Origin of the sequence: Lysinibacillus sp. YS11 (assembly GCF_002896375.1) — a bacterium.
In the GTDB taxonomy this organism is placed as follows: domain Bacteria; phylum Bacillota; class Bacilli; order Bacillales_A; family Planococcaceae; genus Lysinibacillus; species Lysinibacillus capsici.
Genome location: NZ_CP026007.1, coordinates 2152075 through 2209745, shown reverse-complemented (window position 1 = coordinate 2209745; position 57671 = coordinate 2152075). Strand labels below are relative to the sequence as shown.

The 57671-nt window shown below is 38.2% G+C and carries 59 protein-coding genes, 1 pseudogene and 1 riboswitch (2 of these 61 only partly in view); of the genes and pseudogenes, 18 read left to right on the top strand and 42 right to left on the bottom strand.

Translation table 11 applies throughout. The features are described 5' to 3' along the window. Together LBYS11_RS10930 and LBYS11_RS10925 are read left to right on the top strand one after the other, a co-directional pair. Positions 1-1383, top strand: partial view of an ABC-F family ATP-binding cassette domain-containing protein gene (locus LBYS11_RS10930; RefSeq protein ID WP_004230062.1) — the 3' portion only. The gene continues 222 nt to the left of window position 1, outside the view; 1383 of the gene's 1605 nt are visible here — the last part of the coding sequence; its start codon lies beyond the left edge, outside the window; it ends in the stop codon at positions 1381-1383. 129 nt (positions 1384-1512) lie between these two features. After that, positions 1513-2232 carry a metallophosphoesterase family protein gene (locus LBYS11_RS10925; RefSeq protein ID WP_048392870.1) on the top strand — a complete coding sequence of 240 codons (720 nt, stop codon included), beginning with the start codon at positions 1513-1515 and terminating at the stop codon, positions 2230-2232. A 56-nt stretch (positions 2233-2288) separates the two neighbouring features. On the opposite strand, the gene LBYS11_RS10920 is transcribed toward LBYS11_RS10925, so the two are convergent. From LBYS11_RS10920 to LBYS11_RS10905, 4 genes are all read right to left on the bottom strand, one after another. Further along, positions 2289-3035, bottom strand: coding sequence for an amidohydrolase family protein (locus LBYS11_RS10920; protein ID WP_103118112.1), 747 nt, complete (start codon positions 3033-3035; stop codon positions 2289-2291). A gap of 199 nt (positions 3036-3234) precedes the next feature. Further along, a complete protein-coding gene (gene fabF / locus LBYS11_RS10915) occupies positions 3235-4470 on the bottom strand; it encodes a beta-ketoacyl-ACP synthase II (RefSeq protein ID WP_103118111.1) in 1236 nt (411 codons plus the stop codon). Positions 4471-4497: 27 nt separating this feature from the next. Further along, positions 4498-5055, bottom strand: coding sequence for a TetR/AcrR family transcriptional regulator (locus LBYS11_RS10910; RefSeq protein WP_048392873.1), 558 nt, complete (start codon positions 5053-5055; stop codon positions 4498-4500). Between the two features lie 80 nt (positions 5056-5135). Next, the gene (locus LBYS11_RS10905; protein WP_103118110.1) at positions 5136-5606 is read right to left on the bottom strand and encodes a DinB family protein; all 471 of its coding nucleotides are present in this window, start codon (positions 5604-5606) and stop codon (positions 5136-5138) included. A gap of 169 nt (positions 5607-5775) precedes the next feature. Here LBYS11_RS10905 and LBYS11_RS10900 point away from each other — a divergent pair, with 169 nt between their 5' ends. Next, positions 5776-6414 (top strand): hypothetical protein, encoded by a 639-nt coding sequence (locus tag LBYS11_RS10900; RefSeq protein WP_103118109.1) that lies wholly within the window; start codon positions 5776-5778, stop codon positions 6412-6414. A gap of 58 nt (positions 6415-6472) precedes the next feature. Continuing rightward, entirely contained in the window at positions 6473-7288 is an 816-nt protein-coding gene (locus LBYS11_RS10895) for a S1C family serine protease (RefSeq protein ID WP_103118108.1), read from the top strand. Between the two features lie 62 nt (positions 7289-7350). On the opposite strand, the gene LBYS11_RS10890 is transcribed toward LBYS11_RS10895, so the two are convergent. The 3 genes from LBYS11_RS10890 to LBYS11_RS10880 all read right to left on the bottom strand — a co-directional run bounded on the left by LBYS11_RS10890 (position 7351) and on the right by LBYS11_RS10880 (position 8859). Beyond that, on the bottom strand, positions 7351-7842 hold the full coding sequence (locus LBYS11_RS10890) for a YkvA family protein (RefSeq protein ID WP_103118107.1): 492 nt from the start codon (positions 7840-7842) through the stop codon (positions 7351-7353). Between the two features lie 274 nt (positions 7843-8116). Continuing rightward, the gene (locus LBYS11_RS10885; protein WP_004230088.1) at positions 8117-8317 is read right to left on the bottom strand and encodes a cold-shock protein; all 201 of its coding nucleotides are present in this window, start codon (positions 8315-8317) and stop codon (positions 8117-8119) included. A 221-nt stretch (positions 8318-8538) separates the two neighbouring features. Continuing rightward, positions 8539-8859 carry a DUF1033 family protein gene (locus tag LBYS11_RS10880; protein WP_233732723.1) on the bottom strand — a complete coding sequence of 107 codons (321 nt, stop codon included), beginning with the start codon at positions 8857-8859 and terminating at the stop codon, positions 8539-8541. Positions 8860-8946: 87 nt separating this feature from the next. Here LBYS11_RS10880 and LBYS11_RS10875 point away from each other — a divergent pair, with 87 nt between their 5' ends. The 3 genes from LBYS11_RS10875 (at position 8947) to LBYS11_RS10865 (ending at position 11387) form a co-directional block, all read left to right on the top strand. Then, positions 8947-10674 (top strand): globin-coupled sensor protein, encoded by a 1728-nt coding sequence (locus LBYS11_RS10875; protein WP_066036792.1) that lies wholly within the window; start codon positions 8947-8949, stop codon positions 10672-10674. Between the two features lie 45 nt (positions 10675-10719). Next, entirely contained in the window at positions 10720-11001 is a 282-nt protein-coding gene (locus LBYS11_RS10870) for an acylphosphatase (protein ID WP_016994023.1), read from the top strand. A gap of 119 nt (positions 11002-11120) precedes the next feature. Beyond that, a complete protein-coding gene (locus LBYS11_RS10865; protein WP_016994024.1) occupies positions 11121-11387 on the top strand; it encodes a CPCC family cysteine-rich protein in 267 nt (88 codons plus the stop codon). A gap of 94 nt (positions 11388-11481) precedes the next feature. On the opposite strand, the gene LBYS11_RS10860 is transcribed toward LBYS11_RS10865, so the two are convergent. Then, positions 11482-11694, bottom strand: a complete 213-nt coding sequence (locus tag LBYS11_RS10860; RefSeq protein ID WP_048392884.1) for a hypothetical protein — start codon at positions 11692-11694, stop codon at positions 11482-11484. A 416-nt stretch (positions 11695-12110) separates the two neighbouring features. On the opposite strand from LBYS11_RS10860, the gene LBYS11_RS10855 reads away from it, so the two are divergent. Beyond that, the gene (locus LBYS11_RS10855; RefSeq protein ID WP_004230101.1) at positions 12111-12761 is read left to right on the top strand and encodes a 5-bromo-4-chloroindolyl phosphate hydrolysis family protein; all 651 of its coding nucleotides are present in this window, start codon (positions 12111-12113) and stop codon (positions 12759-12761) included. Then, complete coding sequence (locus LBYS11_RS10850) at positions 12758-13825, top strand: toxic anion resistance protein (RefSeq protein WP_009371332.1); 1068 nt, start codon at positions 12758-12760, stop codon at positions 13823-13825. The genes LBYS11_RS10855 and LBYS11_RS10850 overlap by 4 nt, the downstream gene beginning before the upstream one ends. Before the next feature lie 48 nt (positions 13826-13873). Here LBYS11_RS10850 and LBYS11_RS10845 read toward each other — a convergent pair whose 3' ends face one another. From LBYS11_RS10845 to LBYS11_RS10805, 9 genes are all read right to left on the bottom strand, one after another. After that, positions 13874-14071: a DUF6501 family protein gene (locus tag LBYS11_RS10845; protein WP_048392887.1), complete on the bottom strand. Its 198-nt coding sequence runs from the start codon at positions 14069-14071 to the stop codon at positions 13874-13876. Positions 14072-14334: 263 nt separating this feature from the next. Continuing rightward, positions 14335-15066: an amino acid ABC transporter ATP-binding protein gene (locus tag LBYS11_RS10840; protein ID WP_004230107.1), complete on the bottom strand. Its 732-nt coding sequence runs from the start codon at positions 15064-15066 to the stop codon at positions 14335-14337. Between the two features lie 12 nt (positions 15067-15078). Continuing rightward, the gene (locus LBYS11_RS10835) at positions 15079-15804 is read right to left on the bottom strand and encodes an amino acid ABC transporter permease (RefSeq protein WP_004230111.1); all 726 of its coding nucleotides are present in this window, start codon (positions 15802-15804) and stop codon (positions 15079-15081) included. 170 nt (positions 15805-15974) lie between these two features. After that, positions 15975-16832 carry a transporter substrate-binding domain-containing protein gene (locus LBYS11_RS10830; RefSeq protein WP_004230114.1) on the bottom strand — a complete coding sequence of 286 codons (858 nt, stop codon included), beginning with the start codon at positions 16830-16832 and terminating at the stop codon, positions 15975-15977. A 119-nt stretch (positions 16833-16951) separates the two neighbouring features. Then, positions 16952-17138: riboswitch (Lysine riboswitch) on the bottom strand. Positions 17139-17478: 340 nt separating this feature from the next. After that, entirely contained in the window at positions 17479-18741 is a 1263-nt protein-coding gene (gene odhB / locus LBYS11_RS10825) for a 2-oxoglutarate dehydrogenase complex dihydrolipoyllysine-residue succinyltransferase (RefSeq protein ID WP_048392889.1), read from the bottom strand. Between the two features lie 90 nt (positions 18742-18831). Beyond that, entirely contained in the window at positions 18832-21657 is a 2826-nt protein-coding gene (locus LBYS11_RS10820) for a 2-oxoglutarate dehydrogenase E1 component (RefSeq protein ID WP_048392890.1), read from the bottom strand. Positions 21658-21889: 232 nt separating this feature from the next. After that, the gene (locus LBYS11_RS10815; protein WP_103118106.1) at positions 21890-23275 is read right to left on the bottom strand and encodes a HAMP domain-containing sensor histidine kinase; all 1386 of its coding nucleotides are present in this window, start codon (positions 23273-23275) and stop codon (positions 21890-21892) included. Beyond that, the gene (locus LBYS11_RS10810; RefSeq protein WP_048392894.1) at positions 23272-23946 is read right to left on the bottom strand and encodes a response regulator transcription factor; all 675 of its coding nucleotides are present in this window, start codon (positions 23944-23946) and stop codon (positions 23272-23274) included. Before LBYS11_RS10810 ends, LBYS11_RS10815 begins: the two co-directional genes overlap by 4 nt. A 112-nt stretch (positions 23947-24058) precedes the next feature. Beyond that, the gene (locus tag LBYS11_RS10805; protein WP_103118105.1) at positions 24059-26086 is read right to left on the bottom strand and encodes a diguanylate cyclase domain-containing protein; all 2028 of its coding nucleotides are present in this window, start codon (positions 26084-26086) and stop codon (positions 24059-24061) included. A 542-nt stretch (positions 26087-26628) separates the two neighbouring features. Between LBYS11_RS10805 and LBYS11_RS10800 the strand changes: the two genes are divergently transcribed. Beyond that, positions 26629-27177, top strand: coding sequence for a GNAT family N-acetyltransferase (locus LBYS11_RS10800; protein ID WP_004230128.1), 549 nt, complete (start codon positions 26629-26631; stop codon positions 27175-27177). Positions 27178-27257: 80 nt separating this feature from the next. On the opposite strand, the gene LBYS11_RS10795 is transcribed toward LBYS11_RS10800, so the two are convergent. Continuing rightward, complete coding sequence (locus tag LBYS11_RS10795) at positions 27258-28334, bottom strand: undecaprenyldiphospho-muramoylpentapeptide beta-N-acetylglucosaminyltransferase (RefSeq protein ID WP_048392899.1); 1077 nt, start codon at positions 28332-28334, stop codon at positions 27258-27260. Between the two features lie 171 nt (positions 28335-28505). Between LBYS11_RS10795 and LBYS11_RS10790 the strand changes: the two genes are divergently transcribed. Beyond that, positions 28506-29852 (top strand): MATE family efflux transporter, encoded by a 1347-nt coding sequence (locus tag LBYS11_RS10790; protein ID WP_103118104.1) that lies wholly within the window; start codon positions 28506-28508, stop codon positions 29850-29852. Between the two features lie 43 nt (positions 29853-29895). Here the strand turns inward: LBYS11_RS10790 and LBYS11_RS10785 are convergent, their stop codons facing one another. The 10 genes from LBYS11_RS10785 to LBYS11_RS10745 all read right to left on the bottom strand — a co-directional run bounded on the left by LBYS11_RS10785 (position 29896) and on the right by LBYS11_RS10745 (position 41775). Beyond that, positions 29896-30972, bottom strand: coding sequence for a Ger(x)C family spore germination protein (locus LBYS11_RS10785; protein ID WP_103118103.1), 1077 nt, complete (start codon positions 30970-30972; stop codon positions 29896-29898). A 132-nt stretch (positions 30973-31104) separates the two neighbouring features. Continuing rightward, the gene (locus tag LBYS11_RS23620; protein WP_233732721.1) at positions 31105-31563 is read right to left on the bottom strand and encodes a GerAB/ArcD/ProY family transporter; all 459 of its coding nucleotides are present in this window, start codon (positions 31561-31563) and stop codon (positions 31105-31107) included. Beyond that, positions 31563-31988 (bottom strand): SLC5/6 family protein, encoded by a 426-nt coding sequence (locus tag LBYS11_RS23615; RefSeq protein WP_233732719.1) that lies wholly within the window; start codon positions 31986-31988, stop codon positions 31563-31565. The genes LBYS11_RS23620 and LBYS11_RS23615 overlap by 1 nt, the downstream gene beginning before the upstream one ends. Next, the gene (locus LBYS11_RS10775) at positions 31985-33418 is read right to left on the bottom strand and encodes a spore germination protein (RefSeq protein ID WP_048392906.1); all 1434 of its coding nucleotides are present in this window, start codon (positions 33416-33418) and stop codon (positions 31985-31987) included. Before LBYS11_RS10775 ends, LBYS11_RS23615 begins: the two co-directional genes overlap by 4 nt. 121 nt (positions 33419-33539) lie before the next feature. Next, entirely contained in the window at positions 33540-36494 is a 2955-nt protein-coding gene (locus tag LBYS11_RS10770) for an EAL domain-containing protein (protein ID WP_103118102.1), read from the bottom strand. Positions 36495-36672: 178 nt separating this feature from the next. Then, positions 36673-36984 carry a helix-turn-helix domain-containing protein gene (locus LBYS11_RS10765; protein WP_103118101.1) on the bottom strand — a complete coding sequence of 104 codons (312 nt, stop codon included), beginning with the start codon at positions 36982-36984 and terminating at the stop codon, positions 36673-36675. Positions 36985-37086: 102 nt separating this feature from the next. Further along, the gene (locus tag LBYS11_RS10760; RefSeq protein WP_103118100.1) at positions 37087-37773 is read right to left on the bottom strand and encodes a CAP domain-containing protein; all 687 of its coding nucleotides are present in this window, start codon (positions 37771-37773) and stop codon (positions 37087-37089) included. 442 nt (positions 37774-38215) lie between these two features. Then, positions 38216-39118, bottom strand: a complete 903-nt coding sequence (locus LBYS11_RS10755; protein ID WP_103118099.1) for a CobW family GTP-binding protein — start codon at positions 39116-39118, stop codon at positions 38216-38218. Positions 39119-39186: 68 nt separating this feature from the next. Continuing rightward, positions 39187-40701, bottom strand: coding sequence for a lmo1851 family serine protease (locus tag LBYS11_RS10750; RefSeq protein WP_103118098.1), 1515 nt, complete (start codon positions 40699-40701; stop codon positions 39187-39189). A gap of 300 nt (positions 40702-41001) precedes the next feature. Next, positions 41002-41775: a GNAT family N-acetyltransferase gene (locus LBYS11_RS10745; protein WP_103118097.1), complete on the bottom strand. Its 774-nt coding sequence runs from the start codon at positions 41773-41775 to the stop codon at positions 41002-41004. Between the two features lie 131 nt (positions 41776-41906). Between LBYS11_RS10745 and LBYS11_RS10740 the strand changes: the two genes are divergently transcribed. Next, a complete protein-coding gene (locus LBYS11_RS10740; RefSeq protein ID WP_048392921.1) occupies positions 41907-42185 on the top strand; it encodes a hypothetical protein in 279 nt (92 codons plus the stop codon). Between the two features lie 43 nt (positions 42186-42228). On the opposite strand, the gene LBYS11_RS10735 is transcribed toward LBYS11_RS10740, so the two are convergent. The 5 genes from LBYS11_RS10735 to fabZ form a co-directional block, all read right to left on the bottom strand. Further along, entirely contained in the window at positions 42229-42975 is a 747-nt protein-coding gene (locus tag LBYS11_RS10735) for a polysaccharide deacetylase family protein (protein ID WP_103118096.1), read from the bottom strand. A 63-nt stretch (positions 42976-43038) separates the two neighbouring features. Then, positions 43039-43497: a DinB family protein gene (locus LBYS11_RS10730; protein ID WP_103118095.1), complete on the bottom strand. Its 459-nt coding sequence runs from the start codon at positions 43495-43497 to the stop codon at positions 43039-43041. Continuing rightward, positions 43481-43975 (bottom strand): hydroxymyristoyl-ACP dehydratase, encoded by a 495-nt coding sequence (locus LBYS11_RS10725; protein ID WP_103118094.1) that lies wholly within the window; start codon positions 43973-43975, stop codon positions 43481-43483. Before LBYS11_RS10725 ends, LBYS11_RS10730 begins: the two co-directional genes overlap by 17 nt. An 88-nt stretch (positions 43976-44063) precedes the next feature. Beyond that, positions 44064-44246 (bottom strand): hypothetical protein, encoded by a 183-nt coding sequence (locus LBYS11_RS10720; RefSeq protein WP_066036806.1) that lies wholly within the window; start codon positions 44244-44246, stop codon positions 44064-44066. Between the two features lie 17 nt (positions 44247-44263). After that, a complete protein-coding gene (gene fabZ / locus LBYS11_RS10715; RefSeq protein WP_004230156.1) occupies positions 44264-44689 on the bottom strand; it encodes a 3-hydroxyacyl-ACP dehydratase FabZ in 426 nt (141 codons plus the stop codon). Positions 44690-44902: 213 nt separating this feature from the next. Between fabZ and LBYS11_RS10710 the strand changes: the two genes are divergently transcribed. Together LBYS11_RS10710 and LBYS11_RS10705 are read left to right on the top strand one after the other, a co-directional pair. After that, positions 44903-45520 carry a LysE family translocator gene (locus tag LBYS11_RS10710; protein ID WP_004230157.1) on the top strand — a complete coding sequence of 206 codons (618 nt, stop codon included), beginning with the start codon at positions 44903-44905 and terminating at the stop codon, positions 45518-45520. 87 nt (positions 45521-45607) lie between these two features. Continuing rightward, a complete protein-coding gene (locus LBYS11_RS10705; RefSeq protein ID WP_054548622.1) occupies positions 45608-46087 on the top strand; it encodes a DinB family protein in 480 nt (159 codons plus the stop codon). A 518-nt stretch (positions 46088-46605) separates the two neighbouring features. On the opposite strand, the gene LBYS11_RS23245 is transcribed toward LBYS11_RS10705, so the two are convergent. After that, complete coding sequence (locus LBYS11_RS23245) at positions 46606-46770, bottom strand: hypothetical protein (protein WP_004230164.1); 165 nt, start codon at positions 46768-46770, stop codon at positions 46606-46608. Between the two features lie 302 nt (positions 46771-47072). On the opposite strand from LBYS11_RS23245, the gene LBYS11_RS10695 reads away from it, so the two are divergent. Both LBYS11_RS10695 and LBYS11_RS23240 read left to right on the top strand, forming a co-directional pair. After that, entirely contained in the window at positions 47073-47918 is an 846-nt protein-coding gene (locus LBYS11_RS10695; protein WP_103118093.1) for a copper amine oxidase N-terminal domain-containing protein, read from the top strand. Positions 47919-48009: 91 nt separating this feature from the next. Then, positions 48010-48183, top strand: a complete 174-nt coding sequence (locus LBYS11_RS23240; protein ID WP_197078723.1) for a hypothetical protein — start codon at positions 48010-48012, stop codon at positions 48181-48183. A gap of 47 nt (positions 48184-48230) precedes the next feature. On the opposite strand, the gene LBYS11_RS10690 is transcribed toward LBYS11_RS23240, so the two are convergent. From LBYS11_RS10690 to LBYS11_RS10680, 3 genes are all read right to left on the bottom strand, one after another. Beyond that, positions 48231-48614, bottom strand: a complete 384-nt coding sequence (locus LBYS11_RS10690; RefSeq protein WP_054548625.1) for a VOC family protein — start codon at positions 48612-48614, stop codon at positions 48231-48233. Between the two features lie 51 nt (positions 48615-48665). Beyond that, on the bottom strand, positions 48666-48944 hold the full coding sequence (locus LBYS11_RS10685; protein WP_054548639.1) for an ArsR/SmtB family transcription factor: 279 nt from the start codon (positions 48942-48944) through the stop codon (positions 48666-48668). A gap of 223 nt (positions 48945-49167) precedes the next feature. Next, positions 49168-49656: an Lrp/AsnC family transcriptional regulator gene (locus LBYS11_RS10680; protein WP_103118092.1), complete on the bottom strand. Its 489-nt coding sequence runs from the start codon at positions 49654-49656 to the stop codon at positions 49168-49170. Between the two features lie 206 nt (positions 49657-49862). Here LBYS11_RS10680 and LBYS11_RS10675 point away from each other — a divergent pair, with 206 nt between their 5' ends. Together LBYS11_RS10675 and LBYS11_RS10670 are read left to right on the top strand one after the other, a co-directional pair. Continuing rightward, positions 49863-50738: a DMT family transporter gene (locus tag LBYS11_RS10675; RefSeq protein WP_233732782.1), complete on the top strand. Its 876-nt coding sequence runs from the start codon at positions 49863-49865 to the stop codon at positions 50736-50738. An 874-nt stretch (positions 50739-51612) separates the two neighbouring features. After that, positions 51613-52124, top strand: a pseudogene (locus LBYS11_RS10670) (GNAT family N-acetyltransferase). Positions 52125-52644: 520 nt separating this feature from the next. Here LBYS11_RS10670 and LBYS11_RS10660 read toward each other — a convergent pair. From LBYS11_RS10660 to LBYS11_RS10645, 5 genes are all read right to left on the bottom strand, one after another. Continuing rightward, positions 52645-52983: a hypothetical protein gene (locus LBYS11_RS10660; RefSeq protein ID WP_048392945.1), complete on the bottom strand. Its 339-nt coding sequence runs from the start codon at positions 52981-52983 to the stop codon at positions 52645-52647. Positions 52984-53082: 99 nt separating this feature from the next. After that, positions 53083-53619: a TlpA family protein disulfide reductase gene (locus tag LBYS11_RS10655; protein ID WP_048392947.1), complete on the bottom strand. Its 537-nt coding sequence runs from the start codon at positions 53617-53619 to the stop codon at positions 53083-53085. 117 nt (positions 53620-53736) lie between these two features. Further along, positions 53737-54399, bottom strand: coding sequence for an MFS transporter (locus LBYS11_RS23610; protein WP_233732716.1), 663 nt, complete (start codon positions 54397-54399; stop codon positions 53737-53739). After that, positions 54381-54929: an MFS transporter gene (locus tag LBYS11_RS23605; RefSeq protein WP_233732714.1), complete on the bottom strand. Its 549-nt coding sequence runs from the start codon at positions 54927-54929 to the stop codon at positions 54381-54383. Before LBYS11_RS23605 ends, LBYS11_RS23610 begins: the two co-directional genes overlap by 19 nt. 550 nt (positions 54930-55479) lie before the next feature. Further along, on the bottom strand, positions 55480-57671 hold the 3' portion of the coding sequence (locus LBYS11_RS10645) for an ATP-binding protein (RefSeq protein ID WP_103118090.1). The gene runs 601 nt beyond the window's last position; 2192 of the gene's 2793 nt are visible here — the last part of the coding sequence; its start codon lies off the right edge, out of view; its stop codon occupies positions 55480-55482.

Here is a 57671-nt window from a genome sequence, read left to right as displayed (position 1 = left end):
GAATACGATGAGCATACAGTGCTCGACACAGTTATTATGGGGAATAAACGCCTATATGACGTGAAAACAGAAAAAGACGCTATCTATGCAAAGGAAGATTTCTCAGATGAGGATGGCATGCGTGCTGCAGAGTTAGAAGGTGAATTTGCAGAGCTAAACGGTTGGGAAGCTGATTCAGAAGCGGCTACACTATTAAACGGTTTAGGTATCTCCGATGATCTTCATTACATGCTAATGGGCGATCTTGAAGGTTCTGACAAAGTTAAAGTATTACTGGCACAGGCACTGTTTGGTCAGCCTGATGTACTATTACTCGATGAGCCTACCAACCACCTTGACTTAAAGGCAATTCAGTGGCTGGAAGAGTTCCTGATTAACTTTGAGAATACAGTTATTGTTGTATCCCATGACCGTCACTTCTTAAATAAAGTATGTACACATATTGCGGATTTGGACTTCTCTAAAATCCAATTATATGTAGGGAACTATGATTTCTGGTATGAATCTTCTCAATTAGCACAAAAAATGGCACAAGACCAAAATGCGAAAAAAGAAGAGAAAATTAAAGAATTACAAGCGTTTATCGCACGTTTCTCTGCCAATGCTTCTAAATCGAAGCAAGCAACATCTCGTAAAAAAATGCTGGATAAAATTGAGCTGGATGATATTAAGCCATCAAGCCGTAAATATCCATTCATCAACTTCCAAATCGGCCGTGAAATTGGTAACGATGTCCTAACAGTAGACGGTCTAACAGCAAGTCATGAAGGCGAAACGCTTTTCAAGGACATGCGCTTCTCGATGAACAAAGAAGATAAAATTGTTTTACTTGGTAGCCCAATGGCGAAAACAGCACTTCTTGATATTTTAATGGAAGAAAAAGAAGCGGATGCTGGCACATTTAAATGGGGTGTAACGACATCTCAAAGCTACTTCGAAAACGATCATGACAAGTACTTCGAAGGTTCTGAAAAAACATTAGTAGAATGGTTACGTCAATATTCTCCAGACGATGAAACAGAAAGCTTCCTACGTGGTTTCCTAGGACGTATGCTGTTCTCTGGTGAAGAAGTGAAGAAATCCCCTGCTGTTCTTTCTGGGGGCGAAAAGGTACGTTGTATGCTATCGAAAATGATGCTTGCGACAGCAAATGTTATTTTATTAGATGAACCTACGAACCACCTTGATCTTGAATCTATTCAAGCATTGAACGAAGGCTTAATTCGTTTCAAAGGCGCAATGATTTTCACATCACATGACCATCAGTTCATCCAAACAATTGCTAACCGTGTCATCGAAATCCGTGAAGACGGCTCTATTTTAGATAAGCAGTTAACATATGATGAATTCCTAGAGTGGAAAGATAGCCAAGGTTTAAGCTAAGCTTTACAAAAATCCTCTACCCATAGTGGGTAGAGGATTTTTTTGTCTTTTGTGTTTATATGGTTTTTAAAGGATTAAAAGGATTTTTATTGAATGATATAGTATAGCATTAATGAGGGGGTAATCTTCGTGAAGAAAATTGCAATTATATCAGATATTCATGGGAATAAAACGGCATTAGAGGCCGTATTAAAAGACATTCGCTTAAGAAAGATTGACAGAATTTTTTGTTTAGGTGATTTAATCGGCAAGGGCCCTCAAGGTTCTGCCTGTATAGAACTTATCCAACAGAATTGTGAACAAGTCGTACGAGGCAATTGGGACGTATTTATTCAATCCCCTACTGACAATGATTTTCTCCAATGGTTTAAAGATCGATTAACAGCAAAAGACTATCAATATCTCGGGTCATTACCCTTCCATATTGATCTAGAATTAAATGAACAGCTCATAAGATTTTTCCATGCGTCTCCAAGAAGTGAATTTGAACGTATCCTACCAAATCATCCACTTGAAAAGCGTTTATCTATGTTTGAGAATACTGCAGTAACCAATTCAAGCCATTACAAGAAACATCCTGATATTGTGTTCTATGGCGATATCCATACAACTTTTTTACATACATATAAACAAGGAATTCTTTGTAATGTAGGGAGTGTTGGTAATTCACTTGACCTAACTTCTGCTTCCTATGCCATTCTAGATGGAACACAGTCAAACAATGCCATCCAATTTATTAGAGTAGCATATGACCGAGAGGCTGAGCTAATGATCGCAAAAGAACTAGGTATGCCTCAATTAGATCAGTATTATAATGAAATTATGTTTGCCAACTATCGAAATGCTTAGTACCGTCATAATTAAAAAAGAATCCATTTTCATGCCAACATGGATTCTTTTTATATTCAACGCTGAAAATACCATTGCAGCGCATTCTTGTAGAGGATTTTATCAGCAGCCTGTTGATCAAATAGCTGTTGAATCAATTCCACATCCCCATAATTAAAAGGTCGTTTAGCTCTAGTAGACGGGCAATCCGTTCCAAACATGAGGGCATCTGGATTAGCATTATAAATCGCTTGTAAAGCATGCTTCACATCCAGCTCCACACGACCAAAGCCAGTCGCCTTGACACGTACTCCCTTATCAACAAGCTTTAATAAATGTGGCAGCCCTTCTTCCGACAACCCTAAATGATCGATGGAGATGGCTGGTAATGCTTCAATTGTCGAAGCTATCTCCGGTATTTCCTTCGCATCGATATATAATTCACTATGCCAGCCCACCAAATCATAAACCCGTCGTGCAAAGGTTTCTAGCTGTGATAAATCCTCTGAACCACCTCGTCTACTATTAAAGCGTAATGCCCGTACCCCATTGTTATGTAAATGTACAATTTCATCATCCGTGACCGTATTAGGTAATTGCGTTACCCCACAAAACGTGGGACCCAATTGTTTCAATGCTTTTAAAAGATAGGCTTGGTCAAATCCTTGAAAAGATCCTGATACAATGGCGCCTCCCGCTATCTGGAGACTCACTGTGTCCTTTTGATAATCCTCTACTACATAGCTTGGTGGCGTATAACCTTGATTTTCGATAATCGGAAAATTAAAGTCAATGATATGAAAGTGTGCATCAAAGATTCGCATCATTTATCCCCCTTTTCCTTTGAATTTACCATACTCTAACTATAAGTTATAATACGAATTTCCAGCTATTTATCATAAGGAAAACTTATTGACTTGCAATAGCTTAAGTTCCCTCTTCTCTTTTCAAGTTGATAAAACAAACGTAAAAAATGGTATGAACAATTAATTTCATACCACTCTTTTTAGCTAAGCTAATGCCTTATTCCTCAAATTTTTTAAATGCTAGCACAGCATTATGACCACCAAAGCCAAACCCATTCGATAGCGCAAAGTTAACGTCTTGATGAAGTGCCTCATTAGGAACATAGTTTAAATCACATTCGGGATCTGGTGTTTCATAATTGATGGTTGGTGGAATAATGCCCCCCATTATACTTTTCAATGTAATAATGGCTTCAATTCCACCGGCCGCGCCAAATAGATGTCCTGTCATCGATTTTGTGGAGCTAACCTTTAGTTGATAGGCATGGTCACCAAAAACGTGTTTAATAGCCTTTGTTTCAGATTTATCTCCCTCTGGAGTACTTGTGCCGTGTGCGTTGATATAATCGATAGCTGCCCCATCGATAGCACCCATTTTTAATGCCAGCTTCATGGCATTGGCAGCACCCATAAAATCAGGAGCTGTAATATGATAAGCATCTGTTGTCACACCATAGCCAACAATCTCACCCAGAATCGTAGCACCCCTTTGTTTGGCGTGTTCATACTCCTCTAGGAATACGATGCCAGCTCCTTCAGACATGACAAAGCCATCCCGCTCGCTATCGAATGGTCGACTGGCCTTTGTTGGCTCTTCATTCCTAGTGGACATGGCTTTCATGCGGGAGAATCCTGCAAAGCTAAGTGGATTAATCGGTGCCTCCGCTCCGCCTGCTAAAATGCCATCCGCATAGCCATGTCGAATCGCTAAGAAAGCTTCTCCAATCGCCTGGTTTCCTGTCGCACAGGCAGAAACAGGTGAAAAGCTTGGTCCTTTAAAGCCCGTTTTGATTGCTAGTATTCCTGCAGCCATATTGCTAATCATCATCGGCACCATAAATGGTGACACCTTCCTAGGCCCTTGATTGAGCATCGCTTGATGATTTTCTAAAATCGTTTCAATGCCCCCAATGCCAGAGCCAATGTAAACGCCTAAACGCTCCTTATCTACCTGATCCATATTTAAATTGGCTTGTGTCAGAGCTTGCTGGGCAGCGGCAACAGCATATTGCACAAATAGATCATATTTACTGATTTCTTTTTTATCCATATACAGCGTTGCATCGAAATCCGTACTCGTCCCAGCAATTTGCGTATTAATGCCGCTAAATGCCTCCCCTTGAATTTTTTGAATCCCTGATTTTCCTGCTTTAATATTCTCCCATAAGGCTGATACCGAATTACCTAACGGGGAAACAACACCATATCCAGTAACAACGACTCTTCGTACCATGCACATCGCTCCTTCTCGTATCATGTCTTACTTTAACAGTTCCTTTAATTGCTCCAGCATCTTTTGAAAGAACGCTTCTCCTACAACACGTTTATATTGTAATGCCCCTTTCGTACTTGAAATAAGTAATACAGCTAGAGCCTCCAAATCATTAGTAGCTTGGAGTGCGCCCTGTTGTTTAGCTTCTTTCAATAGCTCAACAAAGACATCGATTTCCATTTGACTAAGCTGCTGAAGCTTTTCTTGCATTGGTTGCGGTAATTCTTGATAATCCGCCTGTAAAGCTGATATAGGGCAAATGCCGTCTTGCTCTAGAAATTTTATTCGCTGCATAATAAAGGCAAATGGCTTTTCCTCAGCTGGCAAAGTGGACTCCTTCATCAATGTAAAAGTTCTCTCTAATCCTTGTTGAATTCTTTCGCAAACAGCAATCCCTAAGTCTCCCTTCTTCTCGAAATGATAGTGAATACTGGCTTTCGTGACGCCAAGCTCCTTTGCTAAATGCTCATAACTAAATGATGTGAATCCTTTTTCCTGAATATTCTTCAATGTTAATTCTATAATTTGCATTTTTCTATTTGTCATGGCTTTATACTAACTTACTAGTAGGTAAGTGTCAATCTAAAAAATGCAGCAGATAAACGATTTATCTGCTGCTTGCGTGATTATTGCATTTCCTTTGTTGGTCCCATCACGCCAGGTACTGGTAAACCTGCTTGACGTAGTAGGACCGTCATTTGTCCACGATGATGTGTTTGATGGTCAATTAATACACGTAATAAAGCCCCTTTTGGCATCGGCGCTTTAAAGCCTGTTACTACCTCTAGTAACTCGTCATTCGAAAGCTTAGCCACTTCCTCTTTAATACCATTTGCTACGCTTTCATAGGCTGTCACGATCTCAGCCGCAGTCGATGGCACAGGATCTTCTTGGCGAATCATTGGTACTTTTAAGCCTGCTAGATAGCTAAAATAACCTGCTGCTCCAACTAAATGCCAGCCTAACCAACCAAGTGTACTATGACCCTCTACAATACTTTGCTGAAGCTTGTCATCTGTTAAAGCCTGTAATACCTGTAGTGTCCCGTTTGATGCATTTGACCATTCTTGTAAGAAATCATCTACATGTCTATACATGTCTTTGCCCCCCATTTTTTCACTTCATTTCTATCATAGATAATTTTCCATGCTGTTACAAGTTTTCATTAAATAGTTTACATAATAATATTATTTATACAATCTCATATTATTCGTATAACACTCCTCGTTCACGTATAATGAAAGAAAATAGCGAAGGAGTGTGCCCATGAGATACCCTGTTCTAGTACTTTCTGTAGTATTTTTGCTGGCTGGCTGTCGTGAAGAAGTTCAGGAAGAGCCTGTGCCAGCTCCAACACCATCTGTGGAAGACAAGCAAGCAGTGGAACAAGATCAAACGTCACTTCTCTCCTATTTTCCACCTGATGGATCTGTTGCTTCTTTTCAAGGGGAAGGAAATGAATTTGCTAGCTTCACACTAAAAACTACCTACCTCGATACACAGCATATCGTACAAATAGAGGATAATGGTGGTGTGACACTATCAAAAATCTACCGCATAACGGATACAAGTATTGATCTTGTCTATCGAGAACCTGTTGACAGTAATCCAAGCATGCCAAGTGCAGCTGAGGCAGCATCTTATCCTGTACTGGAAACCGTACTTCAAAAGCCTTTACAAGTCGGGACAAGCTTTCAAGGTTGGACCATTGAATCAACGACCGCTACTGTTGATACTGGTACAACGGTCTATCAAGATGTCATCCAGCTAAGTCGCTCTGAAGATCAAATGACCACAACCAAATATTTTGCAAAGGACATTGGTCTAATTCGCAAAGAGGATACGATGGAAACAGAGCAAGATGAGCCATTTGTTGTGACATCAACCTTGCAAAAAATAGAATAATTGAAAGAAAACAGGCGTCCTGCTTGGGCGTCTGTTTTTTAGCAAAGGAGGCCAATCAATGAGTGATATACATAATGCAACACCAAAGCAAGATGAATTAACGGAAGAAGAATTTATTGAACTTGTACTCGAGGAACAGCAAAAAGCATTAGCACAGGCGCGAGAAGAACGCATTTATGGAAAAAAGCCAAAAAAACAAAAGCCTCTTGTACGCTGGATCGTGTGGGGTATGGCACTAGTGCTGTTTTTCAATACATTTGCCCTCATTTTTCAAATCTACTCCATACCTGCGCTTGAATTTATCAAGGTTTCAACGCGGCTCTCTGCACAAGAAGATATACAAACCTATAAAAAGGCAGTCGTTGAAATTTCAACAGGCTCCAGTAAAGGCACTGGTTTTGCCATCTCACCAGATGGTCTGATTGTCACCAACGCCCATGTTGTCGAACATGCCACAACATTATCAGTTGTCTTTCCTGATGAGGGACTGATGGAAGCAACATTAATCGAGAGCTATCCAGCCGTAGATTTAGCCTTTGTACAGGTGCAAGCTGAGCAACTTCCCTATCTACCTCTTGCAGAAGATCCACCTTACACTGTTAATGAACATGTCTATTTTATTGGAAATCCACTTGCTTTCACCGGCATCGCTAATGAAGGAACATTGCTAGAAGCCATTCAATTAGAAGATTGGCAGGAGCCAGTTAGGATGCTAAAAGCTCCTGTTTATCGTGGCAATAGTGGTAGCCCTGTAATCGATCAACATGGTGAGGTCATTGGGGTTATCTTTGCCACGATGAAATATGAGCCCATTGGAAATGTTGGCCTATTTGTTCCTGTACAACAACTCCGAAATTTATTAGAAGAGCAATAAAAAATGAACCTGTAATAAGCAGGTTCATTTTTTATAAGGCGTCTTAGGTTTACATAATATTATTATTTATCTTTACTTTCTTGCTTGACGAACTGAGCAATTGGCGATTTTACAGGAATTTTACTGACAACCTCATCACTCACTTCTGCAACCTTTTGTAGCACATGTAAAAGCTTGTCATCCCCTGTCCAATGCTTTTCCACTACATCTGGACCCAACTTATTAATAATGGTATTTACCACAAAAGTTGCTAGTACAACATCATCTAAATAGCCACCAAAGCCTAGCAGTCCTTCTGGCATTAAATCCATCGGTAATACAAAATACGCAATGGATGCCCCAATTAATGCACGACTCTTTTTATCTACACCCGCATCGGTTACTGTTTTAATTAACAAATGAAATAAATCAGGCACAAACATTAAATACGGAGTAAACTTGTTACTTTTTCCCTTTTTCGACCCAAGGAAAGCTACTAATTTTGTACGTAGTTTCTGATAAAAATCCTTTTGCTCCTGTTCTTCAGGCAATTTTTCTTCATTATTCACATTCATCTGCCTCCTTCTTTACAGCTATGCGCTATTTTGGCGGGGCTACCCTCCATTTTATGGGGTTATCCGCTACTTTTGTGCAGCTATCCTCCAGTTTCACATGGCTATCCGCTGCTTTTATAGCGCTATCCTTTACTTTTGCATGGCTATCCGCCACTACTATATATTTAACCTAAAATAGGGTTTGTAATCCTTAAACTTGCAAATGATACAAAAAAGACATCCTATTTGCATAGGATGTCTTGGGTTTAACGAAAGTAATTTTAATTACTGAGAATTAAAGTTTAGTTACGTTAGCAGCTTGTGGTCCGCGGTTGCCATCTACAACTTCGAATTCCACTTTTTGACCTTCGTCAAGAGTTTTGAAACCTTCGCCTTGGATAGCTGAGAAGTGTACGAATACGTCGTTTTCACCTTCAACTTCGATGAATCCAAAACCTTTTTCTGAGTTAAACCATTTTACTGTACCTTGTTTCATTTAAGAAAACCTCCAAAAAATAAAAGTGAACAATATGTAATTTCTTCAGCGATTGAAAAAATTCACATATTACAAAGAGTACCGAACTAACGCGATCACTTTTTGTAATATGTGAATTCATGTTTCCGGTGAAGCAATTAAATTGTTAAGTTAAGTATAACTGCCATCCATAATTTTGTCAAATAAAGAAAAAATCTTTTTTACTTTTTTTCAAAATTTTTTTACTTCTCTTCTATTTTACACGCAATTATCCCATGATATACTTGTGCATCATCATCGCAAGCCTCACAGTAAAAGCTCTCATCCTCAGACCAAAAAGCCCAATACTGCTCCTCTTTCGTTGCCTCATTATCGTAAGAGGAACGAAAATGCGCTAATTTTTGCTGTAATGCACGTTCAAAGAGCTCCTTCGTGTCAAATGTATCTTCAGTTTGAATATAAGCTTCCCAGCCTTCAAATTTCCACCAAGGCTCATAGTCCGCTTTCATGTAAATAATTGTATACATATTTGCCCATTCCTTGCTGTCATAAGATAGTTTCATTTTAGCAAACACAACTGAAATGTCTATTAAAACCACCTGAATTATGCTATTATTACCTTATTATACATACTTTTTGGAGGTATTTTTATGTTTTCAAGTATTCGACCTAAAGCAGAGCTAGAAGAACTACTCAAACGTGGTACAGATTTACATGCAACAGGCCGATTTTACCAAACACTGGCATTCAATCATTTTACTTCACAAGATGAGGAGCACTTAAAGGCACTCTATCAAAAGCTCAAAGACATTACCCCTTCCATGAATGCCATTTTTCATCATTATTTAAGCGAGATATCCCCTACCTCTCAATTAATCATTAGTGAAGAAAATATTAATCAATACTTAACACAGTTTTTCTTAGCAACTCGTGATGATCATTATGTAGATGAAACTGTCAAATTTTTCAATCTATTCCGCAAGCATCAATACGAGCCTGGTAAATTAATTGTTGTCTTCAACCAATTTGCCTTCTATATTACTACATATATTTTATACAATTTTGGTATCAAACCAAATAAAGCATTTCAATATATGAAATCCTTCCAATCCGCTGTCAATGTCGATCAAGAATTATTAGTGGAAGTGTTAACAGAACGCATTATTGAAAATGTGGTAGGAGAAGTATCTTCTTTAATGGATGTCAATGCCAAAATTATGTACATGAAAGATTTAGTTTTTAGCCTAGATAAGCAAAATGAAGAGATTCAATCCTCTACTGCTGCCACAGAACAGATTGCAGCTTCTATCAATGAGGTTGCACGCATGTCTTCTCATATATCAGAGAAAACAACTGAATCTGTTGACCATGCTACAAAAGGTAAAAATGCTATTGAGCATGCCCTATCGGAGATTTTTAAAACAGAGGAGACCTTTACATCCATTGTTGACTCATTTTCGGAATTACAAAAAAGGGTAAATGATATTGAGCAGGTTGTCACATTAATCAATCAAATCGCCGATCAAACGAATCTACTCGCACTTAATGCCTCCATTGAAGCAGCGCGTGCAGGTGAACATGGGAAAGGCTTTGCGGTCGTTGCACAGGAAGTACGAAAGCTTGCTGAAAACACGGTAGCTGCGCTAAGTGAAGTATCCGCAAATGTTCATCATTTAAAGAGTTATTCGAATGATGTTTCTAACTCAATTACCGATACGACAGCTATTATTAAAGAAGCAACCGTTGAAGCAAAAGATTCGTTACCATTATTAAACGCCATTGTTCAAGCGATTGAGGGTATTAATTTAGATGTGACAAATACGGCTGCCATTTCCCAGGAACAAGCAGCCGCGATTGATGAAGTTTCAGCAAGAATGATTGAAATTTCAAGCTTGCAGGAAGATATTCGTGATTATAGTCATAATACATCCAGCGATATTCATTTATTAGGGAAAGAAATTAACCGTTTCCGTAATGATCTTATTGCTAACAATAATGTACAACTTTCATCTATTGCCCTACTACAATTATCGAAGGCGGATCATATTTTATGGAAATGGCGCATTTATAACATGTTCCTTGGCCTAGAAAACGTTGATCCAAGCGATGTTTCTTCTCATAGAGACTGTCGACTTGGCAAATGGTACACTGCGCCTCGTACAGTCGAACGTTTCGGTCATTTACAGGACTATCATGAATTAGATGGCTATCATTTACGCGTCCATGAATCAGCGAAGCTTGCGGCTGAAGCTCATAAAGCGGGTCATATCGAACAAGCTGATATTCATCTAAAAGAAGTCGATGAGGCATCTAAGCATGTACTTTATCACATTAATAACTTAATTGCCTATTTAGAAAAAGAACGTGTCATGCAATAAAAGGAGAGGTTCGCCCCTCTCCTCTATTAAGTAGGAGGTATTCCCTTGAACAAACGAGCAAGTATAAAATTTTTTGGTGATGTCTATGGCACAGGCTACCGATTCTTCATCAAGCAAAAAGCTATTGAATTAGGGTTAAAAGGATACTGTCGATTGAATGACGCAGAGCAAATTGAAGTGGAAGTGGAGGGCTCAGAAAAGGCACTCAATGAATTTCTCCTTTTTGTCCAAAAAGGCGTTAGTCCCCAAGCCGATTCCAATTCATTTTCTTTAGAATTATACGATGATTTAAAAGGCTATATACGTATGGAGTCAGACATTGTTTAATGTCTGGCTTTTTTGTAGTGTTGTTTTAGAGAGGGGTTCAACAATTTTTAATCTTAACACTGATTTTGTCATAAAGGAAGTATGATAAAATTATCGAAAAATATTTGGGAGTGATTATAATGAAATTTACTTGTCCTTGTTGCGGATATAAGACAATGAAAGGAAAACCACCAGGTACATACGAGATATGTGAAATTTGTTTTTGGGAAGATGACGGCGTTCAATTTTATGATTATGACTTTGGAGGTGGAGCTAATACGCTATCCTTAAGGCAAGCACAGAAAAATTTTAATATATTTGGTGCATGCGAAGAACGATGTATTGCGTTTGTAAGAAAACCAAACGAAAAAGACGAAAAAGATTCAAATTGGAAGCCGTTTTTCTAGAGAGCTGACACTGGGCTATGGGTTCTTTGAATGATGCCTCCTCTCCTAGTTATTGAAATCAAAAAAGTCATGCTCTTAAGAACATGACCTATCATCATTTTTTGATTTTTATTTTTTGAATGGCAGCAACTAATATCGATTCATCAGTGATTTTCACATATTGATTTTTAGATTCCTTCATATAGCCTTCTTTGTTTAAATAGGCTTTTAATTTTGATTTTTTCTCAAAGACTTTTTCTTTCACTTTCTGTTCACTTACTGGTTCATCCATATTTTTTGTAATAGACACCAGAAAAATTTTCGTCATCCTATATCCCCCTTTGTATCAGTTACGAATTCATTTGGAAAAAGTTTCATACAAGACTCATTCATTTTGGATGAAGATGCTCTTCTTAGAAAATAAACCGCTCCTTTTCGAGTTGGAGCCGCTCATGGATCTCACTTAACCGCTCGCTTTGAGGCAGAAGCCGCTCTTGAATCAAATTACGCTCCTCTATTCAGTGACCGAGATGCAAAAAATCGCTCATTCCGATGCCAGAATGGCTCCTTAGGATAACAAAACCGACTTATTCATCGAAACAACTCACTTATTCTATGTATTATCATTGAGAAAGTTCACAAATAGCAGTAAAATTTATGTAAGGGATTAATTTTCAATGAAACTTTATGTCGATTATTTCGTATAAGAAGATAGACATATTGAAAAGCAAGGAGGATGAAACAATGCTTAGTGTCGGACAGTTTTTCTCTAGACATAGTGCCAGCTTTCTTATTTCGCTCACAACTGTTTCTATCGCAGCAATTGCGGCAAATCCTGGATTCTTCCTTGGTGGTTTACTGTTTGCGGGTTCCTATGCGACGAGTACAGCGTTGCTGAAACATAGACAAAAAAAGAAAGTCATGCAAATAGCAGGCATCACAAAAGAAGAATTCAAACACATTGAAACACAAGTATTAACAGCTAATAAGCATATTCAAACATTGAGTCAAAACTATTTACGTGTACGTTCTGTTTCAGCGTTTAAACAACTACTTGAAATGACGCGTATCTCCAAAAATATCGTCAAAATCGTCAAGACAGACCCACGTAAATTTTATAATGTGGAACCATTTTTCTATGCACACTTACCTTCTGCTGTAGAATTAACGGATAAATATACAATGCTTTCCAAGCAGCCAGTGAAGGATAAGGAAATTCAATTAACTTTATCCAAAACACGTGAAACCCTAACTGATTTGAATGACACAATTCAAATTGATTTAAAGGATGCACTTGCAAATGATATCGATCATCTGCAAATGGAGATTGAATTCGCAAATCGTTCCAATCTTAGACGTAGAGAACAATTGGACTGGCGAGGCGATGATAAATGACAGCAAACGAACACGCATTTCAACTAAATACCATACCAGGGCTTTCTCCACTAGTCCAATCCTATTTAGAAACAACTCCGCAAAACGAGGCGATGGCGACTTATGAAACGCTATCGCCTCTTGCACAAAGTCGCGCATTACTGTATGCCAGTCAAATCGATTTGACTGATTTTGAATCATTGCTGTCCCTTGGGCAAGATTCACAGCGAGCTCTGTCTCAATTTGCCGACCGCATGCTTGCTCAAGTAAAGCAAAAGGATGTCACTAAAATAGGTCAAATGCTGGATTCTTTAATGCAGACGTTAGATCGAGTAGATCCGACTGCTTTGGAACCAAAAAAGCAAACCTTTTTCAAAAAAATCTTTGGCAAAACCGAGCCTAATGTGAAGCAAACACTCACAGAATTTGAACGTATTAGTATACAGGTGGAGCGCATTGGCGTTCAGCTAGAACGTGCACAGCTTCAGCTGATAAAAGATGTTGAAAACTTAGAGGCGCTTTATGCCCATAATCGAGGATTTTTTGAGGAATTGGCAACGGCGATTGCCGCAGGACAAATGAAAAAGCAGCAAGCCATTGAGGTAGAGCTACCTGCACAAATAACGAGTGTCCAAGCTACCAAACAGCCACTTGCGATCCAGCAATTAAATGACTTTGCTGCTCAAATCGAAAGACTCGATCAACGTATTTATGATTTACAAGTATCACAGCAAGTCGCTCTGCAAACAGCTCCTCAAATCCGTATGATTCAGCAGGCCAATCAAACATTAGCTGAAAAAATTGAGTTTTCTATCGTTACCTTGATTCCGCTCTGGAAAAACCAACTGGCGATGATGCTATCGATGCATATGGATCATCATTATGCACGTTTAGAGGAGCGATTATCAAGGGCTCATGATCGCTTCTCAAGTCCCACGTTTGAACAGCAAGTTTCGAAGTTTAAAGAAACACAGCAAGAGCTGCAAACAGCAATTAAAGATGTCTTTGCCCTGCATACCGCAACTGAACAAGAGAAACAACAGCTACAGGATGTGGCGGGTGCTAGCAGCTATCAGCGAGATTAACAAAAAAATGGGTGGCTCAGCAAATGTTCTGAACCACCCTGTTTGTTTTTATTCAAAATAATCTTTATAGTAGCCACCGACATTACCTGTGTTGTCGATGATAAAAACGAACTCTTCTGTTTCATTTTTCACTTCATACTCTTTTCCTACTGTTAATACGTTTGATACTAAGTATTTCGATGCATTTGTATGTTTGCAAGTAACCGTTCGTAATGTTGGCGCATCTTTCCATTTTAAATGTAACATATTCTCTCTACCTCTCTTTACTAGCAAAAGCTAATGTCTATTGCTTATTTTATAATATTTTTGGTCTTTTGTGGAGAAAAAAGAAATACTATACCTATTCTATCCAAAAAAAATGAAAATTTGAGGTGTTATGATGAGTTTTGGTGGTGTACCGCAATGGTTTTTTATCATTGCTGTAGCATTCGCAATCTGCTTTGTACTTTATGCAGAATGGAATTCTAGAAAATAAGTGAGTCCAACAGGTTGGACTCACTTTTTTGTGCTTATTTTAATGTACGCTTTAAAAATTCCTTCGTACGTTCATGTTGTGGATTGACTAATACTTGTGCTGGAGGGCCTTCTTCCACAATTACACCTTTATCCATAAAGACAACACGATCTGCTACTTCTTTGGCAAATTCCATCTCATGTGTCACGATGAGCATCGTATTGCCCTCGTTTGCTAGCTGACGCATTACCTTTAATACCTCACCCACCATTTCTGGGTCTAATGCGGATGTTGGCTCATCGAATAGCATTACATCAGGATTCATTGATAAGGCACGAGCGATGGCCACACGCTGCTTTTGTCCACCCGAGAGTTGACGGGGCTTGGCATTCACATATTGATCCATGCCAACGATTTTCAAATATTTAAGCGCCGTTTCTTCTGCTTCTTTTTTCGAACGTTTTAACACTTTGATTTGGCCCACCGTGCAATTACTTATGACATTGTGGTTGTTAAATAAATTGAACTGCTGGAACACCATGCCTAAATGTGTGCGATATTCTTGAATATTGTGCTTTTCATCTAGGATGTCTTCCCCTTTATAAATAATTTGACCGCCACTTGGCGTTTCTAATAAATTTATGCAACGAAGCAATGTGGATTTACCAGAGCCAGAGGAGCCAATTAAACAAACTACCTCTCCTTTTTCCACTTGGAAATTCACATCTTTTAACACTTGGTTACGTCCAAATGATTTACTTAAATGCTCGATTTTAATGACTGCCATTTGTGCGTCCCCCTATACGGCTTCTTTTTGTTCTTTTTGATAGGCATCAGGACCATCTAGACGTTTTTCAACATACAGAAGGATGCGAGATGCGGTAAATGTCATGATGAAATAAAGAACACATGCAACGAAGAATGATTCGAAATAACGGAAGTTGTTACCCGAAATTGATTTTGTTTGGAAGAATAATTCCGTTACTCCAATGACATTTAATACGGCTGTATCTTTAATATTCATGATTAATTGGTTACCTGTCGCTGGTAAAACATTACGCGCTACTTGCGGTAAGACAACATGAAGCATAATTTGGAAGTGATTCATGCCAATTGCTGATGCTGCCTCGTATTGACCATTATCAATGGATACAATACCGCCACGAACAATTTCTGCCATATATGCCCCTGTATTGAGGGAAACGACTAAAATACCTGCTGTAATAAAGTGCATATCGATACCGAATGCGATATCTAATCCGTAGTAGACAACCATAGCTTGTACAATCATTGGTGTACCACGGAAAAATTCAACATAGCATGTTAGTATAAAATTAATGAGCTTTAAGCTATAAAATTTCACACCTTTTTTACGAACTGGAATCGTATGCATAATTCCGATGAAAAATCCGATAAATGCACCAATAATTGTACTAATACTCGAAATCAGTAACGTATAATACGCACCTCGTAAAAACATTTGCCAGTTGTTTTCAATAATTGAAAGTATCCATTCAAGACTCATGATGTTCCTCCTAACAATGTCATCTTGCTCGCTTATTTCTTTTGTGTCCTAGCTCTTTCTACCATTCTATGATTTGTCACGCTAGGACATTATCATTATGTAGAGAGGTTCTCATTTTGATAATGATGAAATGATCATGCACGGACTAATTGCTAGTCCGTGCCATGTCATTATTGTGCTGCGGGTTGTTGAGAAATAGCTTCTTCCATAATCGCTTGACGATCATCTTCTGAAATGCCTTTTAGGATTTCATTGATTTTTTCACGATTTGCGTCATCTTTACGTAAGCCTACAGCAATTGAAGTATTTGATAGGTCTGTATCAAAGCCTTCTTCAAATGCTACATATGTGAATTTATCGTTGGCAGCAGAAGCGGAAATGCCCTCTGGACGTTCAGCTACATAGCCATCAATTTTACCTGCTTCTAACGCCACACGCATTGCTGGGAAGCTCTCCATTGCTGTTTGCTTTTCTACGCCTTTAATTTGATCGATAACTGTGTAGTTTGATGTATTTAATTGTGATGTAATTTTAGCACCTGAGAAGTCTTGAATCGATTTTGCGCCTTCATATTTGCTACCTTTTTTAATAACCATAACAAAATCAGAAGTATAATAGTTTTCTGTAAAATCAATTGTTTTCTTACGTTCTTCTGTTGGTGACATACCTGCAATAATTGCATCAATTTTGTTTGATTGTAGCGCTGGAACTAAACCGTCCCACTCCATTTTAACAATGACTAACTCTTTGCCTAGACCTTCAGCGATTTTCTTTGCCATTTGTACATCATAGCCACCTGCATACTCTGCATTATCCGCAATTTTCACTGCACCATTTGCATCGTCTTGCTGTGTCCAGTTGAACGGTGGGTAGCCAGCCTCCATTCCAATTCGGAATTCACCGCCACCTTCTTCTTTGTCAGTTCCAGCATCACTTGAACCGCCCTCTTTTTTGTCACTTGTGCCACATGCAGCTAGCACAATTGCCGTCATGATAGAGATCATTACTAACAACCATTTTCTTTTCATGAAAAACTCCCCTTTTCTGTAAAAAAATAAGACAACTGTACTAAAAAAGACCTAAGTTTATTGAACTTAGGTCTTACCTTTTATGACAGTTGCCCAAATCCTCACTATAATTTCCATGTTTCCGAGATAGCACAACCTAGTAAATCTGGAAATCCATTTACTAGGACAGTCCTGCACTTATTCACTGCAGACCCAGTATAAAAGTACGAGCTCCTTTTATACTTCGGCGATATTTCCTTCTTCATTGCGTCTTCGCTTGCTTTTACTCAACAATGAACTAATAAATACCGCGCCTCTACCTCACTGGTAACAATTCGTGAGGTTTGTTTATTTAATTGATATTTAGATACTACTATAAAACTAATATGTTCGTCAAGACGATTTTAACATTTTTCTGACTAATGACAATATTAGGATATTGTGCGTTCTGCTTCCACTTTAAATCGTTGAACTTTTGTTGATATTTCTGAAAATTACAACAAATATTTATTATAGAGTATGTTCTACATATGAGAAAAGTTGCGTTTTTTTCTTTCTTTGCTCCTATAAACGATGTACCATTCGTACTCTTTCAAGCATAGAATCGCTCAATACCTTTCGTCATACAAAAAACCCTGCTGAACATTGTTCGCAGGGTTTAATGGAATTATGAATTTAATAATAAATCTTCAGGATTTTCGATTAATTCTTTAACTGTTTTTAAGAATCCTACAGAATCTTTACCATCGATGATACGGTGATCGTATGAAAGTGCTACATACATCATTGGACGGATTTGAACTTCACCATTTACTGCAACTGGACGGTTTACAATTGAGTGCATACCTAAAATACCAGCTTGTGTACCGTTCATAATTGGTGTTGACATTAATGAACCGAATACACCACCATTTGTGATTGTGAATGATCCACCAGCCATGTCATTTAAGCCTAATTTTTTATCACGAGCTTTTGTCGCTAAGTTAGCAATATCTTTTTCGATTTCTGCAAAGTTTTTGCTATTAGCATCGCGTACAACTGGTACGACTAAACCTTCTTCAGTCGATACAGCAATACCGATATCAAAGAAGTTATTTAAATGAATCTCATCGCCAGAGATTTGAGCGTTTACGTATGGGTATTTTTTCAGTGCTGCAACAACAGCTTTAGTGAAGAATGACATGAAACCAAGTTTGATGTCGTTTGCTTTTACAAACTCTTCTTGTTTACGTTTACGAAGTGCCATGATGTTTGTCATGTCAATTTCGTTGAATGTTGTTAACATTGCTGTTGATTGTTTAACTTCTAATAAACGTTTTGCAATTGTTTGGCGACGACGGCTCATTTTTTCAATTGTTACACGGTCAGAATTAGCTGCTGGTGTGAATACTACTGGGCCACCTGAAGTTGCTACGGATGTAGGTGCTGCTGCTGGTGCTACAGCTGGTGCTGTACCATGAGCTGCTACATCTTGTACACGTACACGTCCTTGTGGATCTACTGGAGATACCGCTGCAAGGTCAATACCTTTTTCACGTGCAAGACGACGTGCTGCTGGAGATGCAACTACACGCTCACCAGAAGTTTCTTCTACTACTGGAGCTGCTGCAACTGGTGCAGGTGCTGCTTGTGGCGCTGCTGGTGCAGGTGCTGCCTCAGTTGGTGCTGCCGCTGCTGGAGCTGCTGCTGCGCCTTCGCCTGCTTCTACTACTGCGATAACTTGACCAACTAGTACAGTATCGCCTTCTTCAGCTAAAATTTGTGTTAATACACCTGCTTCTTCAGAAATGATCTCAGCGTTTACTTTATCTGTTTCAAGTTCAACGATGAATTCACCTTTTTCAACGCGATCGCCCACTTTTTTTACCCACTGTGCGATACTACCTTCTGTAATCGATTCTGCTAATTCAGGGACTTTAATTTCAGCCACTTTCATTTCCTCCTTTGATTAACGTGCATGACGCACATAGAAGGGCTACTGCTTAAGGGCAAGTAGCCCGGTTTCAAAAATTGATATATGTTATTTAACCTTTACTGGCTCAGCAACCGCTTCTTCAATAAGAGCTGCTTGTGCTGCTTTATGAGAATCTGCATCCCCTTCAGAAGTTGAGCTCATTGCAGGACGGCCTACATAGCGAAGTTTTTTACCTTCTGAAAGTTCATATAATGTTTCTAATGCATAATTCCATGAGCCTTGGTTTTTAGGTTCTTCTTGTACCCAAACAATCTCTTTTGCATTAGGATACTTAGCAATGATACCAGCTACTTGCTCTTTTGGGAATGGGTAAAGTTGTTCTACACGAATAATGTGTAGGTGATCGAAGCCTTCGCCGTCTTTCACGCGCTCTGCTAAGTCGATCATCACTTTACCTGTACCTAAAACGATACGCTCTACAGCTTCTGGTTTAGCCCCTAAGCCTGGTTGTTCAATCACTTCTTGGAATGAACCATTTGCTAATTGCTCAGCATTCGCCGCAGCTAATGGGTGACGTAATAATGATTTTGGTGATACGACTACAAGTGGACGTACCCCTTCTGTACCTAATAATGCTGCTTGACGGCGTAATAAGTGGTAGTAGTTTCCTGCATTTGAACAGTTCGCTACAAACCAGTTATTTTCAGCTGACATTTGTAAATAGCGTTCCATACGGCTTGAAGAGTGCTCTGGACCTTGACCTTCATAACCATGAGGTAAAAGGATAACTAGACCAGATTTTTGACCCCATTTTGAGCGTGCCCCTGAAATAAAGTTATCAAACATCACTTGTGCCATATTCGCAAAGTCACCGAATTGTGCTTCCCATACTGTTAGTACATGGCTATTTTCTAGGTTGTAACCATACTCAAAGCCTACCACCCCAGCTTCAGTCAGTGGAGAGTTGTGTACTGTAAAGGATGCGTTCGCACCAGAAATATGGTGTAGTGGTGTGAAGACATTGCCATTGTTTTTATCATGCAGTACTAAGTGACGTTGAGAGAATGTACCACGTTGTGCATCTTGACCTGTAAAGCGTACTGGTGTTCCATCTTGAATAATCGTTGCATACGCTAAAGTTTCAGCATGACCCCAGTCAACTTTTGCAGACGCATAAGCATCACGGCGTTTTTCTAAGATTTTACCAAGCTTTTTCTGTGGTTCGAAGTTTTCTTCAAACACTAAAAGCTCTTCATTGATTTTTTCTAAACGTTCCGCACCTACTGCTGTATCAATTTGTGGGAACTCTACTTTTAATTCTTCTGGCATTTCTAAATGATGATGATCATCTTTTTCTGCCATTTCTTTGACGTGGTCATAGGCTGCTTGCATTTCTGCATAGATAGCTGTATCTAGTGCTGCTACATCATCAGCAGTTACAAGACCTTCTGCCACTAATTGTGCACCATATAATGCACGCACTGTTTCATGTTTAGACACTAATTTGTATGTTTCTGGGTTTGTCACTGTTGGGTCATCTGTTTCATTATGACCATGGCGACGGTAACCTACTAAGTCCACAATAATGTCTTTGCCAAATGTTTGACGGTAGTTTGCCGCAAAACGTCCAACTTGCACTACTGCCTCTGGGCTATCTGCATTGACATGGATTACTGGTACTTCATAGCCTTTTGCAGGGTCAGAAGAATACACAGAAGAACGAGAATCATAATGTTCCGTTGTGAATCCAATCATATTGTTTGCGATAATATGGATTGTTCCACCTGTTGTAAAGCCTTCTGTTTTAGCGAAGTTTAACACTTCTGTTACAATCCCTTGACCTGGGAATGCAGCATCACCGTGTACAAGAATGCCTAAGCCCTTTGTACGGTCAAAAATAGGTTGCCCTGGTTTAGATGTATCATCTTGTGTTGCACGAGTAGCACCAAGTACTACTGGATTGCCCACTTCTAAGTGAGATGGGTTGTAAGCCAATTTCACATTCATACCGGATTCACGGTTGTAAGAAGCACCCATGTGGTATTTCACATCACCTGTCCAACCTTTTGTAATTTCTAGGCGGCCATGCTCTGGCATAAATAAATCATTGGAAACATGTGCAAAATCAGAGAACATCATGTCATAAGGTTTATTTAAAATGTGTGTTAAAACGTTTAAGCGACCACGGTGTGCCATACCAATACGTACGTTTTCCACATTTTTTGCTTCTGCCGTTTTAATAATTTCATCAAATAGAACGATTTGCGTATCTAAGCCCTCACCAGAGAAACGCTTTTGTCCTACAAAAGTTTTATGAATAAATTTCTCGAAATTTTCAACGCGAGTTAAACGATCTAATAAGGCTTTCTTCTCATCCGCAGATAATGCTTGTTTGAATGAGCCTGATTCGATTTGCGCTTGAATCCAATCACGTTCTTCAGTAGCTACTACGTGACCATATTCAAATGCTACTTTATCTGTATAAATAGCTTTTAAATAGTCGATTGCATCCTTACCATTTTTCACGTTTGCTGGCACATCTTTGAAGAAGATTGCTGCAGGAATTTCAGCTAAATCTGCAGCGCTTAAGTTGAACGCGCTTTCTTCAATTTGAGCTGTTTGTAGTTCACGGTTTTTCAGAGGATAGATATCTGCTGCTAAATGACCGCGTGAACGAATTGCATCTGCTAGTTTTACAGCGGCTAACACTTTTTTGTAATCGCCAGCAGGAGCCGCTGCTGTATGACTAGCTACAGCTACTTCACCTTCTACTACTACTGGTGCACCAAATTGTTGGAATAAAGAAACTAACTCCGGTTCTACTTCTTCAGGAGACTGTAAGAATAAGTCGTATTGCTCCATCACATATCCTAGGTTAGGACCAGAGAAAGCTGACCATGGAGAACTTACAGTTGTAACGTTGTTCGACATGAAAAATGACCTCCAAATTTTGCCTTTCGGCAGTTCCATTAATTAAATTGCAATTAATTATATAATATTTAGCCGTTCTTTAAAAGAATGTTTCTCACTACTTTTCCATATTTTAAAGAACGTTTTTTCCATCTCAATCTTACTACTCTTCACAAAAAATACAACTCTTTTTAGCAAATTAAGCAATTTTTTTCGCAAAGGATAGAATAATGAAATAAAGCGTGTATTTTTCTTAATATTTTAGCGGGATTTTCAGCGAGAAAACGGTTCCAATATTAACCTCACTCTTGACTTCTACTGTGGCATTGTATTTTTCAAGTAACATCTTCGAAATACTAAGCCCTAAGCCTGTTCCACCAATTTGGCGATTTCTTGCTTCATCCACTCGATAAAAACGATCAAAGATAAACGGAATATTGTCTTGTGCTATTCCTATACCATTATCAGTAATTTCTAAACATGCATAATTTCCAGCAACAGAAATAGAAATTTGTATCTCAGGAATTTTTTCACAATAACGAATGGCATTCTCTATTATATTACGAACGATTTGACTTAGTGCATTTTCGGTGATAAATAACGGACCAATTTCACCATGTTTCGACAGCAATATTCGCGCTTGTGGATGAACAAGCTTTACCTCATCCATCACTGCTTCGATGACCACTAATGCATTGGCCTCACTTGTTTCATCTTTTTCCTCACGCCGTGCAAGTTCTAATAATTCCTCAATCATTTTGCGCATACGAGCAATTTCTGTTAAGGAGGTATCAATGGATTCCTCTAATATGGCAGGATCATGCTTGCCCCATCTTTTTAAAAGAGAAAGATGCCCTTCAATTGCTTGAATCGGTGTACGCAGCTCATGAGAAGCATCGGCGACAAATTGCTGCTGCTGGGTAAATGAGATTTGCAGCTCGTTCATCATGGCATTATACATCTTCAGTAAATCACCAATTTCGTCATGTGATGTATAGGTTAGCTGTATAGGCTCCTTAAATCCTTGATCCATCACAGTTTTCATGGATGCACGCAATTCGTGTAGTGGCTTCATTAAATAGTTCGCTAGATAATAGCCAATAGAGCCAGATAACACTAAGGCTCCTAACCCTGCAATCAGCATGGCTGTCAAAAGATAATGCATGAGAGATTGAAAACTAGTTAACGGATGAATCACCTGAATATAGCCTTGGAAAAAGCCCATCCGAATCGGTTCATTGATGACCAGCACATCCTGCTTATCAATGGTCATCTCAAAAATTTCTTGCAACGAATTAAGTGGTGCTGCAGCAGAGGTATCATTGATTCGTAAAATATCCACCCCATCAGCATTAAATATTCGGACCGTCTCATCACGATCCGCAATCGATTTGAGCAAGCCTGTATTTTGCTGAATTTGCTGAATGGTAATTGTAGGACCTTGGGACTCTAAAAATGAGATGATATCCTTACTTGTCCGATTGACCTTACTCTCCTCATCATTTAATAACCATGTATGCAGAGAAACATAGACGACTACACAAATAATCGTAAAGCTAATAAAGATGACACTGCTTGAGGTCAGCATCCATTTTTTTTGCAGGGACTGCTGACGTAAATAATTTCTTAACTTATTCATTCTCGCATCACATACCCAACACCACGAACGGTTTCAATATAATCATTCATCGCCCCAGGGAGCTTTGTACGTAAATGTCTGATATAAACATCTACCACGTTGGTCTCGATATCCGTATCATAGCCCCAAACGGATGTTAAAATATGCTCTCGTGTACATACTCTATTTTTGTGCTCGATTAATAGTTTCAATAAGTCATATTCTGTCTTTGTTAGATCAAGTTTATTCCCCTGAACGAAAACTTCATAGGCAGCTACATCTATTTCAATATCCCGTAGGCATAAAGATTCACTGCTTGTCTGCTCTGGCGTGACACGACGTAAAATCGTCCGTATCCTAGCCAGCAGCTCTTCTATCGCAAAAGGTTTGACGATATAGTCATCAGCCCCTGCATCGAGTCCTGCTACACGATCCATCACAGCATCTCGTGCCGTTAATAAAATGATCGGTACTTGTGATTGTGTTCGGATACGACGGCAAATCTCAATCCCATTAATACTTGGTAACATCACATCCAGTAAAAGTACATCAAAATTTTCCGATGTTGCCAAAGCCAATCCTTCTCGACCATCAAAGGCAGTTTTTACTTCATAGCCTTCGTGTTGTAATTCAAGTTCGACAAAGCGAGCGATATGCTTTTCATCTTCTACCAACAATATCTTCTTAGGCATCATATCACCTTCTATTCCAAAATAACGATGTAGGATTTTTATCCCTATACTGTTATAGCATAACATCAAATAAAAAGTCTGTCTCACAAGGAAAACCTTGTGGACAGACTTTTTAGTGTATATCTGAAATGGAGAGGTTGTTTTTCCCCGACTCTTTTGATTTATATAATGCTTGGTCAGCTAAATCCATTAGCTCATCCAATGTTCGAGCATGGTCTGGGTAATAGGCAATGCCAATTGAAGCAGTTGGTGTAAAAAGATGGTCCTCTATCATCCAGCCTTCTGCTAATTCATCGCGAATCCGTCGAATAATATGCATAATTTGATGATGTCTTTTTTTCTGATCTCTTGTTAAGCCAGTTAAGATGACAATAAATTCATCGCCACCTATTCGAATAACCATATCATGGCTTCGAACTGTTTTGTTCAAGGAACTGCCGAATCGCTGAATAAACGCATCGCCCGTCTCATGGCCAAAGCGATCATTTACTTCTTTAAAATCATCACCATCTATATAGAGCATCGCCACACAGGTTTGATTTTCATTTGCTTCTGCTAGGATTTTAGGAAACTCCTTTTCTAAAAAACGCCGATTAGGTAGCTGTGTTAAAGCGTCGTGATAGGCTAAATACAGCAAATCATTTTCCCTTTCTTTGCGATGTGTAATTTCACGAGACACCATCATAATTTGAGAAACTTTTTCACGTTCAGGGTCGTGCACAACCGTGACATTTCCTTCTGTCCAAATCGGCGTTCCATCTTTCGCCTTCAGTAAAAGCTCAAACTGTGAATCTGTTTGCCCTGTATAATTATTCAAGAATGTTTGCCATTCGCCTTTACTTTCTCGATCAATAATGTCACTGTAAAACTGTCCTTGTAGCTCTACATTTTCATAACCTAAATAAATACCATAGGACGGGGAAGCATAGATAATGATGCCATCCTCATTTGTAATCACAATTAAATCATTTGTATTTTCTGTGATGAGTCTGAAAGTACGTTCAATATTTTTTAATTCTGTGAACATTCTTTTCTTATCCGTAATATCATAGTTAATGGTTAAAATTTGTTCGATTTGACCAAACTCATCTTTTAATGGAACGATGGTAGTTTCTACCCAGTAATCTGCATGATATTTCGTTCGATAGCAAAGTTCTCCACGCCACATTCCCATCGTGTCCAGCTTATCTTCAATTATTTGAAAAAGGTCTTGCCCACGGAATCGTGGTTCGATCAATGCGTAGGGCTGACCGATTAACTCCTCCGCCGTGTAGCCAGAAGCCTGTAAAAACATCTCACTCACTTCGGTAATGTTACCCTTATGATCTAATACAGCAATGGCTGTAGCTGAATTTAATGCAGATTTAAATACTTCTAGCCCGTGAGACTTCGAGCGTAATTCTGCTTTTTGTAAAGTAAATTGTGTAAAATCTTGCATGATAAGAAATATGGCAAAGGAATTATCATCCTGCATCACTGGTGATAGTGACAGTAAATACATGCGTTCCTGCTGGTCCAATGTATGCAATTTAATAAACTTCTCGCCAACGTTTTCCCCTCTTGCAGCTTTCTGCAAACAAATTTTTATTTGTTCAACTTCTTCCTTTGGAATAATCGGTAAATCCACAAACATTTTCTGTTTGACGGTTTCATTATCTAATTGAAAATCTTCCATAAAGCTTGAATTCACTTCGTATATCATTCCTTCAGCCGATAAAATGACTGTTGAGAAAAAGGCATGGTCAAACATGGACCGCATAAATAAAAATTTATCTTCAATACTGCGGTCATAAAGTATTTCCTTCGTGATGGCTAAAATATAGTCTTCGTTCTTATATTTCAACGGTCTGACGGATGTTTCATATTTACGAACCTCCGACTGAACATATGCATAATCTACATAGTCTACCTGTTTATGTTCTCTAATGGCCTCATGGTAATTTTTCTGAATGATCAAAAAATTACGCTTTGAGGTAACGGTCGAAATCATTTTACCAATCGCCTCATTCGATAACAGATCTTGAGCTGCTTGATTTAAGCGAATATATTGATAATCGTCCCCTACTTTTTTCACGAGAAAAACAAAATCCTTGCCAATAAATAATGAGTTAAAGAAATCTTCGCTTAAAATATACTCCATGCTGTCACCTCCAGAAAAGCCATTGCCATCATGATAGAAATGTTCGTATGTATGTGTTGTTAGATTAAAAATAATACTACTATTATAACATAAAAATAAAAAATTACCTTTCTAGAATCGTAAAAATTATATCCTTTTAAGGATAATATTTGATATATTACCTATTATAACAAGCCAACAATCCTACTAAAGATGTAGATAAATGATTAATATTAGTTAAAATTGATAGGTTAGTCTTAATGCTAAAAAACAACAATATTATGGATAATCACATTTCATTTATCAGAATTCACTGACTATTAAACTCAAATTTTGTTTTTTTACGAGCAAAATGATTGCATCAAGCAGTTTATATGTTATATTATATTTAAAAAACTAGCCTTTTTTCGGTATGGTCGAAATCAGTAAGACAGCGGGAGATTATGGAATATCATAGTTATAACGTCTAGTTCTTTGGGTTTTAATTCCAGTACGAATTTTAGTTTTCTTCTTTATGCTTCAACGGAATTGTTTTAACTACCCTAGTAAAGGAGGCGTTTCGTATGCTTAAACATCGAGACCTGCATGAATGTACAGAGCTTTATGAGCTATTATCACACCCTTCTGTATTCCCTTTTGTCCGTCAAAAAGCCACATCCGCTGATGAATATTGGTTTATGACAAAACAACTGATTGAAGAGGAAGCGAGAGGACTCGCTATCTCGAGGACCATAACTGATGATTGGGGTCAACCAATCGGCACCATTAGTATTCACGATGTGGAGGACGGTGCAGGCTTTCTAGGAACGTGGATTGGACTCCCTTACCAAGGTAAAGGTTATAATCAAAAAGCAAAAATGTTATTTTTGAACGAGTTATTTTTTGACTATAATTTTCATACGGTCTTTCTCCGTATACGTGTTGAAAATTTAAAATCACAGCGTGCCGCTTTAAAGCTTCCCTATGTGGTGAGTGCCAATGAAAGTCATCCAACATTATTAGCGCAGGTTAATAGCGGTGAGGCACAATTTAATTTATTTAAAATTCCAAAAGATTTATTCTACCTAACAACGGCACACCAAATGCAAGAAGGCGAAGAGCAAGCAATGTAGTGTGTATATATAAAAGAGAAGCTATAAGGTTTTGTCATTTCGACCTACCTCATAGCTTCTTTTCTTTTTTCAAATAGCACTTATTTCTTGTACCGTAAAATTAATGACGCCATTTCATCTGGTGTTTTTGGTTTTTGCGTTTTTGCCATTGTCTCCACCATTTCCACTTTACGCTCTGTTAGTGTATGAACAGACTTCATAAAAGATTCCTTTGTCAACTCGTCTTCCTGTAACACTTCTGCGTAACCTTGTTTTTTAAACAAGTTGGCATTTAAAATTTGATCTCCACGGCTTTTTTGCGCTGAGAGAGGTACTAATAGCATCGGCTTGTGAAGCGCTAAAAATTCAAAAATGGAGTTAGAGCCTGCTCGTGACACAATAAAGTCTGCAGCATGCAATAAATCAGGTAACTCTGTTGTCACATACTCAAATTGCTTGTAGCCTGGCATTGCCTCCAGTGCTTCATCATAATTCCCCTTCCCACATAAATGAATGATGTGAAATTGCTTGAGGAGCTCTGGTAAGTTTTTACGTAGTGCCTCATTTAAGACAACAGAGCCTAAACTCCCTCCCATAACAAGTAAAACAGGCTTTAAAGTAGAAAAGCCGCAGAAAGCTAGCCCCCTTGCTCTTTCTCCCTCAAATAACTCAGGACGAATAATGGAGCCTGTGCAAGTAGCCTTCTCTTGAGGTAAATGCTTCAGAGTTTCTTCAAAAATTGTGAATACATGTGAAGCAAAAGGTAAGGCTATTTTATTAGCAAGACCAGGTGTTACATCAGATTCATGGATGACGACTGGCACACCTGCTAATTTCGCTGCCATCACAACGGGTACAGAGACAAACCCTCCCTTTGAAAAGACAACCTGTGGCTTCACTTTTTTAATAATACGAAAAGCCTGCATCATTCCAGCAAGCACTTTAAATGGATCTGTAAAATTTTTCATGGAGAAATAACGACGCAATTTACCACTCGCAATGCCATAAAACGGAACATCGGGGAACGCCTCGCCAATTAATTCTTTTTCAATACCTTGCTCTGAGCCAATATAGTGGACATCATAACCAAGTTCTAGTAAAGACGGGAGTATCGCCTGATTTAACGATACATGGCCAGCTGTCCCACCACCGGTTAAAATGATTGTTTGTTGTTTCACACAAATTCTCCTATTCCTTAAAAACCATTGTAGTTAGCACTACTTTTTGTTTACAGTGTTCTATTTTACTATATGCTGACGAAAAGATATAGATGAAGCATGAAAATTTCAGCTTTTCTCTCTTTACATATGCTATACTTGTTCATTATGTTCATGAAGGAAGTAGAAAATATGTATCAAACATCCACAATTAAGGAAAAATACGTGCTACTCTTAAAAATGATTGTCCCTATTTTAGTGACACAGGTAGCTATTTATCTTATTTCATTTTTTGATATTTTAATGTCCAGTCGTTACGGGACGGTTGATTTAGCAGGTGTTTCGATTGGTTCCTCTATATGGATGCCAATTTATACTGGACTTTCAGGTATACTCCTAGCTATTACGCCCATTGTCTCACAGCTTGTGGGAGCGAAAAAAGAGATGGATGCAAAAAAGGCAGTCCAGCAAGGCATTTATGTCGCCATATTGCTGGCGATCCTTATTTTTACAGGACTCTTCTTTGGCATTGATTGGATACTTAGTAAGATGAACTTAGAGTCTGCTGTACATAGCATTGCAAAAGGCTACATCTATGCGATGTGTGCGGGTCTTTTGCCACTTTTCTTATTTTTTGTTATGCGTTGCTTTATTGACGCCCTTGGTCAGACACGGGTCACGATGATCATTACCTTAATGACAACACCCATTAATATCGTGCTGAACTATATCTTTATTTTCGGCAAATTTGGTGCGCCTGAGCTTGGCGGCATCGGAGCTGGTGTAGCGACAGCAATAACGTACTGGCTAATATTCATGATTACAGTATGGATCATCGCTAAACGAGTACCGTTCGAACGATTCCGTCTGTTCCATGATTGGCCTAAGCTTGAATGGCTTCGATGGAAGGAAATTTTATTGATTGGGATTCCGATCGGTATTTCCCTATTTGCAGAAACAAGTATTTTTTCTGCTGTGACCATGATGATGAGTAATTTTAGCACAGAAATCATCGCAGCCCATCAGATTGCCATCAATTTCACTTCTTTGTTATACATGGTTCCGCTCAGTATTTCTATGGGTGTCACAATATTAGTAGGTTTTGAGATCGGCGCTGGTCGCATGCGAGATGCTCGTATGTATAGTTATCTATGTGTAGGCACAGCCATTTTATTTAGCTTTATATCAGCTTGCATCTTGTTTATTTTACGTGAACCTGTAGCACATATGTATACGACAGATCAGATGGTACTTGAGTATGCCGTACAATTTTTAGTCTACGCAGCCATTTTCCAGCTATCTGATGCAATACAAGCACCAGTACAAGGCGCATTGAGAGGCTATAAAGATGTTATGATCACGTTTATCATGGCCATTATATCTTATTGGGTGATTGGCTTGCCAGTTGGGTATACCCTTGCCACACATACGGATTTCGGTCCATTTGGCTATTGGATTGGCCTTGTGGCAGGTTTAACAATGGGCGCAATTTCTCTTTTAATTCGTCTATTGGTTGTTCAAAAAAGAGTCACTGTTTAACAACAAAAAATCGCTTTTCTCTAACTTGAGAAAGGCGATTTTTTTAGCGTAAAACACCTGTGCGAATGATTTTCACTTGAACAGACGGCACTAGCTGTAAGGATGCATAGACAGCATGCCAATCCTTCTGAAATATTTTGGGGTGATAGGCACGAATATATCGACCAATCCCCAACGTATCTGATTGCTGACCTTGAAGAATCCGCAAAACCTCCTCAAACTCTCCCTGCACATGATCTTGAATCAACTGCTGAACCTCCTTGAAAACGGGGTCTTTATATAAATGGTCATGTGCAAACTCCTCAATTTCTACCTCTATGAGATAATCCATGTCTATTCTTTTTAATTCCTCATTCACCGTCCATTGACGCTTGATATGAATAACATCAGCCGTGATTGGCATCGATTTTCCATCATGCTTCCACATATAGCTCATCCGCGCTTGTTTGCTAGGTTGATTCATGAAGAGAAGCATCGTGAGAGATTGTTTTGGTGTTAATATTGTACCCGTAAACGTTTGACCTGAGAACAAAGCGACACCTGCCGCAACAGCATGCTTTTTATCCTCACTTAACTGAATATACGGAAGTGCTATATCAATTGTCTGTTCAAATAGCATGGAGCCAACCGTCTGTAAATCTAATTTCGGAAAAATTGTATTTTCCTCTGTGCTTTCCATAAAACGTTCATAATAGCCTCCTGCCCCCCCTGCTAAATCCTTTGTTAGCTCTATAAACGGCTTGACATCCCCTTCTGTTACAGCAATTTTTATCGAAATCGGGTTTTGGGGATCACGAAAATAAATATCCAAAATATCATAAAGAGGCTCTCTTACCGTTTGGTCCGATACAAGGATGGTCGATAGCTCAGATAAATCAAGTGTTTGTTCTACTTTTAAATTGGCTTGATTCCGTACATCTCTTGGTGAAATGCCGTCCGCTTCAATCACTTCATTTTGCTGAGCTGCTGTATTCGGATAGGCATAATATCCCTTGTATGCCCCTATATATCCGTCCACCCCAACGAGCGTCACAACGGAAGCGTTTTTATAAAGTCGTTCATCCCAACAGCCAGCTAAAAGTAACATAGACAAGAGGAGCATAATCCCTTTACGATACACGTTTTCCCCTCCATTTATTCCAACAAATTATCATCATTGGTAGTAGAATCGTAAACACAATGAGTACGTAGTGTATAGAATTTTTGATAAACTCAATGCGCTGAAATTGCATGACAAATAGCGGCAGAATGGCTAAGAGAAGATGAAAAAAAACAATACTTCGTTTCGGATGCTTCCGTTTTTTGACAAATAAAGCACACGAAAGGACAAACCGTAGATCATGACCGTAACAATGGACCAAGAAAGCCAAATATAGATGAAAAAAATATCCAGCCGTTTTACAAAATTCACTTCCTGTGATTTTAAAATATACATAATAGGCTCTGGTATTAGTTGAACCTCCTCCAAAGCAAAGAACATTTGTGTAAAGACAACCGAAATAAAATAAAAGATAAAAATGACGAGTTGATAAATCAATAAGGGCTTTCCCTTCACCTGTAAATCCTGTTTGAGAAATGGACGATAAAGGAGGTACATTTCAATCCCAAAAAAGGCATACATGCTATGAATCATGCCCGCCATGATTTGCCTAGTATTGTTCCACTCAACGGGAAAAAGATTACTCCACGTTAAATCTGGAATAGCCAGCATTAAAAAATGACAAAGAGGAAAATAATAGGAATTAGCATGACACCAATATTGATGATGGTTTCTGGTCTAACTAAATTGGCATACAAAGATAGCCCTACAATCATCATGACAACAATCCATTCAGGTGTTCGGGGCAAGACCCATGAGGCCAGAACATACCCCATATAGGCAATTAATACAGCTGTTATTAATAACCAATAGATCAGATAGACCCAGCGAAAGAACCCATTTAAAAAGAAAAATTGATAATAACGTTCAAAAAATAACAGCAAGCCGTAATGGAAGATGCTAGCAAGGAAGAAGACATACCATGCACTATGTTGACTGTATATGATTAACGGTGTTTGAAAGGCAATGTAGACAACACCTGTCTGAATGATAAAGAGTAGTAAAAAAAATTGTGCCTTTGATAGAGAAAAATTCATGGTGTATCCTCATTTTTTCCCTTTTCATCCTTCGGTGGTTGAAAGGAAGTAACTTGGACTGTCGGTCTAATAAATGGCCAGCGTAAAAAAATTTTATAAACAGCTTTCGGTTGAAATGGTACGATAGGTGAAAAATACGGCTGTTTCAATGACGTTAAACTAATTAAATGAATTAATAGGATGACAACTCCTACCACAATGCCTAAAAACCCAAATAATGAGGCAAGTAGCATAAACGGAAAACGGATCATGCGAATCGTGCTATTCAATTCAACGGACGGGACAACATAGCTTGAAATGGCCGTTAAGGCGACAACAATGACCATTAAGTTCGACACGAGTCCCGCACTTACAATGGCATCTCCTATCACTAATCCCCCTACGATCCCAATCGTTTGCCCTACTGATTGTGGTAAACGAATACTTGATTCTCGAATGAGTTCCATAATAATCTCAAGTATCAGTGCTTCAATTAACGGTCGATAAGGTATATCATTAACATCATTTTTTACTTGATTACTTAATTCTAAGGGTAATACCTCAAAGTGAAAGCTAATCACAGCAATATAAAATGCTGGTAAAAAAACCGCCGTTACAAACGACAGTAAACGCACTATTTTATAAAAAGAGCCAACCACTACCCGACTATTATAGTCATCAGGTGTTTGATAGAAAGAGAAAAATGTCACAGGGCCAATCAAGGCAGACGGCGAAATATTGGTCATGACCACAACTTTACCCTCCACTAAGTGGGCTACCACACGATCTGGATGCTCTGTATTTAACAATTGTGGAAATGGCGATAACACGGAATCCTCTAGTGCATCACTTAACTGGCCAATACTATAAAAATAGTCGATTTTAATGTCTGCAATCCGCTTTTCCATCTCTTGTAAGGTTTCAGGCTGTATAACCCCATCCATATAGAGATAATAAGCTTTAGTGTTAGTTTGTTGTCCAATTGTAAAAGATTTGACCACAAGAGCGGGATTATTCACTCGCTTTCGTATCAATGTTAAATTGGTATCCGCCCGCTCCACAAGACCCTCATGGGAGCCTCGCAGAATATGTTCATTGTTTGGCTCCTCAAGATTACGACGAACTTCATTGGTAATCGCTAACGTCAGCATTTTTCCCGTATCAGGCAAAATCACGAGCGTTTCACCTTGGCAAACCCGTTCAATCGCTTGCGGTAGCGCAAAATTATCGAGTGTTGTAAGTAGGGTTTCACTCCAAAAAGGTTTTTCTGTATCTAAACGTGCATAAATGGTATCCAGTATTTTTTGGACTTCCTTCGCATCAACAAGAGAAGCGTAAAAGCATAAAATAGCCGTGTCCCCTTCATGCCAATCTATTTGTCTGACGGTCAAATCCGAGGAATGGTAGAATGCTTTTTGTAGGCTTTTGATCATATACTCCACTTTATCCATAAAACGCCTCCTCTACTGGAGAGTATAAGCATTTTTCGTGTATTTCAAACGCTTAGTTCGTGTGATTCCACGCCATGAAAAAAAGATGCCCTCTAGAACATTTGGGCATCTTCATGATCAGCTATTTTTTAAAATAAGCTTCAATATCCTCATACATAAAGGGCGTTCCCTCTATTTTTTCATGGTGATTATGCAAGGCTGTCATTCGATTGATGATCGGGGCTAATTTTCCTTCATCCTCCTGCGTCAAATTAAAGGCGACGCCATAAGAATAGATTTGGTATTTTTCTTCTAAGGTCCATCTAAAAGTACCCTCTAGGTTAAATGATTGATTCATTAAAATAAAGCTAAATTTAAATTTCATCGTTTGATTAACGGGTAGCTTCAAAGAAGAGCGAATCTTCATGCCGCCTAAGCTAATATTTTCAATGATGATCGGGGTATGACTGATATTAATTTTTTGCTCATTCATTTCGATAATTGTCATGAAGCCCTTCACATAGGCCGGGAATTGAAAACGATAATATTTGCGTCGCTCCACCACAGGTTTTTTATGAACAATCGCTTTTTGTGGTGTTAAAATGCCTTGTGCCAGCATTTTTTCAAAAGCTTTCGCGGGAACAGCCTTCGTATAAATACTACCTTGCAAATAATCACATTCTTGCTGCTTTAAAAAGATAAATTGTTCGTAACTTTCAACTCCTTTTGCCACAACCTGAATACCAAGCATTTTGGCTAAATAAATCGTTGCTGAAATGAGTCCATTTTCAATCGGACGGTCATGACGAATTTCACGGATAAACGCTTCATAGATATGGAGTGTCGTTGGTTGGAATGTTCGCAATGATTCTAAGGATGAGTAGCCTGTTCCAAAATCACCAATAGCAATTTTGACACCGATGTCTTGTAATTCTTTAAGAACGGTCATCACACTTGTACTATTTTTTAAGATGGTACTTTCGCTAATCTCGAACTGTATATAATGAGCGTCAATCGAATTTACCTGTAATTGCTCTTGGACAAACTGAATAAAGCCCTTTTTCATCAGACGGATTGGCGATATCTTAATACTAATTGTTCGCAGCACATGCCCTTGCTGCTTCCAGTGCTGTAACAACGCACATGCTTTTTTAATCACCCAATCTGTAATGATGTGAATCATATGGTTTTCTTCCGCTAATGGAATAAATTCACCAGGTGACACAAGGCCCCATTCTTTATGATGCCAACGAATTAACGCTTCTGCACCGTTGATAACCCCCTTTTGCGGCTCCACCAATGGTTGGAAATATAATTCGAATTCCTCATTTAACATGGCTTGTCGCATATCTCGGTCTAACACATACTGTTTATAGGAAGTAATATCCTCTGTAAAGGCATAAATATGAAAACGATTCCTTCCCTGCTGTTGCGCATAGCATAAAGCTGAATATGCATTTTCTAATAAAATGTTTCTCGTTAAGCCCTCCTCTGGATAAAAAGCAATACCAATGCTAGCAGATAGGTGCAAGCGATAGTCTTTTATCGAAAAAGGTGTATCAAAGGTTTTCAGTATACGGCTAGCCAGCGCGTAAATATGTTGCTTGCTCACATATTTTTTAATGACAATGATAAAATGCTGATTGTCTAAACGTGCCATGTAACTGTGATCATCTGTTAGTGTTGAAAAGTAGTTAGTCACCGTGCGCAGAAGCTCATCACCGATTTTCGTACCTAGCGCATTATTTAAGATATGAAAGCGGTTAATCGAAATATATAATAGTGCGAAGGGTTCGCCAGCTAAGCATAAGGTATCAACTTTATCATGTAAGCTCAAGCGATTTGGTAAACCTGTCAATTCATCATAATACACTAAATAATTAAGCTTCTTTTCTCGTTCAATCTCCTTTGTAATATCAGTTACTAAGCCGAAAATATGGTTGACCTCCCCTTGCTGATCTAGTCTCGGCACAATTTGCTCCAGCAACCACTTTGTCTGATTATCCCCCGTTAGGATACGATAAATCACTTGATAGCTTTTGCCTGAAGCGAGATGATCAGTATACGCTAATACCTCCTCACGATGTGCAGTATGAATCATATTAATCCATACTTCTGAGTCATCATAAAGCTTAGCTAATGGAATACCAAGAATTCCTTCCAACCCTTTAGAGGCGAACAGCATATTGCCACGAATGGAATCTCGCATCCAAATCCCTGCATCTAAATTGTCAAAGATAGAATGATAGTTGGCTAATGTATCATTTAGTGTTTTCTCAAGTAGTTTGAAAGCCGTTTCGTCTTTGACAACCCCAATCATCTTAAAGGGCTTGTCATCCTTCCATATTACTTCGGCGGCTGCCTGTAGAAAACGCAGTTCATTGGTTTTACCGTGATAAATTCGGAAGTCACTGTCAAAATTAGTCCCTTTTCGAGCATGATTAAATGCATCATATGTCCTTTCATAATCATCTGGATGAATGAACTGGAAAACGTGATCAATACCATCGTTATCTGAACGTGCAAAGCCAAAAATATGATAAAAGTTATCTGAGCAAAACAGTTTGTCATGCTGAATAAAGTACTCCCAGCTCCCAACTGCCGCAATATGCTGGGCGTAATTTAAATGCTTCTCATGTAGCATTAACTGATGCTTCATGGCTGAATACGTGGACATATCTTCAATGATTAAATAGAGCCCCTCGGCCTGATTGTCGTCATTTTTGATTGGTATAAACGTCAGTACGAGGCTTAGGTTTTGTCCTTGATGCTGTAGTCTTTCAATATCAATCTTGACCGACTTTCCTCGTAATGTTCGATTGAACGCTCTTTTTAATCGTTTATAATCTACATCAGTCAGAATTTTCTTAAAATCTTCTGCATGACTAGGTCGATATTGTAATAGCTCATAGAGTGCTTCTTGATTGACGTAAATAATTTCGCCATCTGCCGCAAACACAATCATCATATCGGGGTGATACTTGGCAAAGGACATGGCATATGAAAATAAACGATGATCTTGAGCTGTTGCCAGCGCAAACGTATGCGGTCTTTCTTCTTTTGTAAAAAACTGCTTTAATAGATTCGGCTTTTTCATCCATCTCACCTCTCCCTACTTTTTACCCACTACTTATTTATCAATTCCCCCAAAATACAGTTTAAAAACTACTATTTATAAAAGAGAAAGAAAAGTTTCATCGACCGTTTTTCGCTGGAGAAGCGCTCTTTTTTATTAGGTGATGCCCCTATCCAAAGAAATAGTTCATATGTTTTTCTTAAGGTACTACGATTAATTCCATATCCAATAGCCAGCGATCAATGGCTTGCTTTGGATAATAGACTTTGTCCCCTACCTTCACATGAGGGATTTCGCTTATGTAACTATTTGATCCATCTGGCACTTCTGTTAATTTTAGCACTTCCACTAAACTGATTCCTAAATAATCAGCTGCCTCTTGTTGTGACAATAGCTGATGTTGCACGGATTCCTTTGGCTGCTCTTTTAAACTAGTGGCGATGAGCCAGCTTCCTATTAAAAACGACACGGCTAATGAGAAAATCGCTATTGCTATGCTATATTGTTTCAATTCTATCCTCCCTTTCTCATCAAATTTTACCATTAATTCAATAAAAAAAGATGCTCTATAAGCCTTTATAGACTTATAGAGCATCTTTCTATTAATAAATGATTATTTTTGGATAAATTGTTGTGTCCAGTAGTTACCCGATTTCACATAACCTACACCGATGTGTGTAAATTTACCGTTTAAAATGTTCGCACGGTGTCCTGGTGAGTCCATCCACGCTTGTACTACTTCTTGTGGTGAACGTTGACCTTGAGCAATGTTTTCACCTGCAGCTTTATAAGCGATACCTAAAGCTTTCATACGATCAAATGGTGAACCAAATGTTGGGCTCGTATGTGAGAAATATTTATTTGTTTGCATATCTTGTGATTTTTCACGAGCTGCAGCCATTAATTTTGCATCTGTTTGAAGTGGTGATAAACCAGCTTTTGTACGCTCAGCGTTTGTTAATTTTACTACTTCTTGTTCAAATGCGTCCACATCTGAAGTTGTTGTTGATGGTGTTGAAGTAGTTGGTGGTGTTGCTGGCTTTTCATTTTGTGATGATTGATTATTATTTGGCTTTGTTGTTGTATTATTTGTTGTTGGCGTCTCATTAGATGGTGTAGATGCCTGTGGAAGTTTAATCGTCCACTTATGATTATTGTTTGACCATTTATAATAATAAACATTACAGTTTGTTGATTGCTGTACTGAATTCCCCTCTGTTGTATTTGCAGCAGCAGAAGCTATTTGAATTGGAGCTGCTAAAAGAAATGTTGCACAAATTGCAGTTAGTGTTTTTTTCATGTTTGCAATTCCTCCTTCTCTGCCACTAATCGTAAGGGATGATTTTCATTAAAATCTTACCAACATCTGCTAACTACGCCAACGAAGAAGAAAATGCGCGAAAAATCACGTTTTTTTCGCGTTATTTTTAGCAGGTTTCACCAATCTATGAAATACTTACGTTTGAAAGAGGGTTGACACCCCTCCTAAACTCGTAAATATTTTAGAAAATAAACAGCTGATATGAATAAAAAATGTATGTTTTATACACTCATTTTTTAATCGCCTTTCTTCATTACTTTCTTTGCATCACCCTAGAGATGGCTAGTGTCGTAGCCTCATGTTAGCCTAATATTACAATTGTGTTACAAGAGCGTTACATTTCATTTACATAAAAATAAAACAACCTGTGTAAAGCTACACAGGTTGTTCACGTGCAGAAATTCACTGGTTGCTTTATTCTTCAATTAGCCCCAATAATAGGTAAAGCACTAACATTCTCTCCAATAATAACAAGTTTTGCTGGCATTTTTATATATTCTGGGAGCCATTGCACCATTCCATAGGCATATTGGAACAACATTGGGTTTTTGATGCCCTTAATTGGTACATAGCCTTTCATACGATAAATCGTTTCAGGTAATGCACGCACCCAATCTTCAAACTGCTCCTGTGTAAATTCCTGATCTGTAAAATCTACTAAGCGAGAGCCCAGCTGCATTGAGGCTATTGGCGCTTTAACTATATCTGCTTTATCGACCTGTGTTGTTGCCTTCAGCCCCTCTAATAAGCTGAGTGGTACGCGTCCATTTGTCGTTTGCAATATAAAGGCATGAGGGTTCAAGCCCTGTAGTTCATAGACGACCTGACCTTGCTCTGCCTCTGTTAATAAGTCTGTTTTATTTGCTAACAATAGATGTGCATGGCGAATTTGCTCCAGAAATAAAGAGCGCACTTGTGGTGTTAATGTATCACGGTGTAGCCAGAGCTTAGAATCCGCCACCGTGATAATGCCTTTCACATTGAGCTGATCTGCAAAAAGCGGTGAAAAAACGGCATCCAAAGCTTCTACAGGATGTGCTGCACCTGTTGTTTCGATAATGAGCACATCAAAATCACTATCTAATAGAAGAGATTGAATTTGTGCCTCTGTTTTTTCAGCACCTGAACAGCAAATACAGCCCTCTAGCATCTCCTTTAGCGGGATATCCTTTTCCACTGCCTGCGAGTCAAATGGCAGCTTCCCGAGCTCATTCATAATAACAGCAGGCTTTAATTTCTTTTCTTTTAGCTGGCGAATGACATCTGTCAGCATGGATGTTTTGCCGCTCCCTAAAAAGCCACTAAATAGGTACACATCTTTCATATTAGTTCCTCCCATAAAAAAAGCTGTCGCAGATGCCGTGAAAGACAACTGTTGCGACAGCTACATTGTTAGTTTGTTGTTTCCTCTGTTTTTTCGGCTGTTCCTACAAGAAGCTCTTTCGCTTTTAGTAACTGAGGATCATCGGCTTTCATTTTTGCACGTAACGCATCCATTAATGCATACGTTGTATTACCTGTTAGAATGCCTGTTTCTTCAAGGTTGTTCGCAGCTTGTAGTTTTTCTACTGCCTGTGCTGTATTGTCATCAAAGATCCCATCTACTTCACCAGGCTCATACCCTAGCACCTGAAGCATCTCCTCTGCTGCTTTCACAGAGTCAGATTGTAGGCCTGTCTTCATTTCTAAAGAGGCATTCAAGTATGGTAAAGAGGCATAGGATGGATACGCAACTTTGACATCAGGCTCAATTCCTTTTTCATTAATCCAGTTGCCCTTCGGTGTTAACCATTTACCTGTCGTAAATTTCAAATTAGAGCCGTCTTTTAATGGTGTAACATTTTGGACAGTTCCTTTACCGAATGATGTTTCACCAACAACTTTAGCACCAACTGACTCTTTTAATGCTCCTGCCAAAATCTCAGAGGCTGAAGCACTGCCACTATCAACTAGTACCGTAATCGGTAGGTTATATTTTTTACCTGCAATGGCATTTGTAATTTGAGGCTCCGCATCTTTTTCTTGTACCTGCACAATCGCCTTTCCTTCTGGTACAAAGAAATTAGAGATATCGACTGCAGCCTTTAGGTAGCCACCAGGATTTTGACGTAAATCTAATACAATGCCCTTCATTCCTTTGCCTTCATACTCAGTAAGGATTTTTTCAAGCTCTTGGGCAGTTTGTTCACTAAATGATGTAATTTGAATATGGGCAATATTGCCATCCAGCATTTCACCATAAACGGTTTCGACTGGGATGTCATCACGAACAATTGTCATTTGAATAGGTTCCGTATTTTCGCCACGTTTTACCGTTAATTTTACGGGTGTTCCTTTTTCGCCACGAATCAGTGCAACTGCCTCTGTTGCACTTAAGCCCTGAATACTTTTCCCATCAACTGTTAAGATAATATCTTTTGGTAATAAGCCTGCCTTTTCAGCAGGAGAATTTTTGATAGGTGACACTACTGTAATATAACCATTACGTTCTTGGATTTCTGCACCAATTCCTTGGAAGCTTGAAGATAAGCCAGAATTAAATTGATCCGCTTCTTCCTTTACCATGAAATCGGAATAAGGATCGCCTAATGCATCAAACATACCATTGATCGCACCATCGACCACTTTTTCATCGTCAATATCTTGGTAATAGTTATTTTTCAGTAAATCAAATGCTTCATATAATTTTGTAAATTCCTCTCGTTCAATCGGAACTTTCACTTCTACTACTTTCTTATCACCAAAGGTTAACGCAAATATTGTTAAACCTGCCGTAATAAGAATTGTAAAGAACATTAGCATGATAAATTTAAACGGTTTCAGTTGTATAAATTGTCCTGCCGGCTTTATTTCAGCTGGAGTCGGCTCCTGCTGCTGTTCTGTACTTTCTTTTTTCTGTTCATCCATCTTGATTGTCACCACTCTCATTTACACTAACTTGTTGTCACACTACTACCATCTTAACAGGTTATCCAGAAGACGAAAAGAAAAAGACTGTCAAAATTTCATGACAGACCTTGTCCGATCATGCTTCATTATAACTAGCATTCCAGCACCTATTCAGCCATCATACTACTAAGTTTAGGCATATTATGGTACTGCCTTTTAATTTTACTCATTTCCTAGTAGCAGTCAACAAAAAACTCAAAGAATCATAGAAATGCTATAAGAATATAACGTGCCAGTGTCCAAAAAAGTTGCATCCTATCAGAAATTATTCATGAGTTTTTGCAGTTTTTTATATACGGAATGCACGGTTAATCGATGAAAGGCAATCAATTGTCCTTTATAAACTACTGAAAAAATACCATATGGTGTCGGTGATTTCTCCATCAGCTCTTCTCTCGTTTGAAGATCCACCAGCACTGGCTGCAATCCTAATTTTTCGGCAGCTAATTGAATATTTTCCGTAGCGACGTCTACATATGGACATTGAAAGGAACGTAAAATCGTTAAATGAGGAAATCTCGTTAATCGTTCCTGCCAATTATCAGGAAAGTATGGCCGTTCAACGCTTTCATGAAATGGAAAGACCCATAATTCAAAATCATTGAGTGCTGTTGCCAGATGTTGAAACTGGTGCTGTAAAAATAAATCCTTGCTTGGCGTCCAGGAAGTTTGGTCATTTGTAATGACCACCACTCCCTTTTTCCCACGCTCCTTGGCATCCTTTAAGCACCTCTTCAGTAATTGTGTACCATAGCCCTTCCCCACTGCACTTACCCATAAACAGTGAATCACCACATAGCCATCTGCATGTACAACTCTTGAAGAGTATTCCGCGTCTGTATATTCTATAAAACCTACTTGTTTTTGATTTTCAAATACTTGTATGTAATGTAAGCCCTTTTCAAATTGTTGATTAAGCCATTTGTTTTTGTTCTGATAGCCCTCTGTTTTTTTCTTGCTTCGTAAACAAAAGCTGCCCTTTCCCTCTAACAGCTCACTATTCATTTCAATCAGCTCTATATGTTGTGTCAATGCTAGTCCCCCAATCCGTTAATTGTACTAATTTTACCATTTTTAGTGAATCATTCAACGATCATCGGAATCGCCTTTTCACTTGTTGTCGCATATGATGCAAGTAATGACAAATGTAAGGAGGAAGAACAATGGGGAGAAATAATAAACCGAGCCAAGGCAATGAATCCATAGAAATTTATGCGGCTAAGCTATCCTATATTGGCACAGCCATTTCAACATTAGGGGATGGTTTACAAACCATTGCAGCAGGACTCGCATTAGAAGCGCTCCAAAACGCGAACAATGATTCTTCTCAAACTAATAATGGTAATGGAAATGGGCATCAAACAGTTAAAATAGATAATATGCAGAAACAAATTGATTATTTAATTGCTGAGCTTAAACACATCAAAAAAATGTTTAAATAACCTTTACATAAAGAAAAGTGTTGAAGACGTTTCTGCTTCAACACTACTGTTTTTTTTCCATTTTCTTATGTGTCCTTTGGATTTCCAATAATTCAGAAACCGTCACAAACTGATAGCCCTGTTTTTCAAGCTCCGGTATGATTTGTTCCATTGCCTGAACCGTTTGTGCTCGATTTCCCCCACCGTCATGAAATAGGACAATATTGCCTGCTTTCACACCTTTTAAAACGGTATTCACGATGCGATGAACACCTGGGCTTTTCCAGTCGAGCGTATCTAAATGCCATGACCACATAACAACCTTATAGCCTTTTTTTGAAATTGCATCAATCATCACATCGGTATATTGTCCTTCAACTGGTCTAAATAATGTTGGCTGATAGCCTGTAATCCCTGCAATCACTTCATCTGTTTGCTGTATTTCTTTCATTAAATTGGTAACATTTGTTCTTAAAGGGTGTGTATAGGTATGATTGGCCAATTCATGTCCTTCTTCGTACATTCTTGTAATCAGCTCAGGATTTTTTTCTGCATTTTGACCGACAATAAAAAAGGTTGCTTTTGCATTATATTTTTCCAATACATCAAGGATATTCGCTGTATATTTGCGATGTGGCCCATCATCAAATGTTAAGGCAATGATTTTTTCATCTGTCTGAATTTCCCAAAGAATTTGACCTGCTTCCTCATAATACTTTCTTCCTTTATTTTCAGAAGAACTCACTTTTACATAAAAAAGCGATACCGTGATTAGACTAAGTGGTAGTAAAAGCAATAAAAACTTTTTCACATTTTCACGTCCCCAAATAATTATTTTCGTACTTTATTATTTGAGGATTTCCTAAAAAAATGCTTATGTTTCACATTCATTCATTAAAATTTGGTGGTGGATATGATGTGCCAGATGTTGCATATACTCCTCTATCAACCATCCCAATGTCCTTTGTTGTTGATTCATCACACATGGCTGGGCCAATGTCTCTTCATCAAGGTGGTCAAGTACATACATGATTTTTTTGTTGATGCTTGTCCACAACATTAAAATATCTTCTATCGGTAATTCCTGATAGCCCTGTAACGCGACCCATTGTACTTGGTCGTATGTAGTCACTACATAGGGTGAAGCTTCATTCTGAACTTGAAGAAATCGTTCAAGATTGACAATAGCCGAATCACATAAATGACCGATTACTTCTTTTTTGGACCATTTTTTTGGAGCAGGTCGTTGTGTTATTTCCGCTTCTGTCATCATACGAAATACTTCTGGTACTTTTATAAGCCAATAATGTAATTGTTCAACTGTCTTTTGCACGAAGGTCACTCCCTTCTGAAACAATTGTTACGTAATAATCTAATAATGCAATCACTGCCTGCACCCGCTTATGTTCGATTTCAATTTTAAAGGAAATCCATATAATGGCGACATTAAAACTCAAGACGGCTAATGCAACGATTTGGACAAGCGACATGCCTATCATGAGCTTGCTATTCATGGTTGTAGCAAGCAATGTAAACATGGATAAAATAACACCACTCATGGTAATAAACATGGGCTTCATGCGTATTATCTCATTTGCCTGTACCTTTAACAGATGGACAATAAATCGCAGCTCTTGCCTTGTATATTGTTGCTGAAGGATAACAAAATAGGACTGATACACATCCTCATCAAGCTTTTTATGCAATATATTTTTATGCATCTTTTGCACAAAATGATCACAGAAATCGTGCGCCAACGCTTGCTCTGGCTGTAGCTGTTCTTCTTTATGTTCTATAAAAGCGACCCTCAAACCTCCTCACCCTCTCATATTAAAACTTTCACTCCATTTACTATATGAAGGAAAGAGAGCCGTGTAGTACGAATTGAAGCAAAGTCGTTTATTTTTGAGTGTCTTTTTGCCGCGCTCTACTTAATCCAAATATAGCTGTTGCGAAAACAAAAACTACCGTACAAAGCCACATTGTCACCCCATTCCAAGCGCCTTTAGCAATCGTAATATTCGCTAATAGCGCTATTTGCATGATACAAACGGCGATATAAAGCATAAATGTGTAATTCAACCGAGAGCCTCCATTTTCTAAGATCCAAAAGCGAAAACAAGATCCGTCTCGCAAACTATTTCTCCATCTACCATTGCAATCCCTCTGCCTTTCCCAACAGCGCCCTTCACACGCGTAATCTCCACTTCTAGATGTAGCTGATCACCAGGCTTTACTTGCTTTTTAAAGCGACAATGATCGATTCCTGCCAATAAACCTAATCTTCCCTCATTCCCAGCCTTTGTCAGCATAATCACTGCACTAACCTGTGCTAATGCTTCAACAATTAGCACACCTGGCATCACAGGATACTGTGGAAAATGACCTTTAAAAAACTCTTCATTAATCGTTACATTTTTCAACCCCATTGCGCGCTTGCCCTCTTCTAACTCCACAATACGGTCTACCAAAAGAAATGGATATCGGTGTGGCAAAATAGCTTGTAATTGTTGACTTGTTAACATATGAATTCCTCCAACGTATTTTTTATAATCTTATTCTAACACTAAATATTAGTACTAGGTAATAAAATTTAATAAGTATTATTCATTAGTTTTCTGAATTATTTTTCATTATTTTTTCAATATTTCTTTATCGACAGCCACACAATAGCTAGAATATAATATTCCATGCATTCACCCTAGAATGATTAGTTTATTAGAATAGGATGGTTTCGCATGTTATCTTTTATCGCAATAGTTCTTTTATTATTTTTAATTCCAGGTCCTGCAGTAATTATTACCATTACACAAACATTAAAAAGCGGAAAAAAGAATGGTATTTATACAGCTTTAGGTATCGGTCTTGGTGACTTGGTTCATACATTAGCGGCTGTTTTAGGTCTCTCTGCTATTTTAATGAAATCAGCCACTGCCTTTGAAGTGGTGAAATATATTGGTGTGGCATACCTTGTTTACTTAGGCATTCAGATGCTCCTCACAAAGCCAAAGAAAATTGAGCAACCGACTGTCGAACAAAGTCCTGCTAGTACTTCATTCCGTCAAGGCTTTTTAGCAGAAATCCTCAATCCAAAGACGGCACTGTTTTTCCTAGCCTTCCTACCGCAATTTGTTCAGCATAACGAGCAATCTGTCACAAGCCAATTGCTAACACTCGGTATAACATTTGTCGTGATGAGTGCTTTATATACAATCCTACTCGCAGTTATAACAAGTTTCATTGGCGAAAAAATCTTTACAAAAACAAGCGGTAGCTCACGCTGGCTCGAAAAGACAGTTGGCTTCGTTTATATCGGTCTCGGTGTCCGTTTAGCATTACAGACACAAAGTAGATAAATTGGAGAAGAACACAAAAAGTGTTCTTCTTTTTTTGCAGGAAAATGGAGTTTTAATAGCCAATAATATTAAAAAGGAGGGTTACATTTGAATCAACGTCAAGAAAATCTATTTCAGCAGCTAGCCAATTATCGTGGCGAGCTGCTTCACTTACTCGAGCATGTATCAGAAGAAAAAGCGAACATCATCCCAGCTGGATTTCATAATAATATTCGCTGGAATATGGGTCATGTTTATCTCGATCAATATTTATGGATAGAGGCATTAACAAAGGAAAAGGATACAGATTTAGAAGCTCTCAAGAAATGGTTTGGCTTTGGTACATCGCCAAAGCATTTTGACGACGAAACGCCATCCTTTGAGGAATTAAAGAAGTATTTAGCTCAGCAGCCTGAACAATTAAAGGAACAGTACGGTCATCGATTGTCAGAGGAATTCCCTCCTATTGATATGGGTATGCAAACCATTGAACAAGTACTGTTACGCACCATCTTTCATGAAGGTATGCATTTACAAGCGATTTTAACCATTTATCGATGCCTAAACGAAGCAACAGACCGAGTTTGATACTGGGTCTGTTGTTCTTGTTTTAATAGAACAAAAATCTTTACATAACTCATGCTTTTCACCCGTCCTTTTCATCACGCGATATGCATTTGTTTTTTGGTATCCTTTCCGTTCAAAAAATGGTCCCGCTGTAAGACTAGCATCCGTGTAAATATGTGTTAGACCAAGCTTTTTTGCGTCTGCTTCTATTCCCTTGTCCCTGAAAATCCTTATGTGACATGAAGGCTGATCCAAATTTGTCAATTCGATGATGCTCCCTTGCGACATAGGTCTTATTATTTCTTAAAGACTGTTGCCAAAGCCGCTACTTTAAATGTTACATTGCTAACGGTGCACAAGACTACAATTTGGCCTGTGAATACCTATGTACAGTTCCGTAAAATAATTCAAAATTTCTTCCAAGCCATCGTCGTGATCGTTTGTAAAATTGAGTTCTTCTCACCATCTATATGCCAATAATAGTTATTTATATAAAATTATAGCAAGCTTATAGACCCTATAATCTATAAGCTTTTGTTTTATTGTTTCGGTGTATTGGCTGTCAGCGGATTTGCATTGGCTACTAATTGTACAGGCGTAGTTGTTTGTTGAAAGCTATCCTTTTGTCCTTGATTCGATTTTCCGTAGCCTTTCATCACAGCAAATAATGCTGCACCAACAATGCCCCATGTCAAAAACTTCATTTAAAAAACCTCCTTTCAGCATTAGTATTCGAGAACAAATACAGATTATACACTGTCAAAAAGTTGCTAATAGCGGTGGTGATTTTGTGTTATTTTATTTCAACTTCTTTACTTTGATATCTAGCAACACGATGGTTTTAATCTAAATGACACACTGCGAAATCAAGTCCAAAATATTGATGATGATACACAACCTTTTCCAGCCAAAAGAAAAAATAGTAAAGTTTTTATTATATACATAAGAATATTATGGTAAAATTTCCGATGGTGGTAAGTGTTAAAGTATAAGGAGGTTATATACCATGAAAAAATTTTTTACAGGGCTATTTTTAACATCTACATTATTTGTAGCAACACCTGCTGATGCCGCAACGACACAAATCAAAATCGACGATGTTGTGGTAAAATCTGATACAGCACCCGAGCAAAAAAACAATCGAACAATGGTGCCATTACGAGTGATCAGTGAAAATCTTGGTGCGCAAGTTCATTGGCAGGATTCACAAATCACCCTTTCAATGCATCAAACAACCATTAAATTGAATCTTAATAACCGAACAGTCATTAAAAATGGTCAAAAAGAGCAATTGGATGTACAACCATACATGAAAAACAATCGCACCTATGTACCAATTCGCTTTATTGCTGAAACATTCAGCAGCCAAGTGCATTATAATGATGGCACAGTGAATATTACGACTGAACCATTGCTAATTGAAGATGAAAAAATCAAGGTACTACGCTATGAATACCATATGACAATGGGTGGTGTCATTCAGGACATCAAGGGCAATGCCTATCACCAAGCACTTTTCAAAATTTTCCAAGAAAAGAAAGGCGACAAAGTAGAGGCTCCGAAAGATTATTATTGGCACCTCAATCTAGAAACTCCTGGATCTTATTACAAGCTTGGTCAATTTGATTTTATGAGCCAAGATCAAAACAGTGTTCAACAATATGATATCTATACATTAAATCAACCTTTCCCAGAGGAATTATTACAAGGCTATCCTGAGTATTTACTCCATGATTTCGATGGCGATAACTGGTATATTTTCTCTGAGCAAGCAGTGAAGTCAATACAGCAGCTGATTAATAGTGCATATAATAATGGCTTTAGCAAAATAATTAGTAATACAGTCGCTTAAAAAAATTATTAATGGCAGCTATACACAACATATTCTGTAAAAAGATGTGCAAAATATTCATATCAACGATTGATTGATGGAGGTTTGCCTCATGCAGAAATTCCTATCATTAAGTATAGCGCTACTATTCCTTTTATCTGCTTGTTCTTCGGAAGAAGCTCCGCCCAGCGAGGAAGCAGAAGCCAAAGAACAGACCGTAAATGCGCAGCCAAAAGAAAATCTAAACGTTTTGAACGATGATCAAGGTTGGGTAATGGCTGAGTAATGAGAAAAGCGTGTTTTGATATTTTTTATCAAACACGCTTTTCTATACTATTTTTGTATAATCTGAATAAGGTTGCCACATGTATCATTAAAAACTGCTATTGTGACTTCTCCCGCTTTTGTCGGCTTAAGTGTAAATTCAACGCCTTTCTCCAGTAAACGGCTATACTCCTTTTCTAAATCAGCAACTCCAAACATTGTTGCTGGAATGCCTTCAGCGAAAATCCTCCTTTGATAGTCCTTTGCTGCAGGATGCTCATCTGGCTCAAGTAATAGCTCAGTGCCCTCTAAATCATCAGGCGACACAAGCGTTAGCCATCTATGTTTTCCTACTGGGACATCCTCCTTTTTTACAAACCCTAGCTTTTCCGTATAAAATGCCAGTGCCTTTTCCTGATCTTGTACAAAGATACTGTTGACAATAATATTCAATTGCTTTTCCTCCTTTTAAGTCGCTTAAGAAGCATCCTTCACACGTAAACTTTATTCTACCCATCCTTTCAGTAAATCTTTAAGTGGTTCCTTATTGAAAAGAATGACTCGATATTTTCCCTTCCGCTGTGATAGGACGAGTCCAGCACTCTCTAAGACAGACAGATGCTTAGCAATCCCCTGCCTCGAAATGGAAAGTTCATGTTTCATTAGAAGACGCACCGTCAATTCATACAACGTCATCTCATCACATTCAGCCAGTTCATCTAATATAAGTCTCCGAGTCGAGTCCCCTAGTGCTTTAAAAACAGCGTCTTTATCCCAATTCATAGCTTGATTATAGGCAACTCTATGGTTGCATGTCAACTATAAGCAACTTGTGGGTTGTATGATTTTTGTACGTGTGGTCTCCTTATTTGAACAGGGTGAATCTTTAGGAGCGGGGCTTTACTCATTTAGAGTGGTAACTAACTTTTTAGGACGACTTTCTACTCGTTTAAAGCGGCTGCTTACCTATCATGAGTAAAAAAACAGCAAGCCTGAGTTAGCTTACTCAGACTTGCTGTTTTTCTTCGATCGGTAACACTGTAGAATATTTAATTTCTCGTAAGGATAAATTCGTTTGAATTCTAGAAACGCCAAGCTTATTTAATTTTCGAATAAATTGATCTAAGTCTTGGCGGTCTCGAATTACGACCTTTAACAAATAATCATAGGCACCTGTTAAGCAATGACATTCCATAATTTCGGTCATTGTTTTCAAGCTGTTTTCTAACTCCTCTATTTCCTTCTCCTGATGAATATTTGTGCTCATAAATATATAGCACAATAAATCAAACCCTAGTTTCTCCTGATTTAAAATCGCGACTTGTTGATCAATATAGCCTTCATTTTCTAGACGTTTCACCCTTGTATGGGTTGCTGGTGGGGACAAATTCACCCGTCTAGCTAATTCCGCATTGCTAATCTGAACCTCTCGCTGCAAAATCGCTAATATTTGCAGATCGACATTATCTAATCCTTTATTTTTTATATCCTCCATTGTTTTCTCCTCTTTTGATTATTTTTAGACAAGGAAGTTTTTAATGCGATTTCAAAATATTATTTTGATATTCATTAAATAACTTTCGATTATTTTGATTTTATTCAATTATACAAAATATTATACTGATAAATCACTAATAGTGCTATGATTCTTATTATACATAAAAGCAAAAGGAGTGTACCTATACTGTGGTTAAATTTTATATGGGCTTAATGCTTGTCACGAGCTTACTATGGGGAGGCAATTTTGTTGTGGCTAAGACGCTAGTGGCTCATGCCTCTCCAATGACCTTAACGTTGGTCAGATGGCTGATCGCAGTGATCGTCCTGCTACCGTTAGTTTGGTGGAAAGAGAAGAGATTGGTTCCTGCTAAAGCCGCTCTTGTGCCATTATGCCTGATGGGCATTACAGGTGTTGCCTTATTTAATATATTTCAATTTTTAGCGTTGGAACGAACAACATCCACGAATGCTGGTCTTATTTCTACAATGAATACCATGTCTATCGCCCTTTTTTCCTTCGCCTTTCTGAAAGAAAAAATAAATGGCTTGCAACTTCTGGCGATGGTACTCTCTATAATTGGTGTTTTTCTTGTCCTTTCGAAAGGAGATTGGCAGCTGTTATGGCACTTCCAATTGAATACAGGAGATTTATGGATGGTGGCAGCCGTTTGCGTATGGGGACTTTATTCAGTATGTAGTAAGTGGGCTATGCAAACAACCTCTCCGTTAATGGCGACATTGTATGCAGGTTTGTTTGGGGTACTCATCCTAGTCCCATTCACAATTACGGATTTTACCTTCTCCGAAATCGACTCCTCTTTCATCCTTTCGCTACTTTATACAGGGGTCATCTCTACAGTAGTTTGTATGGTATTTTGGAATATTGGCGTTCAACAATTAGGTGCCACAACCTCTGGTATTTTTCTAAACTTTAATCCTATTTTCACAGCATTGCTCGCCTTTTTATTTATCGGTGAACAGCTAAGCTGGCTGCAAGGCATTGGGGGAATCATCGTGATTTTGGGATGTTACTTATTCACACATTTTAAAACGAAGACGCCTCAGGCTGTGCTCTAAATTTCTATTTTTCAAACTTGCAAATAATAAAAGATGCATTCCCCCTCTTAAAACTCATCGAGAGGCAATGCATCTTATGATGTAGATGTTTTTTGCTACTACCACAAGTGAAACACCGTTCCTTCGTGAAGCTTGCTTGTCATCCGTAGACCTTGGCTTAATGGTGTTGCAATCTGATGGATAAAAGTTCTTTAGGCTGTAGTAGTTTTGCCAATTGCTCTTCATCCATTTCAACGCATTATCCGCTACGGTGATTTCGAGATGGGTATCAAAATTGATAATACGAATATGTATCGTTCCCCCGTCAGAACGCTTTAACATTCCATGCTTTAATGCATTTTCAATTAATGGCTGGTTAGTCAGTGATGGGATGAGGACAGTTGTCTCCGACTTTAGTTGCCATACAACCTGAATACGCTTGCCAAAACGCTCCTACTGTATATAGAGGTAGACTTGAACCAACCTAAGTTCATTTTCTAGTAGAACAAGTGCTTCCACATTTTGAAAATTACTGGACTCTCTTAAAAAATCTCAATGCCTCTACTAATTTACTTGTCCGCTCACTATTTAATTCACTAAACCCGACAGGAAGTGGGTCTTTTTAATGACGGTCCTTTTTTAGTGGATGGCTGAAAAAGCAAACCAATATTCATGTCTATCCCTTACTCCAATGCGCTCAGTATCAAAAACATATTATTCACTTTTGCCTATCTCACCCTCCCAGGTCACGCTCCAATAATAACTAACCAACGTTCCATGAACGCAACCATTGTACTAATCGCACATCTACAAAATCTGAACAATCAAAAAACTGGTGAGATTAACCCTAGACTACAGGTATAATGAAAGAAAACCAAAATTGATTGGAGATGCCATGAAAATTCGATTAGAAACATTAACACAGGGTGATTTTGAAAACTTATATGCATTTGAGGTTAAAAATAGGGCCTATTTGAAAAAACAGTCCCAAGTCGAGGGGATGACTATTACGAATTACCAAATTTCATAAGAAAAAATGACATGCTTTTAGAGGAACAAGCACAACAGCTATCCTATTTCTATCTAATAAAAAATGAACTTGAAGAAATTATAGGAAGAATCAATGTAATCGATATTGATAAGGAGCAACGATTAGGCCATATCGGTTATAGAGTAGGACAAGAATTTAGTGGGAAAGGGGTTGCCCATACAGCCTTACAATTAGTATTAGACCTTATGCGCCAGCAAGGCATGCTCATCATTGAGGCACAAACAACAACGAACAATATAGCCTCTCAAAAAGTATTAGAAAAAAATGGTTTTAAACCATTGGATAGAAGCGGAGAATCATTTGAAATGAATGGTCAAAACTTCACTTTTACTTATTACCGGTGGATTAATTCCTAGGATGATCTGACAAACCGTATTGTCAGATCATTCAATTTAAATGAATGTGCCTAATCTAATGAGACCTCTTTAATCGCTGTTTTCAATTCCTCTAAACTCTTAATCATTTGCAGTAAAGAATGATATTCAGCTGCATTCAAGTGATCACCATGCACTGTTATGTATCTTTTTATGCTACTTTCCATTGTTTGAATCTCTAGCAGAGCATTATACTGAACGTCAGGTTCTTGGTGTCTACTCTTCTCTCTATTTTGTTGGTTTGGATTTTGGGGCACTGCGGTTTGATAGCTCCTTTAACATATTGTATACCTCCATAGATATACATATTTTGCATGACAAATTACTAATAACGAAGGGTAATTATAGTACAATAGTTACCTTTTTATTCCTTTTTAATTGTAAAAATACAATTATCGAAGCCTATTTTATAATATCGCACTCTACAAATTCTATACAACGCAAAAAAATCAAAATGAGCACCTAGCCATCTTGATTTTTTGCAGGTGGAAGCCAATAACTTTCACACCTTTTGTGGTGGAATAATGCCTGTTACAAGTAAAATAAAGAATACCAATCCAATAAGGAAAAATATCAGTGACGCTATAAATACGGGCCCAAGTTTAACCTTGAACCGTTCTCGCTCATGAATGATCCCTGTTTGTGCACTCACTTGGGATGTATAAAGCCTTGACATCGCTCCACCGCTACTCGAAAAGTAAAACGTTCCTAAGGTAAAGGCAATGCCGGTGAAAAACATCACTTCGATAAATCGCACAGAGAATATTGTGGCAACCCAGTACGTCAACGATATTTCTACAATCCATGCAATGATGATAATAATCATGTGTTTCCGTGGCATTAAAGGAGCCCCTTCCTTTTTTGTTTAGCTACTTCTACGCATTTTTTTAGAAAAAGTTTCATTTTTCTAAATATATTGTCTATAAGACTTATTTTGTTCTTAGAGATCATCAATCAATTGTATTAATTGTTGTTGAGTGAGTTCGCCTTTCACGCTGTGCTGTAATTTTCCTTCTTTATCAAAGATAAAGGTACTAGGATAATTCACCACTTCAAACGTTTTCTGTAGTACTCCCTCTTCGTCTAGGAAGATAGGAAATGATAAAGCATAAGTATCCTTAAATGCTGCCGCCTTCTTATAGCTATCATAGGCTGTGGCATTGATGGCTAGCAGCTCGACATCCTTTGATTTTTGTTGATAGAATGCCTCTAGTTCAGGTGCTTCCTGTTGACAAGGCCCACACCAGGACGCCCAAAAATTCACTACTACTATTTTGCCCTTATATGCTTCAAACGTTGTGGAGGATTGATCTAGCTTTGTTAAAGCAGTTTCATAATTAATTTGTTTGGTGCCATCCTCCAAAACAGTCATTGATGGTGTAAGAGATGCTTGGAAAAAAACATTTTTTAATGCCACACCAATAAAGATTGCTATGATAAGTGCAGAGATAATGAAACTTATTTTTTTACGATTCATACTTACTCTCCTTTTAAAATATACAAATATTTGTATATTTTACCATACTATCAACTAACAGGATATGAACTTTTTATAAAAAATAGCCCCTACTCTAAAAGTAAGGGCTACTCTTTCTTACGTGAATGATGTTTTATTTTTATAGGCAATCACACTTACGAGAAGTAGCATACTAGCTGAAAGGAAAAAAACAACTCGTATCCCATACCATTCTGACAACATGCCCATCATTAAAGATGAAAGGCCGAATACCCCTGTCACAATGACATTCAACGATGTATACACCGTTGGTAATTTCTCCTTTGAGACACTTGTTTGAATGATGGTTTGCTGTGGAATGTTTTTTAATTGCCCACATAAGCCAATCAGCAAAGAACAGAGTAAAGCCATCAATGGTGTGATACTAACCGCAAAGAATAATGTAAAAATAGCGGACAACAGCGCACCTCCACTTATGAACATAGCTTTCTTACGCTCAATAAATTTAGTCCATTTTAAACAAATCATACTCCCTATAATCATGCCAATAAAAAAAATGCCGTTGAGATAACCCCACCATTGAGAAGAAGCCTGCAATGCTTCTTCTACAAAAACAAGTAAAATCGCTGCGACCCACACTGCACCTGCCATTGATTCCAGTAAATCCATTCGTGCAGCTACCTTTAGTACAGGTGTTTGATGGATGGATTGCCACCCTTGCATAAATAACACCCATTTCTTTTTTTCTGGACGTTCCATACGTGCCACATCTGGTAAAAGCTTTAAAAGCAATGTTGCCATGAAAAAAAGGACGACAACGCCCCATATAAGCTGTGATGGTGTAAAGAGAAGCAGCAAGGAACTGCCAACAAACCAAGAACCCACCTGAATGGATTGGATAACCGTTTTGCAATACTATTTGCTCGCAATAAATCCTTTTCTTCCACATAATGAGGCAGCAAGGATTGACGAATAGGATTGGCACAACCATCCAAAAACGCAACCATCCCAATCAATAAAAACACAAAGCCAATCATCGGCTGGTCGCCTACCCATTGTACATACAAGGTAAGGCCCAAAATGACAGCGGTTTTAAAGCCTTGAGAAATAGTTAGCAGTTGATTCAACGACACTTTTGTCGTAATAAGAGGTGTTAGCAAACTGGAAATCAACATACAAGTAGTAATAATAAACGGTACGAAGGAAGTAGCAATCGCTGAGTTGGTGAAACGATAAATTATACTAATCACGCTTACTATATAGAGAATATCACCAATATCCGCTAAAGATTGACCTGTCAATAAAAGTGAAAAAGATCGGTTTTTAAACACGTTTTATCCCCCAAAATTAAGATTTTATTTTTTCTTGGGAGATTTTTAAATTGGACGAACCTGCATGTCTGAACTCCTTTTTACGCCTAGTTGAAAAAACGATGGGGGATTTCATTTTTTTCAAATTTCTATGCGTGATTTTGATTAAATTTCATGAAAATTCTAAAGTATTTATCTTATTTTAGCATTACTTCCACTTTGTTGCCAGCACGCAAAAAGACCAGGTGTTCTCAAAAATTTGAGCCCCGGTCTTTTTGTGAAAAGTGAAACCTACTAGTTTGCTTTAGTGTTTTGTATTCTACTAGTATAGTAGTCGTGCCAGCTTGGCAAAGGTTACACATTTTTGAAGAAAAATTCACGAAAATTATTTTTTAGTTTTAAATTGTTCGCCTTCAAAAATGAATTGATAGAGATTCGGTTAATGCCTGGTTGAATGGGGCAACTTTCGACATACGCTTTGGCTTCACCTATTATAGTTTTTATGAATTTAAGCTACTGCTCACATTTTCCTTACAATATAATGCTACGGACAATGATTCAAGCTATCCTATTATTTCACAAACAGTTTTGATATTTCTTCAGGTGGATATGGTTTGGTTAAGTATTTTTTAATTTGAAATTGGTCCACCATTTCTTTTACCTCATCTAATGCTGAGGATATAATAATCGGTATCTCTTTTGTATGCTCTCTTTCCCTTAGTGCACGGACTAAATCCCAGCCGCTCATTTCTTCGCCCAACATTATGTCAATCACAATACCAAGTAAAGGCGTATTGAGTGTATCTTCAAAAGCTTTTTTTGGGTCATGATGATGAATCACGGTAAAGCCCTTGCTTTTTAGCTCTTCAGACAACAGTAGAGCTAAGCTTAAGTCATCCTCAACAAGCATAACGTTTAAGCCATTGCTATCCCCCATTACATCCTCTTCATCGAAGGTGATAGTGTTATTTGCAAGTGGTAAAGTAAAGTACACAGTAGTACCTTGTCCCTCTTCTGACTCTATCCATATTTCTCCCTCATGCTTTAAGATGATTTCTCTACAAATGGAAAGACCCAGTCCAGTTCCTCCTATTTTACGTCTTAAACTATTATCGATTCGTTTGAATTTTTGGAACAACTGAGCAATATCCTGTTTAGATATGCCAATGCCCTCATCTTTTATACTCACTTGGATGCTATTATTTTTGTTTTCTAACAAAATCTCCACATCCCCACCTTGTGGAGAAAATTTAATCGCATTTCCTATTAAATTAATAAATAATTGGACGAGTCTATCTTGATCTGCATTGACATAGACCTCTCTTGCTTTATCAATTAGATGGACATTATGCTTTTGCTCATGTCGGAAGCGATTGACAATTTCAAAGGCTATTTCATTTAATTGTAGTGTCTCCATGTTATATTGCTGTTTGCCTGACTCCATTCGCTGTAAATCCAAGAAGTCATTTATAAGATTGGTTAGTCGTACCGCTTCTCTATGAATTGTATCGATATATTTATTTTGTCGTTCGGGTTTTATATTTTTCGTTAACAGAAGCTCTGTAAAGCCAAGTACGCTCGATAAAGGCGTTCGCAGTTCATGACTTACCGTACTCACTAATTCCGATTTCATTTGATCTACTTCATATTCTCTTGTAATATCACGATGCACAAAAATGGTGCCTACTTTTTCCTGTCCATCAAAAAGACAAGTTGCATACACCTCGACAAAGATTTCATGTTCAGCTGTCATACAATAGCGGCATTTTCGTGTCTCCTCAAAGCTCTCCATAATAGATGCCTCTAAAAATTCAATTAATTCATCAGGTTGGGCACTACATTTTTGAAAATGCTGTAGCCAATCCTTTTTAGGGATACTTGTTTCTGTTGTCAAGTTAAGGAGGTTGACAATACCACATAGCGCTCTATTGATAAGAACGGTATCGCCTGTAGCAGAAACTAATTGGATTCCTTCGTTGACATTATCAATAATCGTTTGATTTAACGTCCTCGATTTTTCTACCTCTTCATACATAAGAATACGTTCAAATGCGATGGACACACGATTTAATAGTCCGTTTAAACTATCTATATCCCGATCATTATGGGGATGCCCCTCTCGTGTTGCCATTAAAATAGCGACTAGCTCCCGTTTAGAATTAAACACGGAAGAATACAAGTCATAGGCATAATAAGACTCTTGCGCAATTCCTTTTTCATTTGCTGTCAATTGACGTGTAATAACAAAGGATTTTTCCTGCTTTAATCGTTCTTGTTTATCCATGTCAAAATTTTCAACTAGGGCTGCAGCAGATTGGTGTGATAAACCTTTTGTCGCATAAACATTGCCCTCCATCCAATACAGTACACTCATATCATATTGATAAATGTCGTTTAAATAATTATGGAGATTATCGATTAGTTTCTGTTTATTTAACGTAAAGGTTAGTACATGATTTAATTGATTATACTTTTCTAAATAATTTAATGAATTTTGTAATTGTAGCTGATTTTCTTGAAGCTCGTCCTGCTGCGCTAAAAGCTCCTCATTTTGAGTGGTCAGTACCTCTTCCTTATCCTGAATGGAGAGTATCATTTTAAGAAATGAGTTCGCTAGAATGCCTAACTCATCCTCCTTTTGTACAAGATTACCTAAATCAATGGATTTCCCTGACGCCAAAGCGTTTGTCGCAAGTGTTAATTGTTCAATTGGTCGAATCATATTATTCAGCACTCTTCGTAAAATGACCCCAACAAATAGTA

Bases quoted from the DNA above. Each gene is read 5' to 3' on its own strand.
- LBYS11_RS10835 (WP_004230111.1), bottom strand. From the start codon at position 15,804: ATGAGTCTTGAATGGATACTTTCAATTATTGAAAACAACTGGCAAATG.
- LBYS11_RS10910 (WP_048392873.1), bottom strand. From the start codon at position 5,055: ATGACAAATAGAAAAATGCAAATTATAGAATTAACATTGAAGAATATT.
- LBYS11_RS10820 (WP_048392890.1), bottom strand. From the start codon at position 21,657: ATGTCGAACAACGTTACAACTGTAAGTTCTCCATGGTCAGCTTTCTCT.
- LBYS11_RS10875 (WP_066036792.1), top strand. From the start codon at position 8,947: ATGTTTTCAAGTATTCGACCTAAAGCAGAGCTAGAAGAACTACTCAAA.
- LBYS11_RS10750 (WP_103118098.1), bottom strand. From the start codon at position 40,701: ATGGATGAACAGAAAAAAGAAAGTACAGAACAGCAGCAGGAGCCGACT.
- LBYS11_RS23245 (WP_004230164.1), bottom strand. From the start codon at position 46,770: ATGAAGTTTTTGACATGGGGCATTGTTGGTGCAGCATTATTTGCTGTG.
- LBYS11_RS10790 (WP_103118104.1), top strand. From the start codon at position 28,506: ATGTATCAAACATCCACAATTAAGGAAAAATACGTGCTACTCTTAAAA.
- LBYS11_RS10760 (WP_103118100.1), bottom strand. From the start codon at position 37,773: ATGAAAAAAACACTAACTGCAATTTGTGCAACATTTCTTTTAGCAGCT.
- LBYS11_RS10655 (WP_048392947.1), bottom strand. From the start codon at position 53,619: ATGAATCGTAAAAAAATAAGTTTCATTATCTCTGCACTTATCATAGCA.
- LBYS11_RS10900 (WP_103118109.1), top strand. From the start codon at position 5,776: ATGAGATACCCTGTTCTAGTACTTTCTGTAGTATTTTTGCTGGCTGGC.
- LBYS11_RS10685 (WP_054548639.1), bottom strand. From the start codon at position 48,944: ATGAATTGGGATAAAGACGCTGTTTTTAAAGCACTAGGGGACTCGACT.
- fabF (WP_103118111.1), bottom strand. From the start codon at position 4,470: ATGGTACGAAGAGTCGTTGTTACTGGATATGGTGTTGTTTCCCCGTTA.
- LBYS11_RS10755 (WP_103118099.1), bottom strand. From the start codon at position 39,118: ATGAAAGATGTGTACCTATTTAGTGGCTTTTTAGGGAGCGGCAAAACA.
- LBYS11_RS10830 (WP_004230114.1), bottom strand. From the start codon at position 16,832: ATGAAAAGAAAATGGTTGTTAGTAATGATCTCTATCATGACGGCAATT.
- LBYS11_RS10680 (WP_103118092.1), bottom strand. From the start codon at position 49,656: ATGGAGGATATAAAAAATAAAGGATTAGATAATGTCGATCTGCAAATA.
- LBYS11_RS10895 (WP_103118108.1), top strand. From the start codon at position 6,473: ATGAGTGATATACATAATGCAACACCAAAGCAAGATGAATTAACGGAA.
- LBYS11_RS10860 (WP_048392884.1), bottom strand. From the start codon at position 11,694: ATGACGAAAATTTTTCTGGTGTCTATTACAAAAAATATGGATGAACCA.
- LBYS11_RS10740 (WP_048392921.1), top strand. From the start codon at position 41,907: ATGGGGAGAAATAATAAACCGAGCCAAGGCAATGAATCCATAGAAATT.
- LBYS11_RS10710 (WP_004230157.1), top strand. From the start codon at position 44,903: ATGTTATCTTTTATCGCAATAGTTCTTTTATTATTTTTAATTCCAGGT.
- LBYS11_RS10890 (WP_103118107.1), bottom strand. From the start codon at position 7,842: ATGAATGTGAATAATGAAGAAAAATTGCCTGAAGAACAGGAGCAAAAG.
- LBYS11_RS10770 (WP_103118102.1), bottom strand. From the start codon at position 36,494: ATGAAAAAGCCGAATCTATTAAAGCAGTTTTTTACAAAAGAAGAAAGA.
- LBYS11_RS10850 (WP_009371332.1), top strand. From the start codon at position 12,758: ATGACAGCAAACGAACACGCATTTCAACTAAATACCATACCAGGGCTT.
- LBYS11_RS10660 (WP_048392945.1), bottom strand. From the start codon at position 52,983: ATGCCACGGAAACACATGATTATTATCATCATTGCATGGATTGTAGAA.
- LBYS11_RS10805 (WP_103118105.1), bottom strand. From the start codon at position 26,086: ATGGAGTATATTTTAAGCGAAGATTTCTTTAACTCATTATTTATTGGC.
- LBYS11_RS10880 (WP_233732723.1), bottom strand. From the start codon at position 8,859: ATGAAACTATCTTATGACAGCAAGGAATGGGCAAATATGTATACAATT.
- LBYS11_RS10855 (WP_004230101.1), top strand. From the start codon at position 12,111: ATGCTTAGTGTCGGACAGTTTTTCTCTAGACATAGTGCCAGCTTTCTT.
- LBYS11_RS10815 (WP_103118106.1), bottom strand. From the start codon at position 23,275: ATGAATAAGTTAAGAAATTATTTACGTCAGCAGTCCCTGCAAAAAAAA.
- fabZ (WP_004230156.1), bottom strand. From the start codon at position 44,689: ATGTTAACAAGTCAACAATTACAAGCTATTTTGCCACACCGATATCCA.
- LBYS11_RS10775 (WP_048392906.1), bottom strand. From the start codon at position 33,418: ATGGATAAAGTGGAGTATATGATCAAAAGCCTACAAAAAGCATTCTAC.
- LBYS11_RS23615 (WP_233732719.1), bottom strand. From the start codon at position 31,988: ATGAATTTTTCTCTATCAAAGGCACAATTTTTTTTACTACTCTTTATC.
- LBYS11_RS10905 (WP_103118110.1), bottom strand. From the start codon at position 5,606: ATGTATAGACATGTAGATGATTTCTTACAAGAATGGTCAAATGCATCA.
- LBYS11_RS23620 (WP_233732721.1), bottom strand. From the start codon at position 31,563: ATGCTGGCTATTCCAGATTTAACGTGGAGTAATCTTTTTCCCGTTGAG.
- LBYS11_RS23240 (WP_197078723.1), top strand. From the start codon at position 48,010: ATGCAGAAATTCCTATCATTAAGTATAGCGCTACTATTCCTTTTATCT.
- LBYS11_RS23610 (WP_233732716.1), bottom strand. From the start codon at position 54,399: ATGGCAACATTGCTTTTAAAGCTTTTACCAGATGTGGCACGTATGGAA.
- LBYS11_RS10845 (WP_048392887.1), bottom strand. From the start codon at position 14,071: ATGTTACATTTAAAATGGAAAGATGCGCCAACATTACGAACGGTTACT.
- LBYS11_RS10885 (WP_004230088.1), bottom strand. From the start codon at position 8,317: ATGAAACAAGGTACAGTAAAATGGTTTAACTCAGAAAAAGGTTTTGGA.
- LBYS11_RS10695 (WP_103118093.1), top strand. From the start codon at position 47,073: ATGAAAAAATTTTTTACAGGGCTATTTTTAACATCTACATTATTTGTA.
- LBYS11_RS10810 (WP_048392894.1), bottom strand. From the start codon at position 23,946: ATGCCTAAGAAGATATTGTTGGTAGAAGATGAAAAGCATATCGCTCGC.
- LBYS11_RS10800 (WP_004230128.1), top strand. From the start codon at position 26,629: ATGCTTAAACATCGAGACCTGCATGAATGTACAGAGCTTTATGAGCTA.
- LBYS11_RS10675 (WP_233732782.1), top strand. From the start codon at position 49,863: ATGGGCTTAATGCTTGTCACGAGCTTACTATGGGGAGGCAATTTTGTT.
- LBYS11_RS10920 (WP_103118112.1), bottom strand. From the start codon at position 3,035: ATGCGAATCTTTGATGCACACTTTCATATCATTGACTTTAATTTTCCG.
- LBYS11_RS10865 (WP_016994024.1), top strand. From the start codon at position 11,121: ATGAAATTTACTTGTCCTTGTTGCGGATATAAGACAATGAAAGGAAAA.
- LBYS11_RS10840 (WP_004230107.1), bottom strand. From the start codon at position 15,066: ATGGCAGTCATTAAAATCGAGCATTTAAGTAAATCATTTGGACGTAAC.